The 57671-nt window shown below is 42.3% G+C and carries 48 protein-coding genes (2 of these 48 only partly in view); 25 read left to right on the top strand and 23 right to left on the bottom strand.

Annotated features, from left to right (window positions below; translation table 11 throughout):
- From dnaK to BM176_RS17725, 3 genes are all read left to right on the top strand, one after another.
- Window positions 1–703, top strand: partial view of a molecular chaperone DnaK gene (dnaK, locus tag BM176_RS17735; RefSeq protein ID WP_090105474.1) — the 3' portion only. Its footprint begins 1199 nt before the window's first position; 703 of the gene's 1902 nt are visible here — the last part of the coding sequence; its start codon lies off the left edge, out of view; it ends in the stop codon at window positions 701–703.
- 92 nt (window positions 704–795) lie between these two features.
- Window positions 796–1806 (top strand): dipeptide epimerase, encoded by a 1011-nt coding sequence (locus BM176_RS17730; protein WP_090105472.1) that lies wholly within the window; start codon window positions 796–798, stop codon window positions 1804–1806.
- Window positions 1807–1834: 28 nt separating this feature from the next.
- Window positions 1835–3052 (top strand): DUF6807 domain-containing protein, encoded by a 1218-nt coding sequence (locus BM176_RS17725; RefSeq protein ID WP_090105471.1) that lies wholly within the window; start codon window positions 1835–1837, stop codon window positions 3050–3052.
- A gap of 43 nt (window positions 3053–3095) precedes the next feature.
- Here BM176_RS17725 and BM176_RS17720 read toward each other — a convergent pair whose 3' ends face one another.
- Together BM176_RS17720 and BM176_RS17715 are read right to left on the bottom strand one after the other, a co-directional pair.
- Window positions 3096–3368, bottom strand: a complete 273-nt coding sequence (locus BM176_RS17720; RefSeq protein WP_090105469.1) for a hypothetical protein — start codon at window positions 3366–3368, stop codon at window positions 3096–3098.
- Window positions 3369–3442: 74 nt separating this feature from the next.
- Window positions 3443–4078 (bottom strand): redoxin domain-containing protein, encoded by a 636-nt coding sequence (locus tag BM176_RS17715; RefSeq protein WP_090105467.1) that lies wholly within the window; start codon window positions 4076–4078, stop codon window positions 3443–3445.
- Between the two features lie 357 nt (window positions 4079–4435).
- Between BM176_RS17715 and BM176_RS17710 the strand changes: the two genes are divergently transcribed.
- Window positions 4436–5299 (top strand): DUF1266 domain-containing protein, encoded by an 864-nt coding sequence (locus tag BM176_RS17710; protein WP_090105465.1) that lies wholly within the window; start codon window positions 4436–4438, stop codon window positions 5297–5299.
- Window positions 5300–5370: 71 nt separating this feature from the next.
- On the opposite strand, the gene BM176_RS17705 is transcribed toward BM176_RS17710, so the two are convergent.
- Genes BM176_RS17705 through tssD (BM176_RS17670) form a run of 8 tightly spaced genes read right to left on the bottom strand, consistent with a single transcriptional unit; the run spans window position 5371 to window position 15589 of the window.
- Window positions 5371–5937 (bottom strand): DUF416 family protein, encoded by a 567-nt coding sequence (locus BM176_RS17705; protein ID WP_090105463.1) that lies wholly within the window; start codon window positions 5935–5937, stop codon window positions 5371–5373.
- 10 nt (window positions 5938–5947) lie between these two features.
- A complete protein-coding gene (locus BM176_RS17700) occupies window positions 5948–6517 on the bottom strand; it encodes a hypothetical protein (protein WP_090105461.1) in 570 nt (189 codons plus the stop codon).
- Window positions 6518–6537: 20 nt separating this feature from the next.
- Window positions 6538–10680 (bottom strand): RHS repeat-associated core domain-containing protein, encoded by a 4143-nt coding sequence (locus tag BM176_RS17695; RefSeq protein ID WP_090105459.1) that lies wholly within the window; start codon window positions 10678–10680, stop codon window positions 6538–6540.
- Window positions 10681–10685: 5 nt separating this feature from the next.
- Complete coding sequence (locus BM176_RS17690; RefSeq protein WP_090105457.1) at window positions 10686–12038, bottom strand: hypothetical protein; 1353 nt, start codon at window positions 12036–12038, stop codon at window positions 10686–10688.
- A gap of 8 nt (window positions 12039–12046) precedes the next feature.
- On the bottom strand, window positions 12047–13894 hold the full coding sequence (locus BM176_RS17685) for a type VI secretion system Vgr family protein (RefSeq protein WP_090105455.1): 1848 nt from the start codon (window positions 13892–13894) through the stop codon (window positions 12047–12049).
- A 12-nt stretch (window positions 13895–13906) separates the two neighbouring features.
- Entirely contained in the window at window positions 13907–14668 is a 762-nt protein-coding gene (locus tag BM176_RS17680; protein WP_090105453.1) for a hypothetical protein, read from the bottom strand.
- Between the two features lie 6 nt (window positions 14669–14674).
- Window positions 14675–15172 carry a type VI secretion system amidase effector protein Tae4 gene (locus tag BM176_RS17675; RefSeq protein ID WP_218162230.1) on the bottom strand — a complete coding sequence of 166 codons (498 nt, stop codon included), beginning with the start codon at window positions 15170–15172 and terminating at the stop codon, window positions 14675–14677.
- A gap of 24 nt (window positions 15173–15196) precedes the next feature.
- Window positions 15197–15589: a type VI secretion system tube protein TssD gene (gene tssD / locus BM176_RS17670; protein ID WP_090105451.1), complete on the bottom strand. Its 393-nt coding sequence runs from the start codon at window positions 15587–15589 to the stop codon at window positions 15197–15199.
- 930 nt (window positions 15590–16519) lie between these two features.
- On the opposite strand from tssD (BM176_RS17670), the gene BM176_RS17665 reads away from it, so the two are divergent.
- The 5 genes from BM176_RS17665 (at window position 16520) to BM176_RS17645 (ending at window position 22867) form a co-directional block, all read left to right on the top strand.
- Window positions 16520–18940 carry an AAA family ATPase gene (locus BM176_RS17665; RefSeq protein WP_090105449.1) on the top strand — a complete coding sequence of 807 codons (2421 nt, stop codon included), beginning with the start codon at window positions 16520–16522 and terminating at the stop codon, window positions 18938–18940.
- Window positions 18941–18988: 48 nt separating this feature from the next.
- Window positions 18989–19435, top strand: a complete 447-nt coding sequence (locus tag BM176_RS17660) for a hypothetical protein (RefSeq protein WP_090105447.1) — start codon at window positions 18989–18991, stop codon at window positions 19433–19435.
- Window positions 19436–19454: 19 nt separating this feature from the next.
- Window positions 19455–20831 carry a DUF5458 family protein gene (locus BM176_RS17655; RefSeq protein WP_090105445.1) on the top strand — a complete coding sequence of 459 codons (1377 nt, stop codon included), beginning with the start codon at window positions 19455–19457 and terminating at the stop codon, window positions 20829–20831.
- 186 nt (window positions 20832–21017) lie between these two features.
- Window positions 21018–21854, top strand: a complete 837-nt coding sequence (locus tag BM176_RS17650; RefSeq protein WP_090105443.1) for a hypothetical protein — start codon at window positions 21018–21020, stop codon at window positions 21852–21854.
- On the top strand, window positions 21851–22867 hold the full coding sequence (locus BM176_RS17645) for a lytic transglycosylase domain-containing protein (protein WP_090105441.1): 1017 nt from the start codon (window positions 21851–21853) through the stop codon (window positions 22865–22867). Before BM176_RS17650 ends, BM176_RS17645 begins: the two co-directional genes overlap by 4 nt.
- 47 nt (window positions 22868–22914) lie before the next feature.
- On the opposite strand, the gene BM176_RS17640 is transcribed toward BM176_RS17645, so the two are convergent.
- From BM176_RS17640 to BM176_RS17630, 3 genes are read right to left on the bottom strand one after another with little or no spacing between them, the layout of a single operon-like run.
- Window positions 22915–24747 (bottom strand): type VI secretion system baseplate subunit TssF, encoded by a 1833-nt coding sequence (locus BM176_RS17640; RefSeq protein WP_090105439.1) that lies wholly within the window; start codon window positions 24745–24747, stop codon window positions 22915–22917.
- 10 nt (window positions 24748–24757) lie between these two features.
- Window positions 24758–25189: a GPW/gp25 family protein gene (locus BM176_RS17635; protein WP_090105437.1), complete on the bottom strand. Its 432-nt coding sequence runs from the start codon at window positions 25187–25189 to the stop codon at window positions 24758–24760.
- Between the two features lie 11 nt (window positions 25190–25200).
- A complete protein-coding gene (locus BM176_RS17630; protein ID WP_143097846.1) occupies window positions 25201–26268 on the bottom strand; it encodes a PKD domain-containing protein in 1068 nt (355 codons plus the stop codon).
- A 142-nt stretch (window positions 26269–26410) separates the two neighbouring features.
- Between BM176_RS17630 and BM176_RS17625 the strand changes: the two genes are divergently transcribed.
- From BM176_RS17625 to tssD (BM176_RS17605), 5 genes are all read left to right on the top strand, one after another.
- Entirely contained in the window at window positions 26411–27367 is a 957-nt protein-coding gene (locus BM176_RS17625) for a type VI secretion system baseplate subunit TssG (protein ID WP_090105433.1), read from the top strand.
- Window positions 27368–27433: 66 nt separating this feature from the next.
- The gene (locus BM176_RS17620; RefSeq protein ID WP_090105431.1) at window positions 27434–28288 is read left to right on the top strand and encodes a TssN family type VI secretion system protein; all 855 of its coding nucleotides are present in this window, start codon (window positions 27434–27436) and stop codon (window positions 28286–28288) included.
- A 25-nt stretch (window positions 28289–28313) separates the two neighbouring features.
- Window positions 28314–29489, top strand: coding sequence for a hypothetical protein (locus BM176_RS17615; protein ID WP_090105429.1), 1176 nt, complete (start codon window positions 28314–28316; stop codon window positions 29487–29489).
- A gap of 40 nt (window positions 29490–29529) precedes the next feature.
- Window positions 29530–30042, top strand: coding sequence for a type VI secretion system TssO (gene tssO / locus BM176_RS17610; RefSeq protein ID WP_090105427.1), 513 nt, complete (start codon window positions 29530–29532; stop codon window positions 30040–30042).
- A gap of 190 nt (window positions 30043–30232) precedes the next feature.
- Window positions 30233–30619, top strand: coding sequence for a type VI secretion system tube protein TssD (gene tssD / locus BM176_RS17605; RefSeq protein WP_090105425.1), 387 nt, complete (start codon window positions 30233–30235; stop codon window positions 30617–30619).
- 159 nt (window positions 30620–30778) lie between these two features.
- Here tssD (BM176_RS17605) and BM176_RS17600 read toward each other — a convergent pair whose 3' ends face one another.
- Window positions 30779–31312: a YceI family protein gene (locus BM176_RS17600; protein WP_090105423.1), complete on the bottom strand. Its 534-nt coding sequence runs from the start codon at window positions 31310–31312 to the stop codon at window positions 30779–30781.
- A 204-nt stretch (window positions 31313–31516) separates the two neighbouring features.
- On the opposite strand from BM176_RS17600, the gene BM176_RS17595 reads away from it, so the two are divergent.
- On the top strand, window positions 31517–31960 hold the full coding sequence (locus BM176_RS17595; protein WP_090105421.1) for a DoxX family protein: 444 nt from the start codon (window positions 31517–31519) through the stop codon (window positions 31958–31960).
- On the opposite strand, the gene BM176_RS17590 is transcribed toward BM176_RS17595, so the two are convergent.
- Genes BM176_RS17590 through BM176_RS17580 form a run of 3 tightly spaced genes read right to left on the bottom strand, consistent with a single transcriptional unit; the run spans window position 31952 to window position 34870 of the window.
- A complete protein-coding gene (locus BM176_RS17590) occupies window positions 31952–32527 on the bottom strand; it encodes a Crp/Fnr family transcriptional regulator (protein WP_090105419.1) in 576 nt (191 codons plus the stop codon). The two genes, BM176_RS17595 and BM176_RS17590, sit on opposite strands and share 9 nt — an antisense overlap.
- Window positions 32527–33474, bottom strand: coding sequence for a type I pantothenate kinase (gene coaA, locus BM176_RS17585; protein ID WP_090105417.1), 948 nt, complete (start codon window positions 33472–33474; stop codon window positions 32527–32529). Before coaA ends, BM176_RS17590 begins: the two co-directional genes overlap by 1 nt.
- A gap of 37 nt (window positions 33475–33511) precedes the next feature.
- Window positions 33512–34870, bottom strand: a complete 1359-nt coding sequence (locus BM176_RS17580; protein ID WP_090105415.1) for an NAD-dependent succinate-semialdehyde dehydrogenase — start codon at window positions 34868–34870, stop codon at window positions 33512–33514.
- 171 nt (window positions 34871–35041) lie between these two features.
- On the opposite strand from BM176_RS17580, the gene BM176_RS17575 reads away from it, so the two are divergent.
- Window positions 35042–37873: a TonB-dependent receptor gene (locus BM176_RS17575; protein WP_177230440.1), complete on the top strand. Its 2832-nt coding sequence runs from the start codon at window positions 35042–35044 to the stop codon at window positions 37871–37873.
- 143 nt (window positions 37874–38016) lie between these two features.
- Here BM176_RS17575 and pyk read toward each other — a convergent pair whose 3' ends face one another.
- Window positions 38017–39507, bottom strand: coding sequence for a pyruvate kinase (gene pyk / locus BM176_RS17570; RefSeq protein ID WP_177230439.1), 1491 nt, complete (start codon window positions 39505–39507; stop codon window positions 38017–38019).
- A gap of 11 nt (window positions 39508–39518) precedes the next feature.
- The gene (gene pfkA / locus BM176_RS17565; RefSeq protein ID WP_090105409.1) at window positions 39519–40499 is read right to left on the bottom strand and encodes a 6-phosphofructokinase; all 981 of its coding nucleotides are present in this window, start codon (window positions 40497–40499) and stop codon (window positions 39519–39521) included.
- A 376-nt stretch (window positions 40500–40875) separates the two neighbouring features.
- On the opposite strand from pfkA, the gene BM176_RS17560 reads away from it, so the two are divergent.
- Window positions 40876–42957, top strand: a complete 2082-nt coding sequence (locus BM176_RS17560) for a prolyl oligopeptidase family serine peptidase (RefSeq protein ID WP_255373538.1) — start codon at window positions 40876–40878, stop codon at window positions 42955–42957.
- Between the two features lie 253 nt (window positions 42958–43210).
- On the top strand, window positions 43211–44107 hold the full coding sequence (locus BM176_RS17555) for an SDR family oxidoreductase (RefSeq protein WP_090105407.1): 897 nt from the start codon (window positions 43211–43213) through the stop codon (window positions 44105–44107).
- Between the two features lie 86 nt (window positions 44108–44193).
- On the opposite strand, the gene BM176_RS17550 is transcribed toward BM176_RS17555, so the two are convergent.
- From BM176_RS17550 to BM176_RS17540, 3 genes are all read right to left on the bottom strand, one after another.
- Window positions 44194–45171: an HU domain-containing protein gene (locus BM176_RS17550; RefSeq protein ID WP_143097845.1), complete on the bottom strand. Its 978-nt coding sequence runs from the start codon at window positions 45169–45171 to the stop codon at window positions 44194–44196.
- Between the two features lie 105 nt (window positions 45172–45276).
- Window positions 45277–46923 carry an autotransporter outer membrane beta-barrel domain-containing protein gene (locus BM176_RS17545; protein ID WP_090105403.1) on the bottom strand — a complete coding sequence of 549 codons (1647 nt, stop codon included), beginning with the start codon at window positions 46921–46923 and terminating at the stop codon, window positions 45277–45279.
- 33 nt (window positions 46924–46956) lie between these two features.
- Window positions 46957–50028 (bottom strand): tetratricopeptide repeat protein, encoded by a 3072-nt coding sequence (locus BM176_RS17540; protein ID WP_090105401.1) that lies wholly within the window; start codon window positions 50026–50028, stop codon window positions 46957–46959.
- A gap of 291 nt (window positions 50029–50319) precedes the next feature.
- On the opposite strand from BM176_RS17540, the gene BM176_RS17535 reads away from it, so the two are divergent.
- From BM176_RS17535 to BM176_RS17525, 3 genes are all read left to right on the top strand, one after another.
- Window positions 50320–50730 carry a hypothetical protein gene (locus tag BM176_RS17535; RefSeq protein ID WP_143097844.1) on the top strand — a complete coding sequence of 137 codons (411 nt, stop codon included), beginning with the start codon at window positions 50320–50322 and terminating at the stop codon, window positions 50728–50730.
- A gap of 70 nt (window positions 50731–50800) precedes the next feature.
- Window positions 50801–51409 (top strand): RNA polymerase sigma factor, encoded by a 609-nt coding sequence (locus BM176_RS17530; protein ID WP_255373537.1) that lies wholly within the window; start codon window positions 50801–50803, stop codon window positions 51407–51409.
- 14 nt (window positions 51410–51423) lie between these two features.
- Complete coding sequence (locus BM176_RS17525) at window positions 51424–53202, top strand: hypothetical protein (RefSeq protein WP_143097843.1); 1779 nt, start codon at window positions 51424–51426, stop codon at window positions 53200–53202.
- Window positions 53203–53299: 97 nt separating this feature from the next.
- Here the strand turns inward: BM176_RS17525 and BM176_RS17520 are convergent, their stop codons facing one another.
- Entirely contained in the window at window positions 53300–54229 is a 930-nt protein-coding gene (locus tag BM176_RS17520; RefSeq protein WP_143097842.1) for a hypothetical protein, read from the bottom strand.
- Window positions 54230–54891: 662 nt separating this feature from the next.
- Here BM176_RS17520 and BM176_RS17515 point away from each other — a divergent pair.
- The 4 genes in view from BM176_RS17515 to BM176_RS17500 are tightly spaced (at most 59 nt apart) and all read left to right on the top strand, a layout consistent with a single transcriptional unit that may run on beyond the window.
- Entirely contained in the window at window positions 54892–55302 is a 411-nt protein-coding gene (locus BM176_RS17515) for a DoxX family protein (RefSeq protein ID WP_090105394.1), read from the top strand.
- 59 nt (window positions 55303–55361) lie between these two features.
- Window positions 55362–55790 (top strand): acyl-CoA thioesterase, encoded by a 429-nt coding sequence (locus tag BM176_RS17510; protein ID WP_090105392.1) that lies wholly within the window; start codon window positions 55362–55364, stop codon window positions 55788–55790.
- 2 nt (window positions 55791–55792) lie between these two features.
- Window positions 55793–57037 carry a CinA family nicotinamide mononucleotide deamidase-related protein gene (locus BM176_RS17505; protein ID WP_090105390.1) on the top strand — a complete coding sequence of 415 codons (1245 nt, stop codon included), beginning with the start codon at window positions 55793–55795 and terminating at the stop codon, window positions 57035–57037.
- 39 nt (window positions 57038–57076) lie between these two features.
- On the top strand, window positions 57077–57671 hold the 5' end (the start) of the coding sequence (locus BM176_RS17500; protein ID WP_090105388.1) for a dihydrolipoamide acetyltransferase family protein. Its footprint extends 770 nt past the window's final position; only the first 595 of its 1365 coding nucleotides appear in the window; its start codon is at window positions 57077–57079; its stop codon lies beyond the right edge, outside the window.

The raw sequence follows: 57671 nt of genomic DNA, 5'->3' as shown, positions 1-57671 counted from the left end.
TGTGTTCACTAAACTGATCGAGTCTAACACAACTATTCCAAGCAAGAAGTCTGAAACATTCTCTACTGCTGCTGATAACCAGCCTAGTGTTGAAATTCATGTACTGCAGGGTGAACGTCCTTTAGCTTCTCAGAACCGTACACTCGGTCGCTTTATCCTGGATGGTATTCCGCCTGCACCACGTGGTGTACCTCAGGTAGAAGTAATCTTTGATATCGATGCCAATGGTATCCTGCACGTAACTGCTAAGGATAAAGGCACCGGAAAAACACAGAATATCCGCATCGAAGCAGGTAGTGGTCTGAGCAAGGAAGAAATCGAAAAGATGAAAGCCGAAGCAAAAGCCAACGAATCTTCAGATAAAGAACAACGTGAAAAGATCGAAAAGCTGAACCAGGCAGACAGCCTTATTTTCCAGACTGAAAAACAGTTAAAGGAATATGGTGATAAGATCCCTGCTGATAAAAAGGCTCCAATCGAAGCTGCACTGGAAAGACTGAGAACTGCTCACAAGAGCGGAGATGCTTCACAGGTTGATGCTGCTGTAACTGAAATGAACACTGCATGGACTGCCGCTTCCGAAGAATTGTATAAAGCAACTCAGGAATCACAGGCAAACGGTGGTGCTCAACAGGAACAACCACAGGGCAATGCCGCTGGTAGCGAAGGTGTAACAGATGCAGAGTTTGAAGAAGTGAAATAAGCTGAACACATAAAGCATAAAGCAAATGCCGCGAATAATCTTCGCGGCATTTTTGCGTTTTACAATACCCGTTTTTCTCTTTATTTTGTAACATGCAATTGACATTACACCCTTTTGAGTTAAAATTCAGACATACTTTTACCATCTCCCGTAAGTCCAAAGATGTTCAACCCTTACTGGTAGTGGCATTGAAACAGGATGGTATTATAGGATTGGGTGAAACTGCAGACAATTCCTACTATAATATGACCGTGCCGCGTTTGATGGAAGATATCAACGCACACAGGGCATTCATTGAAAGTCATTCACTTACTACACCGGAAGCCTTCTGGGAGTTGTTATACCCGCTCTTTAAAGATAACATGTTTGCTTTATGTGCCCTGGACCTTGCAGCGCATGATTTACATGCTAAGTCGCTGGGTAAGAAGCTATATGAAGTATGGGGACTGGATATCTCTCATAATCCTCTTACAGACTATACCATCGGCATAGATACCATAGAGAATATGGTGAGCAAACTGAAAGAATTTCCGTGGCCCATCTATAAAATCAAGCTGGGTACAAAAGATGATATTGCTATTATCAAAGAATTGCGTCGTCATACAAAAGCAATTTTCCGTGTAGATGCGAATTGTGCCTGGGGGGTAGATGAGACATTGCATAATGCAGCTGCCTTCGCATCACTGGGAGTGGAGTTTATCGAACAACCTATGCCGGCGGCAGACATCGATGGTATGAAAAAAGTATATGCGGCATCTGCGCTACCTCTCATTGCAGATGAAAGCTGTATCATAGAATCGGATGTAGCAAAGTGTAAGGGGCTCTTCCATGGTGTCAACATAAAGCTGACCAAATGCGGAGGTATTACTCCTGCCCGTAGAATGATCACAGAAGCAAAGAACCTGGGAATGAAGGTAATGACAGGCAGTATGAACGAAAGTACAGTTGGTACTTCGGCTGTAGCACACCTGCTCCCTTACCTGGATTATGTAGATATGGATGGCCCATTGCTTTTGGCAGAAGATACTTCAGATGGTGTGAAAATAGTTGACGGCCGGATCATTTATGCAAACAGACCGGGAACAGGTGCTATCCTGAAATAATCATCTTAAAACACACATATAACCCGTTATGAAAACTACTACTCTGTTTTTAACCTGCTGCCTGTTCATGCAGTTATTGCATGCGCAGTCAACAACCCGTTTTGTCGTTGAAACTGGTGCTTCCCGGCGTGTCAACATCCCCGTAAACTACAAGCTGACTCTCCCTATAGAAGATCAGCTGCAACTGGTAGAAATAATTGGAACCCAACGTAAACCAGTGCCTTTCCAATTATCCGCTCATCAGATTTACTGGCTGCTGGATGGCATTAATGAAGCCGGTTCCCGCCGCATTTTTGAACTCAGTAGTACTGCTACAGCTTCTCCTGCCATTATGCAGGTGAGAGATAGTGCGGGTTCCCTGATTTTACAGGAACATGGCCGGCGTTTGATGCAATATAATTACGCAACAGTATATCCACCAGCCGGGATAGATTCTATATATCGCCGTAGTGGTTTCATTCACCCGTTATGGGCTCCGGATGGACAGATTCTAACGAACATTCATCCGGAAGGTCACTGGCACCATGTGGGCATCTGGAATCCCTGGACGCACACTGAATTTGAAGGAAAGGAAACAGACTTCTGGAATCTTCAGAAGAAAGAGGGGACAGTACGTTTTATCAGTTTCCTGAGTAAATCGGAAGGCGCTGTATGGTGTGGTTTCAAAGCGCTGCAGGATCATATTGCTATTAAAGGCGCTGCTGAAAAAGTTGCATTGCATGAAGTATGGGATGTGCGGGCATATAATAGCGGTACGGATAGCACCCGCCGTATCTGGGATTTCACTTCTACACTTTCATGTGCAGGCAGTAGTCCCTTGCAATTGCTGCAATACCGCTATGGTGGTGGTTTCGCTTTTCGTGCCACAGCAGCATGGAATGCAACAAATAGCAAAGTACTCACTTCCGAAGGCAAGACCCGGATCAATGCAGACAGCACCCGTGCCCGCTGGATCAAAATCACAGGTCGTACCGCCGACGGACAGGCAGGTATTCTGATCCTATGCGCTGAAGATAATTATGATTTTCCGCAGCCTTTAAGGGTATGGCCGGAGAATAACGAAAGAGGGGAGATCATGATGAATTATAGTCCAACAAAAATGAAGTCGTGGCAACTGTTGCCGGGTAATGAGTACATTCAGCGTTACCGGATTATGGTATATATAAATGACCTGACAGTGGAGGAAGCAGAGAATGCATGGCAGGCATTTGCACATCCGCCGGTAGTGAAGGTGCTTGTTAAATAATAAATTATAAGGGTTGATTGGGATGATGGTTTGTATAGCAAGATTACTTCCTGTTCCTGATGGCTCTGATATGATAAATAGTATAATAGAGGCCAACAATGCCCATTAATATAAATGCAGCCATAATGCCCCACTTGCCTGTAGCGCGGTAAATATACAGCTCTATGCGTGTAATACGGAGGGCATCTCCGGTGGCCAACATGCCGGAAAACTGCATATAGCGGTAAATGGCAAACCCAAAACCAATAAGGGCAACTATTGAAGTCCACAGGACTGTTGTCCACGATGATTCTTCTTCGTTATTCTGATCAACCATAATAACTAATATACAAAAAAAAAAGTCACCCCGGAGTTTTGTTCCGGGGTGACTAAATGATATAATCGTGATGGTTAAATTGCTATAGCATGATCTTCTTCCTGACTGGCAGTATAAACTGCAGAAAGCAGTTCCCTTGAAGACAATCCCTTTTCAAACCATGCATCTACGGAAGCATAGGTTATTTTAAGTGAAGGCGTAAGCACGTATATAGCCGGAATAGCTACATCTGCATTAATTCCGGATACCCTGTCCCAGATAGGATCTGTAGAAGAATAAATGCCTGCTTTCTTCGCAATGTGATTGTGCAGATCCGAGATGATAGCAAATGGCAACTGTAATTTTTCAGTAGCAAAGTCGAAAGTCGCTTTGTCTTCTGCAGTTGCTACCAGTAAATTTCCTCCCATTACCCGTATGTCTGCATAAATATCCTGCAGTTCCTGTAACCTGCGGTTGCCATAGTCATTCCAATGAATGGAATGGAAGGCCAATACAAGCGGACGATCCAGCAACTGTGTAATTGGGAGTGAGCCGTTTAAAGATTTTAAGATATCGGCGCGGGCAATAATATTTTTCTTATGTATATGAAAAGAAGGCAGTGTTTCTCCTGCATTCAATGGTTTGATCGGTGTTCTTTCCAGAGATGCTTTCCCGGCATAGTCTAATTCGAATTCGGGTTGAAGATCTGCGTATCTGTAGGTATTCAGCATAAAATCAGTTTAATAGTGTGAGATAGGTTGGTAAAACGATAAGGAAGTTGTAATAATCCTTAGGAAACGGCTAGCAGCTGCAACAACAACAGACTTGTGCAGACAGGGGTGACTGATTGCCATGAATGGCTAATATCTTATTCAGTGTTTGAGTTGTATCATTAGGCATATTAAATTAATTTTGTTAGTTGCCTCTTATTAACTCGACAAAGATAGGGATAATTATTTAATACCCTACAAGATTTGTAGGGTATTTATTAGTTTATTGATTATCATATGTATATAATCTAAGAAATTGATAAAATCTAAAAATTAATAGGAAGGGGACCAATTATTTCATCCAAAAATCAGATTTGAATGACAGGAACAAAGTTATTTACATTGATCTCTCTGACTGGCTTATTAGGCATCAGTATCACTGGTTGTAATTCTTCCGGTAAGGGAGATAAAAAGGAAAAAGACACTGTTGTAAGTAAAAGTGAGGCTGCTGTAATAAGGGACAATGAATTATATCCGTTTATGCTGGCCGGCGTATATTTCTTCCACGGTTATGGTGGTGCTGCAAATGTGTTTAACTCTATGATCAAACCTGTTGTGGAAGGACAACCGGGTACAACGGTATTTGCTAAAAGTTTGCAGAAAGCCTACAGCCAGTATTTTATGTTCCCTTTCAAGCCGCAGGACGATCCCGGAGGTGCTGATGCAAAGAGTACTTTATCAAAGTACTGGGAAGTAAATAGTAAGGCAGAACTGGAAACAGATTTAAATTGGTTGTTGGAGGAAGGACACCAGGTGCAGTATGCATTCCTGCGGAAAGTACTGGATGAAAACGGTGGGGCTGCTGCAGATCTCGAAAAGATTGATCTGAAAAAATATGATCTCACCAAAGAGTCTGTATTGGGATTGGGATTTATTAAAGCAAACTACAATGACTTTAGCAAAGCAGGCATCAAAGCATGGGATTATGCCCGTTATGTAAATAATATCTGTGTAGCCTACCAGGCAGGATATCTAAACAGAGATGAGGCTACGGCCTGGTTGAAAAAAGCCACACTGGCAGCACAACAATCTTATACAGACTGGAGATCTTACTACAATGATTTTTTACTCGGCCGTGAATTCTGGGGTGGGGGAGAAACCGATACTCCGCAGTTTGCGAAAGATGTGAATGATATGATGGAGGGAGAATACAGTATCTATAATTATATGCCAATGAATTAGTAATCTGTCATAGGCGATAATAACAAGAGGGTGCATCAAAAGTATGGTGCACCCTCTTGTTATTATTTATTTTATCTGAAAATATGTTTATCCGCACTAGTTAATCCATCATGCGTTTTTAAATATTCGATCAGTTTAAACTGTGCATCAAACTCTTCTTTTAATAGTGGATGTTCAATATGTTTATTCGGATCATTCGTATCCAGTCCCAGTTCATTGGTCATAATTACATCTATCACATCCAGTGGAAAGTAAGCAGAAGCAACAATAAATTCGTAATTTTTCTCTTCAATATAAACCAGCGCACTCTCAATACATTCCATCACTTTCATAATACCGGTATCATTTACTTCTACCAGATCAAAATTATCTATATCAATAGTGTGCAGATTGTCTATATGTTCATCCACAACAGATTCCTCAATCAAAGAAGGCTTGTCTACCGTAGCCCACAGATATGATATGGCATTAGTCAGTATCTCATATCCTTCATCGTCTCCCATTTCTTTAAGATACTGTGCGTATTTGGTGTATAGGTATTCACTGCACCATGTACCAAAAAAAAGTAGCTTTTCAAATGGAAGTTGCTTAAAATCTGCTGTTATTGTTTTATCAAAACTTGAAAAAGTCAGTTGCATTTTAATAGTATTAATCTCTGAAAATATGTTTATCTGCACTTGTTAATTTCTCATTCGACTGTAAATATTCAACTAACTTTTTCTGTGCATCCAACTCTTCCTTAAAGAACGGATCATCAATGCCTGACTTCATGGGGGTTGTATATGGATCAAGCTTACTGTTCATAACCGCATTCAATACATCTAATGGATAATAAGTACAGGCGAAAATATCTTCAATATCTTTTTTTTGAATATAAGTAAGTGTGTTCTCGATACCTTCCATAATCTTCAAAATTCCACAATCCTTTGGTTTGGCAAAATCAAGACCATCTATATCAATATTCCGTAAAACCTTCAATTGCTTCTTAATAACAGCATCTTCAATTATAGAGGGGTTGTCAATCACACTCCAAAGGAATAATACAGCATCTGTTAAGATCTTATGTTCTTTCTCATGCCCCAGCTCGTTCAGATAACTGCCATATTTATTATCCATGTATTCACAGCACCATACACCTAAAAAAAGGAGCTTTTCAAATGGGAGCTGCTTAAAATCATCCTTTATAGCCTTTTTATATACTAAATAAGGTAATGCCATTTTATTCCAATATTATTATTTTATGAAGCGCACTCCACATGAGGTTTACAATTATCACAAGCCGCATTTTTCTGATTCGGGCCCCATGAAATACCCCATTTCGTAAATTTAGTGCCTTCAGGCGCATTTCTGATAATCACCCTTTCTGCATGATTATTGAGATTGTAAGCTTTCCGAACAGATTTTACTTTACTCTTGGGCCTTGGCTGTTGCATTGTTGCAACACCACTATAAATATTCTTAGCCGGAACCCCATGATCTATTAATATCTGTCTTTGCTTCGGGGTTAGTTTAGCCCCACTGCCAGATGCAAACAATTCTTTCTCCCCGGTTGGCAGCGTTCCTTCTCCAATAGAAACTGTCGATTGATTAAACCCTATTTCTGCCTTATCAGGGTTGTTATGTTTGAGAACATTATGCGCTTTTCTTGCTATTTCAGCCAGACCCTCATCAAAAACAGGATGAAGCCCTAAGAGATCAAACAGCGCATTGGGATCATTCACATAACTATAAGCACGACTGCCACCATCCAGTCCAATCGGATCTTTGCTGATATAGGTACCTTCATCCGGACTGTAATACCTGAACCTGTTATAATATAATCCTGTTTCAATATCCTCATACTGTCCCTGGTATCTGAATGGTACAAATCCTTTCGATCCTGCTAACTTACGTACCTTTCCATAAATATCCAATTCGCAGGACCATATGTTTTCACCGGCTTCATCGTATGCCTGGCAGGGAGTACCCAGGTAATCGGAAATAATGGAATATTGTTTACCATTGATGATTTTAGCGACAGGTATAGAAGAATCACCTTCAAATACCCAGGTGATCAGTGTTTCTTCGGGTACCGGCTCATCTGGAATCATAATATTCCCGAGTTCATCTATTACAGTCAAGGGTCTTTCATTTTCTGAATACCCCCATTCATGCAAAGGATTATTACCATCCCATACCCAACGGGTAATTTTCTGCTGGAATATCTTAGCGGTTCTTCTACCCAGTGCATCATACTCAAACGTCACTGTTTTATTATCCGGCCGTGTTACTTTTTTCAGCATGCCTTTCGCATACCATTCATACGTCCACACTTTTAGATCAGCAGTGATCTTCTTTATAAGATAACCTTCTGCATCATATTCAAAACGTGCTTCAGGTGTTTCTTTCACTTGTCCACCGGCACTATATTTACGGTCTTTCTGTGTAGTGGTACGATAAATATTGCCGGTTTTATCAGGCTGACGATAATCATACTGTCCATCTTCATATTGTGCCCAGGCAAGATTTCCGAAATCATCATGCCCGAATTTGACAGTACTGTTATTCAGGGAATTGACTATCTGTCTTAACCGCGAATTAGCATCCCAACGATAATAACATTTGCGGGTAGTACGGGTAGTATTATTTACAGTATGAGATGCAGGCATACCTGCATGATCATAGGTCCAGCTGCTTTTGATACCTCCGGGTAAAATACGTTCTGTTTCCAGTCCAAGCAGGTTGTACTGAATCTGTAAAGCCCAGGCATTATGTAATCCGGCAGCAGCAGCTTTCATAGCCGTAACATCTCCCATATTGTTACGCTGCAGTTGTATCCTGGAGCCAAGGGAGCTTTGCAGGGAAGTGCGTTTGCCATTTATATCATAAACACTGGTTACAGTATGCCCGTTCTGCCATTCTTCAATCACACGTCCTAAGGCATCCCGTTTAAATTTTACAGTACTGTTTTCATTCACAGCTTCAATCATCTTCCCATTACGGTCGTAACTGAAGGTAGACCAGCTGCCGTCATGCTGCTCACTGCGAACCAGCATACCTGTATAATCATATTCATATAATGTACTTCTACCATCAGGTCGTTCCACCCTAATTACTTTACCGGTAGCATCGCGTACAAAATGATGTACTACTCCATCAAATCCTGTTTCCTGTATTATCTCTCCACGTGTATTACGTACAAATTTATAGGTCTCTCCATGCTCATTTACAATCGTGTGAAGCTGATCTTCTGTATTATAAACATAATTTACTTTAATCCCGTTCTCTTCCCGTGTTTTCAGGTTTCCCAATGGGGTATAAGAAAAACGTACGTCGTGATGTTTGTCAACGGCACGTAATACCTGGAAATAAGCATCATATTCCATTCGTATGTGATTGCCATCTGGTGTTTCTACTTCTGTTACACGTCCCAGAGTATCATAACGAAAGGTCTGTTTTTGATTCAACGGATTACTGCTGCCTGTACATTGTCCCCATACATCATAAGTCCATCTGGCAACACCGCCATCAGGAAGGATCATTGTTACCAGGTTAAGATCTTCGTCATATTCCATTAAAGTAGCATTGTCACCGGTATCTTCTATCCGCGACAAAAGATGATGTTCGTTATAACGGAATATCTGGATCCTGCCATCGGGATGAGTGGTGGTATGCAACAATCCGCTGGAAGGATAGTAAATGTAAGAACTGCTATGTCCTTCAGGGTCCATACCCAGGATCATGTTGTCGTCTTCGTTGTAGGAGAATGAATACGCTCCGCCATCAGGTTGTACCACAGATGCCAGGTTGCCCTTTTCATCGTACGTATAACCGGAAAGGGTGCCCTCTTCATCAATTTCCTGGTATACCTCAAATTCTGGTGTATAGTTGGTAAAGGTTGAATTACCTGCAGGATCTTTGATCTGGTGAACAACAAAGTCTGCAGTGTAATAATAAGTAGTGGTTTGTCCCAGTGAATTTGTTACCAGGTTATAGCCTTCCTTAGGAAAATATTCAATAAAACCTTCCAGTAATCTACCATCTCCCCAGGTATGCACACAACGTTTTTTAGCATCATACTCCCAGTAAAAACGCTGCCCTGTGCGATCCTGTTTAGCCACCATCAGGTGATTGTGGAATTCAATATGATTGGACTGCTCCAGTGCATCGGTAATAGTGATCAGATCGCCTGCTTCATTGTAAGCATAACGTACCATCAACCGTTCTTCTCCACGATGATGGGCAGTAACACTGGTAATGCGCCCTGCTTTATCATTCACTATATGCAGGTGACGGCCAACACTGTCTGTTACGCGTAGCAGATGCCCTTTACTGTTATAGTGCAGGGTGATGATAAAACCAATTTTATTGTGGATGGAAGAAAGCCTGTATTGTTGCTCTGAGGGATGTGTTTTGCGGAAAGTATAATATAGTTTTTCTTCATGATTATATAGCTGGTATTCGTCCAGATCTGTGCGGGTAAGTGTTAGTTTCTCATGCCGGTTATAATCACTGTCACCACTAAACGGTAAATATTCAAATACAGCGCTACGTCCATCGCCCAATAATACAACCGTTGCACTTTCCTCTATAAACTCCTGCACGCGCATATCATAGGAGAGATGTGTACCATGTCCCAGCAGTCCTTCATGCGAACTATCACTATTCCATGAGCGTTCCCATATAAACTGTATAGGTCCTGGTAATTCAAAGTCAATACCATCATAGATCACAATACCTTGTATCAGATCTACCGGCTCGAATCCTTTTTTACACAGGAATTTACTTAGCTTATTACTCCCTATTTTTCCTTTCAGTGCATGATTGAATTTTTTCGCCGCCTTTCTCCCAATTTTACCCAACCCTTTCATCAGTGCACCAAAACCGAATGACATGACCAGGTTCATTAATACACCGGCCCAATCCGGTACAAACGGACCGCCTACCATCACGGGTTTTCCAAAAGAAAGAGGAATGGAAAATGAAGTAGGAAGATACATACTTGGAATAGGCTTCAGCTTTTTCCCAGGCTTCATGGAAAGCGGCAATCCAATATCATTACACGTCATCAGCATATGTCCCGATGGACTCATCATCCTTCCTTCCACCATTACTTTTTTACTGCCGAAAAAGTTCACAGAGTCATGACCTATCATAGGAGCCAGTAACCACGGGCCTCCCATGGGAATGTGAAAAAGAATGACGATGATACCACTGGTATCACTCACCCCTCTTGGTACATGATTCACTTTGGTAGTAGCGCCTATAAATGGAATATAGTCCATAGGATCGAGTACAAACCCAATATAAGGATGCGGTAGGGGAATAGGAAAGCCGAATAGAATTACAATATGTATATCCAGTCCGATGACTGGAATAAAATGTTTATTGCTAACAAGCATACTCTTTATTTTGAAGGTTGAAGTATGTCCCCGTTTTCCACTTCCAGTGGCAGGTTCATTGGCATCCGGTTTTTTCTGATGTTGTCTACATCTGTTTTCCAGTCGGCTCCGAATAACCGGCCCATTTTTTCATCTATACCCTGGAGAACATCTGTCATTTTATTCGAATGTGCGTAATCATAGTAATCACGTAACAGGTAAATGTATATAGATGCGCTAACTTCTTCGTCAGATAACGGTAGTCCTGCCAGGTAACCCTTTTCCAGGATATCGTAATACCTGCCGGCATCTTTCCGGCGGCATAGCTCTGCTGCCTGATACCAGGCATTCAGGGCCTGTTGTGAAAAGTTGTGTTGCTGTGCAATCTCTGCCTGCTGAACGAACCAGTTGATAGCTTCTGTAAAGCGTCTGCGAATTTGTGCATATGCGCCCTGATAACCGTAGAATTGCACCAACAGCGGTAAACAGGCAGTGTCGCCCTGTTGCACGCCCTGTTTGGCTATCCGCTGACCACGTTCCAGTAGTTGCGGAATCTGCGGGTCGCGTTTGAAATGAAAAAGCATGCCTGCATACATGATATGTGCAGTAGCAAACAGTCCTTTGTTACCGCTTTTCTGTGTGCAGTCCAGTGCAGCCTGTCCCCAGCGGTGCAGGCGTTTTACATCCTTATCTTTGAGTGCTTCCCCCATTTCAAATACACACTTGCGCATCATGATCTCCGGGCTGTTGGGATCTCCGCTGCCACCCAGTTTACGAATGGCACCATGCAGGTCTATGGGCACGTAGAAAGAGCATAACATACCGGGAAACTGTTTGTCATGCATTGCAAACTGCTCATTATTCAAATGATCCAGTACAAGTAGTTTAACACCAGCAGGAATGCCTTTCCTGAGCAGGGTAGTGAGCCAGTCTTTCATATCCCGAGTGCTGCTCACTTGTCTTGGGATGAGTGCCAGCACCAGTTGTTGTTGTGGCAGTACCCGCTGGAAGGAGGCCAGCATGGATAACAATGTATCGTCCATACGGGTATCTTGTTGCAGTGCCTGCACAAAAGGTTGTGGGTCCCATTTAAAATCGGGTGGTAGTTCTGCTGTGTTGTTATAAGTATCCAGCCAGTCTTTTATCAATGCTGCACTGAAAGTATCTTCATCTTCAAAATTGGTAAGCTGGGTAACAAATACTTCCGGTAAGCTGCCATGTGCCGAAGATTCCAGTTTGCAGAAACCTTCATATACACGTGACTCTTCCGGTTTGATCACCATTCTTACAAATTTTAACTCCGGTTTATTCGCCGTTTTCTCCAGCCAGGTGCGCTGGATGTTGCTCACTAACAGTGCTATGGGATTATGTTCATTCATGGATGCGCTTAACAATTTATATTCACCATTCCTCCCACAATATCAGTGGTGGTATTGCCATTCATTTTAATACTCAGACTACTGATATCTACTTTTGTTGTTCCCACCACTTCATAATGTTCTGCATTCAGTTTCATGTTGGCAGTACTGATAATTTCATGCAGTGTATCTGAGGTGGATTTCATTTTATCTGCTGCATAGTCTATTTTATTCGCTTTATTATCCACCGTAATCTTTGCTGCGCCTTCTCCTATTACTACCAGCTCTGATCCTTTTATGTGGATTTCTTTGGAGATGAATTCTATTTTATTAGGTGCATCTACAATAATATGATCATCTGTTTTTACTGTAACCAGCGTCTGTGAATTGATAGTGATATTACCTGCTCCATCCATTGCCATGGAACTGCCGTTTTTATCAGTTACGGTCACACTACCGGCTGCATCATTCATAACGATCATATTGCCGCTGCGTGTTTTTAATGCTTTCACATCATTGCCTGCATTTCCATAACTGCTTTTAGCTTTACCATTGTAGGTACTACCTATTACAAAAGGTTGTTCGGCATTTCCTCCCTCAAATTCTGCGATGATTTCTTCTCCTACTTCAGGCATGATGAACAGCCCTTTATCTCCACCTCCGGAAGAAGATACTACCCTGATCCAAGGTGTTTGCCCCTGCTGCATCCAGCGAAACTTTACCTTTATACGCCCCAGTCCTTTCGGATCATTATTATCAATCACGGTGGCCGACTGTGGCTCACAATAGGGGATGTTTGCCAGGTCTACATGCGGAGTAGCAACATCTGCCGGGATGCCTTCAAACATATTATGATAGCTGCCATTGGCGCCACAGTAATGGCGTATGCTGGTAACCATAAATTCTCCATGATGCTGTTCCTGTGCAAAAGCCGATTCTTTGATGCTAACAGTATCGCCAATACGAAAAGAAGGATTGGTACTGCTGCCTTTTAAATTCACCATCTTAGCCAACCTGCCTTTTTTCTGCAACATGGTCATTTTGTCCAGTTGAGATTTGGCGCTGCTGTTAAATGCATAATTCATTTTATACAAACCTTCCCGGCTGTATAACTTCGTACTCACTTCATGTGCATGTTGTGAATATGCATTCATCTTACCTACCTCTTTCGACTGTGTATTATCTTCCACTACAGTATCCTGCCGGTAGTCGTAGCCATTAAGACGTGCGTTGTTTGGTTGTACGGACAATTCTATATTAAAATCAAGCAGATCTACCTGGTGGGTCAGTTCAGTTTTTTGAGGTGTATATTTCCCGAAAACCTGTTGCTGTCCATCATAAAAGAACCACTCACCATATCTTTCAGATAATCGTTTAATAAATGAATAAGACGTTTCTTTATACTGCACAATGTATTTCTGTGCTTCCTTTGTCTCAGGACTAATTGTTGTTCTGAGTACATTGGGAGGATAACTTTTAACTGTAGCAGATATAATATCCGATAATGATTTATTTTCAAAAGCTGCAATATGCGGATCGTCTTCCAGCAGGATGCTTGGGCTTTGTCCTTTGATAATGCAATGTCCATGTGTACCATCACCGTGTTTGCCGGTAGTGATGTTCATTACAATGCCTTTGAAGATCAGGTTTTTTATGCCTGACAGTTGTTCTGCGGGAGCTACATTGATCTCCACTTCTTCTCCAAGAAATTTTGTAGCGGCACCGGAAATACCTCCACCCAGTTTTTCAAACCAGTCATAGCTGACATAGATTTCAAAGTCGTGATGACCGTTAATATATTGTCGCAGTTCGATTGTATGAAATGTTTCGAACTGTTGTCCGGCAATGGAAAAAGAAGTTTTTGTATTAAGCGCCATGATGTTAATATTTTATTTCTTTTCTTTCAGAATAAGAGGCTTGTTCATAGGTCCATCCGTTTGCCGGGGTTGCAATGATACCTCTGTACCGTTAAATGATACATTAAAACCTGCAAATGTAGTTTGCTCCGATGTTAGCTGAAAAGTGCTTCCTGTAATGATGTTCCATGCTTTGTATCCCGGTACCCCGCTGAGTGTGCCATCAGCAGCTGTTTGCATATTATTATACAGCAGCTGACCATTGTTATCATACACATCAAACTGTTTGCCTTTAAAGTAATAGGAGAGGTAGTTATTAGCATGTATCCATAGAGGAGTACCGGCTTTTTCTGGTATCAGCTTTTCAAATTGTATGGAATCTTTTCTGCCATCTTTATAAGATAATCCCAGCCATAAATCTTCTTTATTATTATGACTGATCAGACTGAAGTTCACACCTTCATATAAAGCAGATTGTCCTCCGCTAAATACCGGTTTATCCAGTATCCATTCTTTCTTTCCTGGAAGCACCTGTTTGCTTTTTATATTCACAGGAAAATTATCTGCACCATAAGTATGGATGCTTATATTTTTAGAAAGAGTACGAAGGGAAGATACGGGGCTGAGGTATTTAGAGAAGTCGACTGTTTTCCAGAAGCTGTCTTCCGGCGGATGTTGTTTTCGTGCATCCAGGTAGTTTTTAGGCATCCATGTAGCATTGTCTACAGTTACCTGTGCGCAGGCAGATGTCGCTGTAGACAATAAAAGGAGTATATAAAAAATGGATCTTTTCATATAGATTTAATTTACTTCCCAGAACCATATTTGTTTCACACGACTATCGTTAGTGTAATCTCCGGTTGCCGTCTGGATTTGTGAGTTTACGTGATACAACAGATCTATATGATCTCCTGAATTATTGGTACCATAGAAATCTTTAAAAAAGATGATACCATTCTTTGACCAGTATTGATTACTGATGAACGCCGCTTTCTGTGTTGCATTACTGCAATCTATGATTGCAGGTTTTCCATAATTACGCCATAACCAGGTGGCCAGTCCTTCAGCTCCTCTTGCAAATCCGTGTTTGCATTTAGGATCAGTATAATTGGACAGGGTAACACCTGCCTTAATGAGACAGTAAGACATTCTGATGGCGCACTGGTTCTCATACTGATAAAATCCGTTACGATCTTTTTCATCACATGGCATTGCGTGATTGCTACCTGCAGGAGCATACGTATCATGCGGATAACTACTCCACAATGTGCTGAAAGCCGGCAATTTTTTGAGTCCCATAAACAATGTTATTAAGTATGGAAATTATGCCTGTGGCCAGGGGTTCTGAAATGTGGAACTGCCCAGTTGTATTTCTCTTGCAGATAATACAAGTCTTATCTGCATTGGTGATTCACCACTTGCCTGGAAATGTTCGGCATATTCCACACAATAGGCATCCGTGAATTTCAGTTCTTTCATTTTGGACATTGCATCACGACGGTAAAAGACAATACTCCCGCTTTTAGTTTGTGTGTTGGAAATCATCCAGTCGAACAATGAAGTATTACTATCTGATTCGAGTAGTACGATCATGGAACCTCCGATGGGCCGGGCAGCAGGTTTTCCGTTATGATCTGTATGTTGCGTAAAAGAAAACTGGCAATCCAGTACATTAATTTCTTCTCCGTCTAATCGCATTACTGCTTTGAATGACATACGTTATGAGGTTTTACTGAATAAACAAATATGGAACGACAACATATTGAATTAAAAAGATTGGAAAACAGGAACAGGCTAACTCTTTAAGTACAGTTCCGCCAGAATTAACTATTACAATTAGTGGCAGGTTTTTCCAAAGTTATAAAATTCAATTGTCGGATTAACGATTTATAACTACCGAAAAGATACATGGTCAGTACGAAAATAATTATTCTATTAGATATTCAGCATATTTTTTATAAAAAAAACCGGTTATAAGGATAATTAACTTTTCCATAATCTCATATTGTTTTACCTTTCTCTCTATAGTGTCTTCGGGGAGAGTTAGGAGTGAGTCTATAGTTGCTTCGTAGGTTGAACACCCTTTGGACGTAGGTTGGACGCCCTTTGAACGCAAATAGCTGTTCAAAGAATGTCCAACGTATGTCCTACATATGAAGCAACTATAGTGTCTTCTATTCCCGGTTAAATCTTCCTTGCTACTTGAACAAGTAATTAACGATGATGCATTGCTGTAATCTTCTTAAAAAAGGACTTTAAAAATCATTTTTTATACAGAATAAATAAAGATTTTGCTTCGGATTAAAATTAAATCACCACTATGTCATGTGTGAAAATTATTTAAAATGATAATTAATTCAAATTTGTGTTTTCTATTTATTGATGATAAAGGTGATTGATTGAGAATTGCTTAACTGTTATTCTCACTGCAGTCTTTTACGTTAGTATTAGCAACATCTCACAATATTTGTTTTCCACACAGCCGCTGTAGCCAATTTTGACGGTGTAATAAATAAATTATATACATTTTAGCAGTATCTTTATTTCGTGTTGTAATTACCCGAATGTTACATTGTTTTATTTGTGCTGTGTAACTAAATAACCCTTAATAATAGTAGGCGAAAAACCTTTAATCCATATTATTAAATGACCCTGGCAACGTATACAATATATGACCCGGAAGTGCAATCTATCATTCGCATTGCGCAAGCCATCGCAAAAGAACATTATCATGTGCATTATACTCCTGCACATCTGTTACTCGCATGTTTACATAGAGAAATTAATTTAACTGCTTCATTACAGGCAATGGATGTTGACACCTATTACCTGGAAGAATGGGCAGAAGTAAGACTCGACAGCTTACAAAAAGCAACAAGGCCATCGGATGAGCCGGAACCCGATGAACAAGCTGCTAATGTATTACAGGAAGCAGATGCTGTAAAACTTGAATACGATCTTGATGCTGCTGATGCCTGGTGTGTATTAGTAGCATTAAGTACACCCGGTGTAGGATATTCATATGAGCAGTTAAAAACTTTTCCGTTACAACGCACACAATTACTTACTCATTTCAGTAAGAAAGAAACTCCTTCTGTTAAAAATAATACTGCCAGCAAATTAAAATATGTATACCGCCTCACAGATCCGCAGCGCTTACAGTCGCAACATGCACTGGCAGGCAGAGATGCAGAGGTGCGTACTATGATGGAAATACTTACCCGCAAGGGGCGTTCCAGCATCCTGGTAATAGGAGAGGGCGGAGTAGGAAAAACATCACTGGCAGATGCGCTGGCCCGGGCTATCGTAAATAAACAAGCTTCTGTACAACTACATTATACCGACTTATATGCACTGGACTACGGTGCATTCATTGCCGGTGCTGCATATAAAAACGAACTGGAAGACCGTCTTCAGCAGATCATTCAGCAACTGCAACTGGCGGGCCGCCATGTGTTATTCATAGATAACCTCCATACTTTACTCGATAAACAACCCAACGCTGCCGGCGGAATCGCCAATGTATTAAAGGCTGCTATCGGCAAAGGTGATATCACCATCATCGGTACCTGCACGCCGGAAGGCTTTCGTAAAGGGATAGAGCCAGATGGCTTACTTCGCCACTGCTTTGAAACTATCACATTATCAGAACCCGATGAGGTATTAGCTGCGCGTATGCTCCAGGCTGTTATTCCTGATTATGAAAGTTATTATGGGTTAACTGCGGGACGGGAAGTAACATCCGAAGCTATACGCCTGGCCCGCCGTTATCTCAAAGAACGTAGCCTGCCGGATAGTGCTATTAACCTATTAGACCGTACGATGGCTGCCATTCGTACTACACAGGACACCGGGGAACAGATCCTGGCCGACCTGAAAACCAAACTGGAAGAAGCCGGTGAGGATCGTGGGGAATTGTTATGGTGGTATCAGCAGTTAAGGCAGCGTTTAAGCGCCTTATTAACCACAAGGCTACAGATAGACCAGGAGATCTCTAAAATCGAAAATACGGGTACTTTAAAGGCTGTTTTGCAGGACTTACTACAACAGCTGGAGCCATTGGTGCAAAATAAAGCTGCTGCTGTTTCCACAACAGACCTCGCTACCATGATTGCAGAAAGTACCGGTATCCCCCTGGGCAAGATCCAGTCCGGGGAAAGGGAAAAACTGGTGAACATGGACCAGGAGTTACAGAAACGGGTAGTGGGGCAGGATCATGCCCTTAAAACAGTGGCAGAGGCCATCCTGGAATCCCGCTCAGGACTCAGTCGCCCGGGACAGCCAATTGGCTCGTTCTTCTTCCTGGGGCCTACCGGTACAGGAAAAACGGAACTGGCAAAATCTTTGGCAGATTTCTTGTTCCAGGATGAACGGTCAATGATCCGGTTTGATATGTCTGAATTTAAGGAGGAGCATTCCGCCGCCCTTCTTTATGGTGCGCCCCCGGGTTATGTAGGTTATGAAGAAGGTGGCTTACTGGTAAACAAAATACGCCAGCAACCCTATGCTGTAGTATTGTTTGATGAGATTGAAAAAGCGCATCCTTCTGTATTTGATATTTTCCTGCAGATAATGGACGAAGGTAAATTACACGACCGCTTAGGTAAAACAGGTGATTTTTCCAATGCCCTTATTCTGTTCACTTCCAATATAGGCAGCGATACAATAGCACAGTCGTTCCGGGAGGGTATTATTCCTCCTTCACAACAACTGATGGAAATTATGGCGCGTAATTTTCGCCCCGAATTCCTGGGCCGCTTAACAGAGATTGTTCCATTCGGTCCTATCCAGCAGGAAAATGTAGTGAAGATATTTGACATCCATCTGCAACATCTGTTGCAATTGCTGAAGCAGCAGCACATCTCCCTGGAGGTAACGCTGGCCGCGCGGCAGCAACTGGCTTCAGAAGGTTACTCTCCACAATATGGAGCACGGCCATTAAAAGACGTGATCCGCACCAGGCTGCGTAAACCATTGTCACGCATGATCATTGAAGGAAGCCTGCTACCACATACTGTTATACAGTTGGACGTAGATAGTAACGGAGAATTAAAGTGGACCCGATAAATTTTTTATAAACCATAGTGCATTTTATTGTAGTAAAACCAATTTTATATGAATGATAATTACGGTATTGGCGGTAATGAGGTAAAACTTGACGCTAATGAGGCCATTGTTGAAATCTCTCATAACCGGACATTGTTTGCTGAAAAGCTAACCCAGCAAACACCTGTAAAACCGGAGATAGTACAGGGATTAACAACTGTAGAGGATGTGTTTGAAAACTACAAACCTTCCGTAAACATCCTGTTCCATGATGCTGAAGGCCGCACAGTGCCGGAAAACCTGGAGTTTCATAACCTGGGCGATTTCGGTGTTAAAGGCATCACCGCACAGAGTCCCTTCCTGAATAATCTGGCGGCAGAAAAAGAACAGTATCTGAAAATCATGAAACACCTGAAAACAAATAAGGTGTTGAAAAGTGCATTGGCAGACCCTGCGGCAAGACAGGCATTGTTAACATCTGTAAAGTCATTGCTGGCTGATCTGAATAATAAATAACCCATAACTCATTAATCTTATGGCAGAACTACAAAAACAACAGGAAACACAGGATCAACAGCAAACAGGCGCCGGTCAGCAGCCTGCATCACTTGATCAAAGCATAAACGCACTGGCAAAATACGGTGGATTCGATCTTCTGGAAGGCACCATCGAAGGTGTTCAGAATATGAATCCCGAACGTAAAGCACGCCGCAATATATTTTTGACAGAGAACACCAAAAAGGGAGAACGTGAGAAACTGAAAAAAACACTGGAACTGTGGGAAAAAGTACTCACAGATGCACAAGACCTTCCGGATATGGTGAATTACTGCACTGAACATTCAGAACAGGCAGACAAGGTACTGACCAACAACCTGGCTGAAGCGGTGGAATCTACCCGTGAACTGGAACAGTCTTACCGCAACGTTGCTCTCTTCTTTAAGAACACCGAATCTGATAAAGTAAAAAATGTTGCTTTCATCAACGTTGAACTGGATCAGCTGAAAGATCTTGATAATACCCGTTTTATAGATGCAGTACAACAGGAACTGGTAGCAAATTATGACCGTCTGGACCTACGCGGTAACTATAGCTTACTGGTATTACCAGGTTACCTGGGCTCTAATAAAGTGCTGGAAAAATGGGCAAAGATTGCTTACGAAAATAAAGCAATGCTGATCACAGACTTCTCTCACCTGGATGCCCCGGATGATGTGATGGAAATGTTTGAACTGGCTAACCTTACTGGAGGTGAAGTACACCGCTCTAATGTGATCATGTTATGTAACTGGCTGGTAGGTCGTGGTAAATTCGATGAGATCAATGAAGAAGATAACCTCTATGTGCCACCTTCAGGAGCACTGGCAGGTAAGATCTACAAAACATTGATGTCGCAGGTAACTGCCGGTAAAAAGTTTGGTGGCATCAATGAAGTGGATGGTGTGAGGTTCGAACTGAAGAAAAGTGAAATTGCCAGCCTGGAAAAAATGGGACTGGTACCTATGGTGAAGGAATATGGCAAAGTAATGGCCTTTAGTGCAAAGACATTGTTCAATGGTGATAACCTCGGATTACAAACCTACTCTGTAGTGCGTGTATTTGACTACGTTACCAAAGTATTGATGGACTTCCTGAACCGCCGTGCTTTTGAAAACTTCAATGCCAATACCCGCAAAGACCTGATGAAACAGATCATCCGCTTCCTGGACAGCATCACCGGACCGGATAAACTGATTGAGGATTTTACCATCCGTCGCTTTGAACAGGATCCGATCCAGAAAGATCTGATCCACCTGAATATTCATCTGAAACCATATTTTCCTGCTAAGAACTTCCTCATAAAAATGGAAGGACATAAAGGAGAAGATAATAACAATGAATGGGATACTGAATATGAACAGGACAAAGCCTGATGCTGGTGTTTTGTTCATAGGGACAATACGTGAATTTTTCAGATATTAATAATATAAGTTTTCAAACGAAAAGAATTATTGGGCTGACTAAGAAGGGTGATGAAAGCAAAAGCGCTTTTAGTCAGTTCAATAATCTCCCCCTCCAGGGGTTCAACTAATTAAACAGAAAGGAAATTGAATTATCAGATGAAGTATGCTTTAACAGGTGCCTTCTGCTGTTTATTATCATGGTGTTATGCATCCGGGCAATCACAGATAGATAGCATTATTACAACTAAAGGCGCTGTAACCCTTATTACCTGTGGATCTGCTATTAGCACATTTCAGATTGGAGATGGTAAAAACTCAGACTACGATTATCGCATAGTGGATGGTAATGTGGTTTTTATCAGACCAATTGTTGCTAATCCCAGAACAACAAATCTGGTAGTACGTGAAGGGGATAACATTCATTATATGATCCTTGCCTTCAGGGAAAAAGTGGATCTGTCCCGTTTAAAGTATGTACTCTCGGCCAGTAACAGTATCAAAAAAACAACAGCTTCTCCCGAACAGAAGCCAGTAGAAGAAGAACCGGAAGTAGTGAGTTCTGATTTAGATACGGTAACAGTAGGAAGGATAGCAGACGATTTCATGCGGCAAAAGAAACTCAATCACCAGTATGAAGCTACAGCAAATGATATTACCCTCAGCTTTGGACAGGCCATGAGCCTGAACAACATGGTGTATTTCTGCTTCCGCATTAAAAATAAAACAGGAGATCCGTACCATATAGGTAGAGTAACGCTGATGCATAAAACACTTAAAGATTCTACAGTGCTGGAACCGATGCCGGTATTATATAAAAAGATCCCCGCTGTTATTAATGGAAGGGGAGAACAGAATGTGGTGTACGTTACCGCGATACAAACATTTAAAAAGAACGACGAAGTGATTACCGTGCTTTATGATCATTTGAATAAAAACCAGGTGGTATTATATACACCTGCGAGTGCATTACCAAAATATATGATCAGTAAATGAATTATTTCCGTCACATATTGTTTGTTATCTGTTGCTGTTTAACAGCAACAATAGCGGCTGCCCAGGTAGACTTTTGTGGCGAAATGGTACCAATGGAACGTGACTTCGTTTCTTATCGTTTAATGGATGTGATCAAAGGTAATCTGCGCCACCGTAATTTCCTGCCTGTGCTGAAAGCAAAAACAGATGTGTATTTTCCGCTGATTATCCCGATACTGCAGCAATACAATATACCTGAAGATTTTAAATACCTCCCTGTAGTAGAAAGCGGATTTACGAATGCAACTTCTGCAGTAGGTGCCCAGGGAGTATGGCAGTTTATGCCAGCTACCGCCGCGGCATTAGGACTGGAAGTAAGTTATGATAATGATGAAAGAAATCACCTTCTGAAGTCTACACACGCTGCATGCAGATATTTACAACAACTCCATTCACAACTCCATTCCTGGACGCTGGCCGCCGCTGCTTATAATTGCGGTGCAGGTAATATATCCCGTAATATTAAGCGACAGGGAAGTAAGGACTATTATCAGTTGATGCTGAATAATGAAACAGCACAGTACATTTATAAAATCATTGCAATAAAACAATTATTCGAGAGTCCGGAATTATACATTCCGGGCTTTGGATATAATGTTTTTAATAAGAGCACAGCAAATGGGTCTGTATTTACAGCTTCATCATCAACAGGAAAGGATTTTAAAAGCATCCGTATTGAGGTAGGTAAGCAGATGAAAGTAATAAGTACTGCATACGCTGCCCGTTTACAAAGTAGTACTGTATTTAAGGATGGGCAGCTTGTAACACTTTTATTGCTGGACGATCTGCAATCGAATGGTGTATATATCAGTAAGAATACAAAAATATCGGGCAGAGGCTGGTTAGTCAGCAACCGTATTTATGTAGATCTTGGTTTCGGTAATACAATCATTCTTTGTGATGCCGGTGGTCGTAAGGGAGTGCCGCCAGAGACGTTGAAATCAGGTGGTGATGTACGACTAAAACAGATCTGATGCTGGGAATCAGATCTGTTTTACATTTAAAGCGACAGCGTAATCTTTTACATTAATACCTCATTCATGTAAATTCTATATGGATAATTGTTCGCAGAATTCTCCTGCAACTGTGTTAGTAATTCATCTTTCAGATATGCAAGGCTGCCCGCTGTATAATGCTCTGCCGGTTTGGACAGCTTGATTTTTATATCCAGTGTACGACTATACCCTTCAGTGATCCCCGGTTGTACAGAAACACCCTTTGAAATAGATACATCCCGAAGTTCTTTCCCAAGTACATAACGGCACAATGCTTTAATATCTTCTGGTGTAACAATGCGGTTACGGCTTAACAGGTGGTAACGGTACAGATTGATTTTCTCATCTATATTCAGCCTGTCTTTTCCTCCCTGTGTGTTAGACAGTAAGGTGATACTACCAGGTTGAGACTGTATACTGCCATACTCCTGTAAGCGGCTACCCATGCGGATATTGTTGGCAACACTGCCATTGGTGGTGTAAAATTCCGTAAAGAGGTAATCTGCATTCTCATGTGGTTTTATCATGAGGTAGGGAATATTTCCCCGGTTGGTGCCCGGTTGTAATTGTTCTTCCAGTGAAGCTATCAGTTGATGGAGTTCCCGCATTCTGCTGGCAACATAATCATTCCTTACTTCTTCAAACATGGAACTTTCATCACGTATTACTTCTATCAGGTAGGCAATGATCTCCTTTGCTTCCCTGGAATCAAATCTGCCAATACCGCTGCTGCGGATCACAAGTTCTCCTTCCTGCATTTCGCCCGCTGTAGCAAAGTTGCGAACGTGATAATCAAAACCTGAAGCATCATATACCCGTTTCACATCGAAATAGATATCAGCTGTATTGAGAGGCATGATATTCAGGTAACGGTTCAGTCTTTGCGACTGCTCATTTACTTTTTTATTGATTACCGGGAAGCTGTTGATACTACAGAACAGATCTTCCAGTAATGAATGGCGGATAGTTTCCGGAAATTCTACGCGGATCCAGCAAACATCATTGTTAAACCGGCTGAAACTGTTTCCAAATATCTTTTGCAAACCAGCAGGTGCAGCTGAAGTAACCGGCAGAGGCAGAGTACTGGTAACCGTCAGGAAATGACGGCGGTAGCGCTGTAGAATCTGCTGACTGTAACGGGTGTTGGTATCAAATGCAGGTTGCATAATTGCCTCAAGATCTTCTTCTGCAGTTGCCCGGCTATGACTATAGCCACTTTTTACGGTCAGTTCTGTATCACCTATAAAAACGCGCGACAAGGGGAGGTAGTAGTAAAACATTTCCTGTTGATGCACATTACGGAGATCGAAGAAAAACGATAGCCCTTCCAGGGAAGCCGGTGAACCTTCCAGGTTTAGTCCCAGCCACAGATGATTGGGCGGCGTATCCGACTGGAGGGTGCCTTGCAATACCTGTTCCTTGAACCAGTTTTCCCTGCTTTCAAATAATTTATTGCCAATGGCAATATAGCGTACTTGCCCACGGAACAGGCGATGTTGTGCCAGCGGCATAAAGAAAAGGTCCTGACTGTTAAAGCCGTTCCTTAGAGTATAAAAAAACTGGTGTTCCGGTGTAAGTATGGTGGTGGTTTCATTGCTTCCCGCATGTAGAATGCCAAAGGAAGGCTGACTGCTGGTAATCGGTTCCGGCATCATGATCTGTGCAAGCCTTTCCACCAGCCGGGCATGTGAAACATCTACTTCTCCCGAGATCTTTTCAAGTTCGCTGGAACAGGCTTCCAATAACAATTTTACAACAGGGTCAAAGGAGGTTTCTACTTCCGCATCCGGATATCCCCAAAGCCTTGCAGCAGTTTTCAGCATCCGGTCTTTTATTCTCTCTTTTTGTTCTTTAGGCATAACATTTAGTTTAATCGTAGGACAATGGGCTTACGTAGAAAAAGCTGTTGTAAAGAAAGGGGGTTTTATTTCGTGCCAGCACACCGGTAACAGTCACTTTAATTTTCTTTTTCACTTTTCGGGCGGTGGCAGAGGGGAATTCTTCCTGGCTCACAATGGCCATTACCCTGATCTGTGACAGTCTTTTTTCGTAACGTGTAATTGATGCTTTGATAGATAGTTCTACCTGTTCTTTCACTTCATTGTTAGACGCACGAATGTCAAAATCAGAATCCCATAGCTGGCAGCCATATTGCGGATCATCTTTGTTCTCTCCCAATACCGTAGTAATGAGCAGTTGTATATGCTGTGCCACAGAATCTTCAAGATTACAATCAGGAAGATCCTTTTTTTGCAGCATGCGGGAAAAATCCAATGGCAGTTTATAATACTGGTTCTTCATGTATTGAAGGGTTAAAATATTCCCAGGAATTTCTTATCGTATCTGATACGGATTTCTTTCACACAGCCATTCTGATCTTTGATCAGGTTCACCAGTTCTATTTTGAATCGTTTCTTACCACGGATGCGGGAACAGAAATGTGAGAAGGAATCAGTATCCTTATCATTCAGTAATACCCGCGCATTCAGGTTCTCACAGAGGAAGGGGGAGAAGTCGCCCGCATTCTTTTGTTTATCGATCACCTGGGTAAGCATATATTTAAATTCGTCATCTGAAATAGTGGGTGTTTTAGGCTTTTCCGGCACCGGTTGTGCCCCGGCGGCAGGATCAGCTGGTTTTTCCGGTTCAGGGAAAGGCATGGGCTCAAAATGGTCATTACGACGGGCTGCCTGTGCGGGGAATACCTGGATATGTTTCGTAACCATTTTGCTGGTATCTCCGTCAACGATCAGTGTCAGGATTCTTTCCCCTGGTGTAGCGAATGTATAGGAGACGGTTTTACCTGAATGGGTTTCTGCACCCCTCTGTAACAGTCGCCATTGCCATTTTGAAGCACTGGAATTGTTGCTGTAAGTAACTGCGCGCCCGGCAAGTACTTCCGAAGGGCCTTCTATCACAGGGAAGAGATCTGATGTTGCGGGTGGTGTATTATCCGGTACCGCATTTAATATAATCACTTCCTGATGCCAGCTGCACTTGCCCTTTAGTAATGTTATCGTATAATTACCTGCTTTATTAAAAGCGTGGTATACCTGCAAACCCTGTGCCTGTTCGGTAGAATCACCGAAATCCCAGGAAATATCACTACGGATTTTACCTGCATTCTCTGCCTTAAAAGTGATCACTTCTCCCGTAGTAAAGGAAGTGCGTTTCCCGGCGTGTTGCTGACTGGACAAATGAATGCTTGCCAGACTGCAGTCTTCCCTGCCGGAAATCTGGAAGGCCAGTATTACAATACTAATGGCCAGTAGCGAAAGGAACGTATACAATACCATCGGGTCTATATGGCTTGTTATTTTGCTAAATGGTCTGTACGTATTTACTTTTCGCTCGTTTGTTGACGACTTGCGTGGGGTCATGGGTTATTAGGTTTTTCGTATTTATGCAATTTTAAATATTTTTTTAGATAAATTGCCAAACAACATACATTCGCTTTTGAAATTTTAACATTTGGATTGCGAAATGTAACCCTGGACAGGAGAAACCTAAATTAACCCGCTGATGGTAAACAATGCCCAAAAAGCCGCAGTACTCGAAGAAGTAATAGACCATATCAGGCGTTTGCATTACGATGTACGTGCCGAAGTTGTTGTAGGAGAATTGCTGGATAATAATGTTGCCGAAGATGAAGTAGCTGTGCAGATGCAGAATGTTTTCACGCGTGCTTTTAATAAAGATATTTTAGATGCACAACTGGATGATTCACAGCCCTATCATCCATTTATTACACTCACATTGTCCCGCGATGGTCTGTACGACCGCCTTCCGGAAGGATTATTTCATGAATTCACACCTCAGAAACAACAACGTGGAGTGAGTGAAATGGTAGCCAGTTATAAAAAGCAGCAACAGGAACAACAGCAGGCACGAAAATTTTTCCGTCCCATAGAACATGAATTCTTTTTGCAACGTGTATTCCTGGAGCAGCGTGAAAAACATCTGCTATTTGATGCTTTCGGAAAAGATGCTGATGAGTTATTCCTTTCCTTTTGGGGAATCCCGGAAGGATTACCACATGTGGCCGTGAACAGACTGATAAAACTGATACCATATATTCATCGTATTGCAGGAAATTTGCCACTGGTAAAACTCTACCTGGAGGCTATCCTGGACGAACCCGTGGATGTTGTTGCCGGGAACGGATTAGCTGCCGTACCTGCAGATAAGCAGGTAGATTTAGGAGAGTGCCGGCTTGGAATAGATACGATGACCGGAAACATGTTTTATACGGATATGCCCCGTGTAAAAGTAACGATAGGTCCGCTGCAACATCTGCGTACATACGATTTTTTACCCTGGCAGTCCTACGGCAGATTACTGGAAGTTTGTCTGGGCTTTTTGCTACCGGCAGATGTGGAAGTGGAAACGGTGCTGGAACCACATCCGGAAGAAAAAAAGGTAGTTGTCGCTGATAACCAGTCTAAAGAAGGAATTATGGGATATAATTTTTATCTCTGAGGATTAAATGGAACTATTTTTGCATCTAAATAACACTTTACCCGGTTTAACCCTATTGGAATAACTATGATGATCAAGGCAAAAATCTACTTTGTGCTGGCAGGAATAATAGCTATCGGAGCATTGATAGTAATGTTTCTTAGCCGTTATATTAAGAACTTTTCGTTATATAAAAGAAAGGCATTGTGGTACCTGGCAGGAATGACGTTGGCGTATGGCGTAATCAGTTCAATTCCTTTTCTGTTTACTCATCAGAACCTGATGAACCAGTACCTTTTTTACCAGGTTTGGTTTCTGGGGCTGGGAGTGGTACACTGTAATATCATGTATACACGTTTCTGGGCAAACGAAGATTCTCTGGGCTCTGAGCTGGCTTTTATTGTGGCCATCTGGTTGTTTGGCGGGGTTGCGTTTCTCCTGGTACAATATCTCTTCACCAAAGGAGATTTCCTGTACTACCCCATGCTTACCTGTTTGTTTGCTTTTGTATTGCCCACTTTTGTATACAAGACTTTTGAGAGGATGATGGCCATTCCGGCCAGGTTGCATAAATGGTGGCAGTATCCTGCATATCAGAATTTGCCGGAAGTGAATGAAGAAGAAATGAGAGACATCATTGTGATAGGCTTTGAGCTTGAAAAGAATATCCATGATGGGGACCGTACATATTTCAGAGCACGTACACCCATCAAGATGGACCTGGGAGACCTGTTCTATCACTTTATCAATGACTATAACGACCGGTATCCGAATACACCCATTGATGTCCTGGATGCCAACGGACAGCCTTATGGCTGGGTGTTCCATCTCAAATCAAGATGGCTGGGTACAGCCAGTACACTGGATCCTGAAAAACCTGTATTTATGAATGGTATGAGAGAGAATAGTGTAGTCATATGCAGCAGAATGGTAATCAACTAAGTCGATAAATTTTAAATCCCCATCCATGGCAGAGCCACTTAAACATTTTCCCGTTAACTGGGTTGATGGCATGAAAATAAAGAAACAGCATTTCATTGATACAGAAAATGCGATGCTGGATCAGATAAGAGATGCTATTTCCAGTAGATTGCATGCACAGAATTATGGCCTGCTGCCCGCTAAAGCAGAAAGCAAGGAATCCCTTCGTTGCTGGTTTGTAACAGATAATCAGCAGCAATGGCGTATTAAATTAACAGAATGCCGGGCGGTAACACCCGGTGGTGCACGTATTGAGATCCCTGAACATACAGTGCATTCATTGAAATATTCAACTACTTTTCCTGAAGCCGTATACAATTGGGACCCTCAGCATACAGAGGGTGTTTACTATATACTTATTCAAGTAAATCCGTTTGACCGTCAGCCAAGCGGAGAACCTTTATTACAGGAAGATCCTCCGCGTTTGCCTTACGCCACACCTGAATACCAGTTATATGTAACACCTGCATCGCAGCTGCCACAAGGCCAGCTGGGCAGTTACCAGATGATACTGGGACGTATTACGACAACAGATGCACGGCCTCAGCTGGATGATGATTATATTCCACCGTGTTCAATGGTGGCATCACATCCTGCACTGACAGATCTTCACCAGGAACTGGATCAGTTCCTTGGTCAGCTGGAATTGTACGGCGTGAATATTATACAGAAAATATATGCACGCAATCAGAATAACGATCTGGCACAAGTGGTTTTATATATCACGGAAAAGGTAACGCAGTACCTGAGTACGCGGATCTCTCAATTCCGCTGGCTGGGCCTCTATCAATCGCCCGCAGCTATGCTGGAAGTTGTAGCAGGATTATCACGTACAATGAAAAATGCAATCGATCAGCGTGCCAGTGCGGGTAAAGAAGAGTTGCTGAATTATTTTTCAGAATGGTGTGAACTGCGGCAGGGTGAACTGGAAGCGTTGATGGTAAACTGTGCCAATATCCGTTACAAACATATTGATGTGAGAGAATGCCTGCAACCTATGATTCCTTTTGTACGTGCAATCAACAAGCTATTTGAAAGCCTTAGCAGGCTGGATTATATTGGTCGTAAAATGGACAGTGGCATATTTGTAAAAGAAGAGTCTGCAGAAGATGCTGAATATATCCGTAAGCATAAAACCAAACGATGGTTCTTTACAGATTAAAAATCAATGATCCCGATATATTAATCTAACAATACATTACATGCGCGTACTTAATAAACGTGAAAGGACCACAGCATTCTTATGGTTCCTGTTATTTTTTGTAGTAACTACCGGCCTCTTTGTACTGGCCATCTTTTTTAATTTCCAGGTACCTTCCAGGGAAAATACGGACCTGCGTAAACAGTTAAGCACATTCCGCCAGGAACAGGCTTTCCAGGCCGATTTTCTGCAAAAGATGGACAAGGTGAGGAATAATCTTGACTCTATAAATCTGCCTAATCAGAATGCGAATTATATAGATCAGGTAATTGCACAGGATCTGGTAAATATGCGTAATTCTATACCTAAAGATGCTGTAAGTCACTATGGATTATACATTAATATCATCCAGAATTATTTGTTATTGCAACAAAGCAAACAACAATTAAGAGGGTTGCAAAATGCGCAACAAAGTATTGCAGAATTAAAGGAAAAGATTACTGATTTAAGTAAGGAGTTAGAGAATGCGCGTAGTGAGCTCGATTACAACCGGCAGATATTACGATCACGCTAGGTGCGAAGCTCAGGGCTATTCTTCATATTATAAAAGAAATAAATTACTTAAAATTTAATGTGTTAAAGTCCTCTTTCGTATAGCCTCTAACCTTGTCTATACAGGATAAATATTTTATTTTTGATTCATAATTATATAAATAGTTTTTTAATTGGTTTTTTCTTTATTGGTAACCTTAAACATTTAACCCATGTCCTTCAAATCAGTGTTTGAAGTAGCTGGAAAAAAGTTAGTGGTAAAACACTGCAGCTACGACCTCACCCAAGAAGTAGATGCTACCGGCCGCCCATCCGCAATAACCCGCGGAGGCCGCATCCGTTTAGTTGTTGAATCTACTGGTGAAACTGACCTCTTTGAATGGATGGTGAACAACTTTGAAAGAAAAGATGGCACCATTACCTTCTACAAAAGAGACACAGATTCGAAATTGAAAGAACTTTCCTTTAAGGAGGGTTATCTGGTGAAGTTTGAAGAGTCTTTCGACTCAGATAACCCAAACCCGATGACAGTTGCTTTCACAATCTCTGCCCGCGAATTAAACATGGGCAACGCGAAACATGTCAATGAGTGGGTATGATTTGTTAATCAAAATTATGCCTCAAAGCCCCGGACAATGTTCCGGGGTTTTTTGTTTGAAACATAGCTTAAACAAGGCATTGTTACAATCATTCATTAATAAAAAAGAGAGCATCAAAATATGATACTCTCTTTTTTATTAATGAATGATATGTATTTGTTACGGATGTACTGGTACAGTTACTTCCAGTTTGATTATATCATCTACTTTTCCTCCGGGACTACCAATACCAAAATCAGTACGGTTCACATCAAACTTACCTGAAAACGTTCCACCGTTCCCGTTCCTGGCAAATGTAAAAGGGATTGTTATTTCTTTCTTCACACCATGCATCTCCAATGTTCCTTTTGCACTATAGCCATTACCCGCTTTGGTGATTTCTTTCGATGTGAATGTAATCACAGGATATTTCTTTGCTTCAAACCAATTACCACCTTTTGCATGCGTATTTTTTAAACCGTTTCCTGTATTGATAGAAGCTACATCTATCGTTACATTGAATTTTGAAGCAGCCAGGTTCTTTTCATCAAAAGAAATATCTCCCTTTAATGTTTTGAAGATGCCGGAAGCTCCGGAAGCGGAGAATTTAACAGAATAACCATCGCCGATTTTCCAGTCTTGCGCAGCTGCAAAAGTAAATGCCGATGCCAGAATAATTAATAAGGCGGCTACGGGATAAAGTGCTCTTTTCATTGTTGCTCGTTTTATATTTGGACAAAAGTATCAGATTAATGGAGTTACTGCAAAAAGGATACCTATAAATAATTGTTAATACCTGGAAACTAACAAATGTTAGTCCGCCGGGTAAGTTAAAACCTGACCTTTGTTAAGAATCAATGCGATATACTCACTTGCATTGAATATGTTAAAACTGAATTTTTGCTAAAAATCAATACAATGGCTTTCTTATCAGGCTTATTGTTAATTGGATTATTACTCCTTTTAACAGGCACTATTACAGATCTTTCTTACCTGCAGCAATGGGATAATGATGCCCGCCTGGCTGCCGCGATAATGTTTATATTGATAGGAGGCATGCACCTTGCCAAACCACGCAAACTCACCTACATGATTGAAGGGTGGTTACCCTATACTGTTGAACTGGTTATTATTACCGGCATTTTCGAAATTATCGGAGGAGCTGGGTTGCTGTTTCCTGTCACACAATTATACGCTGTGTGGGGATTATCCATTTTACTGATCTGTATGTTTCCTGCTAATATCCGTGTGGCGGTAAAAAACCTTCCTCCTCCGGGCGGATTACCGGCAAAACCCTGGTATACCTGGAGCAGACTGGTGTTTCAACCGGTATATATTCTATGGTTGTGGTTATTACTTTAGATTTTTTCTGATCCTGCTTAAGCTCTCCGGTTCAATGCCCAGGTAAGAAGCAATATATTTTACAGGAATCTGTTGTACTATTTGCGGATGTTCATTCAGTAGTTGCAGGTATCTTTCCTGTGCGGAATATTGAAGAAATGATAATTCACGGTGATACTTGCGCAAGTACTGGTACTCTGCCAATAGCCTGCCTGTCCGTTCCACCTGATGATCTTTACGATACAACGCCTGCAAGTCATCGTAATAAAATGCAAAGCCTGTTACCGGTGTTATAGCCTGTAAACTTACAGCCGAAGGAGTTTGTGTAATGAATGAAGCATAAGCTGTAGAGAACTGTCCTGCAAAGGCAAAGTCCAGGCTTACTTCTTTATCGGCATTTGTAGCAAATACCCGTACAATGCCTGACGTAATAAAATAAATAGCTGTAGATATTCTGCCGGAATGAGCAAGATAATCACCGGTATCGAAATGTACTTCCTGCAGTAAAGGTTCGAACAGATGCCAGCTTCCGGCAGCAAGACGATCCAGTTGCAGCAGTGCGTTTTTCACAACAGTGGTATCCGGCATTATGTTTTTCTCAGTTTGAGCGACTGTACAAAATGATGACTTCCTTTTTCCAATATCAGGCTGGCCCGGAAGCGTGTGGGCATAATGTTTAATTCCAGATTTGGTTTATTGATTTCATTCCATATTCCAGCAGCAAAATCTTCAGACTCTTTATCTGAAAGATGTGCATACCTGTGAAAATAAGATTCCGGATTCTGGAAAGCTGTTTTACGCAATGACTTAAAACGTGCAATGTACCATTCCTGCAAATCCCTTTCTTCAGCATCCACATAAATGGAAAAGTCGAAGAAGTCAGATACGAAGATGGCAGGCTCTTTTTGTAACTGCGGTTGCCGTGGTCTCACCTGTAATACGTTTACGCCCTCTACAATCACAATATCAGGCGATTCTACCCACTGTAATTCGTTTGGAAGTATATCATATTCAAGATGGCTGTATACAGGCGCAGATACCTTTTCTTTGCCCGATTTCACGTTCGCAAGGAACTGGATCAGTTTGCGGATATCATAACTTTCAGGAAAACCTTTACGGTTCATAATGCCTTTTTGTTCCAGCACCCGGTTCGGATACAGGAAGCCATCTGTGGTAACAAGATCTATCCGCGGATGATTCGGCCAGGCGGCCAGCAGCCGTTGCAGTACACGGGCCGTGGTACTTTTCCCTACAGCCACACTGCCGGCAATACCTATGATGTATGGTACTTTCAGGATCTGGCTACCCAGAAATCTGCTGGTAGTAGCATGTAATTCCTGTGCAGCAGTCACATACAGGTTTAACAACCGCGATAGCGGAACATATATCTGCGTGATTTCTTCTGTTGTTAACGGCTCATTCAACCCATGAAGCGTGTCTATGTCTTTTAACAAATATAACATAGGATCATCGCTTCTCTTTGCCCATTCTTCACGTGTGATAGTGATATAGGGAGCATAATTATTCCTGGTCATACAGATTTTGTTGCCTGTTTGCGATAATTTGAGGCTGCTAAGCTATATAAACCGTTTTAACATTCAAAAATTCATGTGTGCCTTCTATGGATAACTCCCTGCCATAACCGGATTGTTTCACACCTCCAAAAGGCAGCCGGGCGTCGGAACGCACCATGGCATTAATAAATACATTGCCACTTTCGATCTGCGAAGCCAGTTTTTTCGCTTTTTCCAGGTCTGTGGTCCACAGGGCTGAGCCAAGGCCAAAAGGTGTCTGGTTGGCCAGCTGGATGGCATGCTGTTCATCGTTGGCCGTAATAATCACAGCCAGCGGACCGAAAGTTTCTTCATCAAAGGCCGTCATACCGGCAGTTACTCCCGTGAGTAGGGTGGGAGCGAAGTTGGCATTATCCTGTTTGCCTCCCAGAGCCAGGGAAGCCCCCTGGGCAACTGTTTTGCGCATTTGTAATGCCAGTTCGGCAGCAAGATCCGGTCTTGCCATAGGTCCCATATTTGTATCAGGATGGAAAGGATCTCCCTGTTTTACTTGTCCCAGCAGCTGACTAACCCTGTCTGTGAAATTATCAAGTATTGATTTTTCTACTATCCAGCGTTTGGCAGCAATACAGGATTGTCCTGCATTTTGCATGCGTGCTTTCACCGCAATCTTTGCGGCCTCTTCTATGTTAGCATCCTTTAACACAATGAAAGGATCACTTCCACCAAGTTCCAGTACTGTCTTTTTAATGTATTTACCTGCCAGTTGTGCCACACTCATACCGGCAATTGTGCTGCCTGTAAGTGTTACTCCCTGTATGCGGGTATCAGCTATCAGCGGTTCTATATTTTTGGAATTGACCAGCACCGCCTGGAAAGTACCTTCCGGAAAACCAGCTTCCAGGAAAAGCTTTTCTATAGCCAGTGCACAACCGCTTACATTGCTGGCATGTTTGAGCAGGCCGGTATTACCCGCCAGGATATTTGGAATGGCAAAACGAAACACCTGCCAGTAAGGGAAATTCCAGGGCATAATTGCCAGCACAATACCCTTGGGTTCGTAGGCTACATAACTTTGCTGCGCATCGGAAAGCACTGCTTTAAATTGTAGCATCTCTGTAATATGTTGTGCATAATATTCCGCAGAATCGGCACATTTCAGTACTTCTGCCTTTGCCTCTCTCAATGTCTTTCCCATCTCCCGGGTAATGATAGCTGCATGTTCATCCGCCTGCACTTTTAATAAAGCTGCAAGTTTTATCATTCGGTTGCAACGTTCCTGTAAGGGGGCATTTCTTGACTGGCGGAAGGCCTGATATCCCCATGCAAGACGTTGTTCTATTTCAGCTTCAGTATGTGCTGCATATTCTGCAATGGTTTCCTGCGTGTATGGGTTAATACTTTTGAAAGTACTCATATAACGGGTTTAATATTTACCGGCAATAGCTATGCCGTACCATAAAATGTAAATGTAAGGCATCTGCCTATAATCCATTTTTAGAAAACAATTCAAGCTCTGTTGTTGTTGTTGTCTATGTACAATATCTGGAAAATGTTTATATTTAGACATAACCCAAACAAACTTTATATGTCAACGAAAAGTCTAAATCTATTAGCAGTACTGCTGTTGTTCTGCTTTTCCGTTTCGTATGCACAGAAACAAAAAATCACAGGTAAGATTACTGATGCAACAACGGGTGTTCCTCTGGAAGGTATTACTGTCCGGGTTAAATTAACCAATACTGGCACACTTTCAGGTAAGGAAGGTGCCTATTCTATTGATGCTAAAAGTGATGATGTACTCGAAATAAGTGCTATCGGTTTTATTGCACAATCGCAGCCTGTAAATGGCCGTACGGTTATAGATATTCAACTTGTATCTACAGTATCTGAACTAAACCAGGTAGTACTGGTTGGTACACGTGGAGGTGGTAGAGCTAAAACGGAAACGCCTGTACCAGTAGATATTATCAGTCTTGCTCAGTCATCATTACCCACAGCAAAAATGGATCTTACCGCTGTGCTGAATATGGCCGCTCCATCTTTCAACTACAATAAACAAAGCGGAAGTGATGGTGCCGATCAGATAGACCTGGCCACACTAAGAGGCCTTGGTCCAGATCAGACGCTGGTACTCGTAAATGGTAAAAGACGCCATCAGACCGCTTTTGTGGCAGTGTATGGTACCCGTGGCCGTGGTAATTCCGGTACCGACCTGAATGCCATTCCCGAAGCATCTATCGATCGTGTGGAAATACTGCGTGATGGTGCTTCTGCACAATATGGTTCCGATGCTATTGCGGGTGTAATCAATATCATCCTGAAAAAAGATATTAATCACCTCTATATGAATGTTGGTTATGCCGGTTATTATGATCATAAGTACAATACTTATTTTGGCCGGGATCAGAACCAGTATAAAAGCAGTAATCCTATAGATGGTAATGCCGGTACATTCGGGATCAGCTATGGCTTACCGCTGGGCAAACAAGGTGGGTTCATTAATTTCTCCGGTAATTTCATGGTGCAGGGTAAAACCTACAGGCAGGCGCTGGATACTAATCTTACCCATAAAGATGGTCTCCCTGTCAATGTAGTGAGAAGGTCTAACGGCGATGCATCTAAAACTACCGGTGGTGGAATGATTAACCTGGAAGTTCCTTTTGCAAATGGCAAAACCACTTTTTATGCTTTCGGCGGGTACAATTATAAGTCGTCCGATGCCTATGCTTACACCAGAACCTTACATGGATATAATCCGCTTTCCAGTGGCCACGCTGACCGCTTTCCTACAGATGCGAACGGTAATGTGATTTTCCATCCGGATATTATGTATTCAGTAACAACACCTGGTGGTGGATTAGCTGATACCGTATATGATCCGCATATTCAAACGCATATCAGTGATGTATCTGCTGCTGTAGGCATAAAAGGAGAATTGGGGAATAACTGGAACTGGGATCTGAGTAATACACTCGGCAGGAACAACTTCCACTTCTATGGCGATAAAACATTCAATGCTTCACTGGGGGCCAGTACTCCTACTCATTTTGATGATGGTGGTTTCTCCTTTTTGCAGAATACTGCTAACCTGACCTTTTCCAAAGAGATCCCTACAGTTGCTGCAGGATTGAACCTGGCATTCGGTGCGGAATACCGTTACGAAAATTATAAGATTTACGCCGGAGATGAGGCTTCATACACCAATTACGATCCCGCTTTCATTAAAGCTACTGGCGCCCAGGGTTTCCCCGGATACAGGCCCAGTGATGTTGTGAGTGCAAACCGTTCTAATATTGGTGGTTTTGTAGATGCAGAACTGGATGTGACTAAAAAATGGTTAATTGGGGCAGCTATAAGGGCAGAAAACTATAGTGACTTTGGCTTCACAAGCAATTACAAACTGGCTTCCCGTTATAAGCTGGCACCGGGCTTTAACATCAGGGGATCTATCAGTACAGGCTTCCGTGCTCCATCACTGCAACAGATCAATTATAGTTCACAGTATACGAATGTACAGGGTGGTACCATATCAGAAGTGAAAATAGCTCCTAATTATAGTCCTATTACAAAAGCTGCGGGAATCCCGGATCTGAAACAGGAAAAATCTGTCAATGCAAGCCTTGGCTTCTCGTGGAAACCACTGAGTGAATTAACGATTACCATTGACGGTTATCTGGTGAAGGTGAAAGACAGAATCGTATTATCCGGACAATTCAACGCAGGTGATACTACACTGGCGCCGGCATTCTATAACGCTCTGAATGATCTGCACATTGATAATGCACAGTTCTTTGCCAATGCTGTTAATACAACCAACACTGGATTGGATCTTGTGATAGATTACAATAAGCGTTGGGATAACAAACATTTCAGGGGATTATTTACCAGCAATATTCAGCACATGAGTATTGATGAAATAAATGTACCTGATGCCCTGAATGATAGTTACCTGCACAGGAAAGAGTTTTTCAGTGACCGTGAAGAGAAATTTGTACTTGCATCCGCACCTCCGGTAAAGCTGGGTGTTAACCTGGAATACGGGGTAAATAAACTAAGCGTAGGTACTCATCTCACTTATTTCGGTAAGATAGAACTGTTGGGTTATGGTTACTCCGGAGATCTTGCCGGTACTGGTATCAATCCGCAGGTAGGACTGGATGCTGATGGTACGCTGGTACCAGAGTTGTTTAAGTACAAAGGAAAGATGGTTACTGATGTTTATGCCAGTTATAAATTCTGCAAACATCTTACCTGGTTTGTGGGAGCCGATAATATTTTCAATGTACATCCTGATCTTGGTTATGTGCCCGGAGCCAAACTCTCTGCATTTGACGGAGAAGCAGGTGGTGCCTGGGATCCCGTTCAGATGGGCTTCAATGGTATCAGGCTCTTTACAAGAGTAGTGATGAACTTCTGATAAACAAATACATTCTGCAAATAAAAATGCTCCTGACGAGACTTTCATTAAGCAACTCTGTCAGGAGCATTTTCTTTATAACAATTCATAAGAAAACCCGGCTTTTTTGAGCCGGGTTTTACAAAATAAAATATTATAAAGACTTACTCAATCACTTTAGTAATCTTAATAGTATTAGTAGGCAGGTGTTCTTTAACAGGAGTACTACCTGTATTAACCACTACATCATCTACTTTCAAGAATCCTCTTTCTTTCAGGATATTGATCTGATCTGAGATAATATCATCAAGACTTTCTTCTTCACCGTAATAGAAAGCGCGTACACCCCAGCTAAGGCTCAGCTGATTAACCAGTGACCTTTCTTTAGTGAATACATACAGCGGAGAGCGTGGACGGTAGCTGCTCAGCATAAAGCCGGTATAACCGCTTTGCGTCATACCTATCAGTGCATCAGCATCCAGGTCTTCCGCCATTTTACAGGCATTATAACACAGTGCATCGCTCAGGAAGGTAGGAGAGTGACGGTGAGGAATCAGGTTACGGTTATAAACGATATCCTCTTTTTCAACTTCGTCAATGATTTTCTTCATAGTCTGGATTACCAGCTCAGGGAATTGTCCGGTAGCGGTTTCTCCACTCAGCATTACTGCATCAGCACCTTCCAGAACAGCGTTCGCTACGTCAGTGATTTCGCTACGGTTAGGACGGGTACGATCAATCATGCTTTCCATCATCTGGGTAGCAACGATTACCGGTTTCGCGCGGTGAATACATTTGCGGATGATATCTTTCTGGATCATTGGAATCTGCTCAACCGGCAGTTCAACACCCAGGTCACCACGTGCAATCATAACGCCATCACTTTCCCAGATAATTTCTTTCAGGTTTTTGATAGCTTCTGGTTTTTCGATCTTCGAGATGATCTTCATCTTCGAATTACGCTCTTTCAAACGTTTGCGAAGCAGCATCAGGTCGTCTACGTGTCTAACAAAGGAGAGGGCAACCCAGTCACATTCGTTATCGATGATGAATTCCAGGTCAACAACATCTTTTTCTGTCAGTGCAGGCAGTGATACGTTGGTATCTGGCAGGTTGAATCCTTTCTTGGAAGAGAGTACACCCGGGAAAGAAACTTCAGCTTTGATTTCGCCGGCTGCAGTTACTTCTTTTACGATGGTTTCGATCTTACCGTCATCCAGCAGGATTTTCTGACCAGGTTTGATATCCTTGTGAAGGTCTGGATAAGAAACGTATATTTTAGTTGCATTACCTACCACTTTCTCGTTCACAAAAGTCAGGATCTGACCAGGAACCAGTGGTAAAGCATTGTTTTCAATTTCACCAACACGCAGTTTAGGTCCCTGTAAGTCGGCCAGGATGGCTACGTTATAAGGTTCTGTGGCGTTGATCTGGCGGATCAGCTTAATGATACGCAGCTTATCCTCGTGAGAGCCATGTGAAAAATTCAGACGGAATACATTAACGCCGGCCTTTACAAGTGCCAGTAATCCTTCATAGGTATCGCATGCAGGTCCAACTGTTGCTACGATCTTGGTTTTGTGCTGGGAATGTGCTTTGGAAGCCGTATGGTCCATCTGTTTGTTTACGTATTTCGATAAATCGTTTGTACTCATAGCTCTATTTTTTAACTCGCAAGTATTTTAACAATCTTTAACCATTCAGGATCAATGTGTTCTTTTGCTTTAATAGCCTGTTCCAGCGGAGTGTACTGTATTTTGTTATTTACAATACCCACCATTACATTGGAAGTGCCTTCCAGCAATGCTTCTACGGCAGCATAACCCATGCGGCTGGCCAGGATTCTATCCTGGCAGGTAGGAGAACCTCCACGCTGAATATGCCCCAGGATAGTTACACGGGTATCCAGCTGAAGGCATTGTTCCTTAATCTGACGGGCCACTTCTTCAGCACCACCAGTAGTTGAACCTTCTGCTACTACAATGATATTCACCATTTTACGGCGGCGTTCATTTGCCTGCAGATCTTCAATGATATCCTGTACGTCAATCAGGTGCTCCGGTGTCATGATATGTTCCGCACCGGTAGAAATACCGCTGTGCAGGGCGATGTAACCAGCATCACGCCCCATCACTTCTATTATAAATAAACGGTCATGTGCATCAGCTGTATCGCGGATCTTATCGATTGCATCTACAGCAGTGTTCACGGCAGTATCAAAACCAATAGTAAAATCGGTACCGGCAATGTCTTTGTCGATGGTACCGGGTAAGCCTATACAGGGAATATCGAATTCCTGGCTCAGCTTGTAGGCTCCGTTAAAGGAACCATCCCCGCCAATTACTACCAGGCCGTCAATGTTGTGTTTCTTAAGATTTTCGTAAGCTTTTTTTCGTCCCTCGTACTCGTAGAACTCTTTGCAACGGGCGGTTTTGAGAATGGTGCCTCCTCGCTGGATAATGTTGGCTACAGATTTGGACTCCAAGGGAAAAATCTCGTTCTTCAGCATTCCCCTGTAACCATACATAACACCATACACATTTAGCTGATGGTAAATTCCCGTCCTTACAACGGCACGAACAGCAGCATTCATGCCCGGCGCATCCCCGCCTGAAGTTAGGACTGCAATGTTATTAACTTTTTTCATAGTTATGTTTATTTCCCTCTCTACGTTTTTATCTATGGATTCAGGGAATCCCCTTACGTTGATTTGTTCACTTTTATACCCTGATATCCCCCGAACGTGTCATAAACGCATTCTCCAACTCACGGCTTCCTTTTTTACACATCAACAGGTTTTTTCCTGAGAATCACGCTGCTTATGCATAAATTGCTAAAAAATACCAAACGGGCGCACAAAAATAACATTTTGCCTTTTGTTTCTAATAGTATTCTGATGAATTAAGTAAAAATTTCAATTTTAGTTAACCAACACACAACTTTTTTTAAAAAATACACATATGTATAATTTAAATACAGCAAGAAAAACAAAAATCATATCCTTCTTTACTATTTTGACTTTTATGACAACCGGAACAGTAATGGCTCAACGATCAGGCATCAGCTACCCACAAACCCGTAAAACGGATGTTACGGACAATTATCATGGTACTTCCATAGCAGACCCTTATCGCTGGCTGGAAGATGATAACAGTGCTGACACTAAAGCCTGGGTAAAAGAAGAGAACACAGTTACACAGTCGTACCTTGCAAAGATACCCTTTCGTGAGGCTATTAAAAAACGCCTGGAGGTACTGTGGAATTATCCCAAGGTAGGTGCGCCCTTCAAAAAGGGAAACTGGTATTATTTCTATAAGAATGATGGCCTCCAGAACCAGGCCGTATTATACCGCCAGCAAACACTGGATGCCCCTCCAGAGGTATTCATTGATCCCAATAAGCTGTCGGCGAACGGTACCGTAGCCCTTGGCTCCGTTGCCTTTTCAAAAAATGGAAAATATGTAGCCTACCTGCTGGCAAAGGCCGGTTCCGATTGGCAACAGGCATTCATCATGGACGTGGAAACAAAAGGAATGCTCTCCGATTCCCTGAACTGGATCAAGTTCAGCGGCCTCTCCTGGCGTGGTGATGGGTTCTATTATAGCCGCTACGACCAGCCCGACGAATCCAGCAAGCTCTCTAAAAAGAACGAATACCATAAAGTATATTACCATAAGATTGGTACCCAGCAGGAACAGGATGAACTGATCCACCAGGATAAAGAACACCCGCTGCGTAACGCCGGCCTGGGAGTTACCGAAGACGAACGCTTCCTGATCCTACACCTGTCAGAAGGTACTTCCGGTTCGGAATTGTGGTACCGGGATATGAAAGATCCGGCACAAACGGATTTTCGTCTGCTGGTAAAAGGCTTTGATTACGAACCTTCTGTGATCGATAACGACGGAGATAAATTGCTGGTTCTCACCAACCAGGATGCACCTGATTATAAAGTGGTACTGGTAGATCCCAAACATCCTGAAAAGGAAAACTGGAAAGTGATTATCCCGGAAAAGAAAGAAGTACTCCAGAGTGTAGGCACTGCCGGAGGCTGGTTATTCCCCAATTATCTGAAAGATGCCTCTACCAGGATCTATCAATACAGCTATAACGGAAAACAGGAACGGGAAATAGTTCTGCCTGGTATAGGCACCGCTGCCGGCTTTGGCGCAGAGAAAAAAGACAAAGAGCTGTTTTACAGCTTTACATCTTATGTATCTCCCGGAATGGTATATAAATATGATCTTGCTACAGGCAAGTCTAGCCTGTACAGCAAACCAGAAGTGAAATTTAACCCGGAAGATTACGAGACTAAACAGGTATTCTTTAATAGTAAAGATGGAACACGTGTTCCCATATTCCTGTCTTATAAAAAAGGAATGGTGAAAAATGGAGATAACCCTGTATTGTTATATGGTTACGGTGGATTCAATATTCCGCAAACACCCGGGTTCAACGTATCTAACCTGTTCTTTATGGAACAGGGAGGGATCTTTGCAGTAGTATGTCTGCGTGGTGGAAGTGAATATGGAGAAGCATGGCATAAAGCTGGGATGATGGAACATAAACAGAATGTATTTGACGACTTTACCAGTGCTGCAGAATTTCTGATAAAAGAGAAATATACTGAGCCAAGCAGAATTGCTATCCGTGGAGGTTCCAACGGCGGACTGCTGGTAGGTGCCTGCATGACCCAGCGTCCGGATTTGTTCAAAGTAGCACTGCCGGCAGTGGGAGTAATGGATATGTTACGCTTCCAGTTATTTACTATCGGTTGGGCCTGGGTAACTGAATACGGCAGTAGCGAGAAACCCGAGCAGTTTAAATACCTGCTGAAGTATTCTCCGCTGCATAATCTTAAACATGGTACGCGTTATCCTGCCACCCTTGTCACTACTGCCGATCATGATGATCGCGTGGTACCTGCACACTCCTTTAAGTTTGCGGCTACCTTACAGGAAGCGAATGCCGGTCCCAACCCAACGCTTATACGTATAGATACGCAGGCAGGGCATGGTGCAGGGAAGCCTACTTCCAAGCTGATAGAAGAGGCTACGGATATCTGGGCATTTACCATGTTTAATCTGGGGATGACTGTAAAATAATCGGGCTCCGAAAGATCCGGAGGCTTTAAAGTAAGAAGGGTGCATCAATAATTTGGTGCACCCTTTTTCTATTTGGAGACATGTAGTCGTTTAAGTAATTCCCATATTGAGTTCTCATTACTTTGCAATAACATATAATTTTAGTGTGCATCTGTTTAAACGTACAGACTACAAAACTCCCAACTACTCTATTATTACTCCCGTGGACTACCAACTTTTTTATTGTGATTGATAAAATCAGTAATTTACTGTTATGAAGGTATTAATAACAGGAAGTAATGGATTACTGGGCCAACATCTGATTCCGGTCTTTTTGCAAGACAGCCGGTATACAGTCGTCGCAACAGGAAGAGGCCCTAACCGCCTGCCCGCTCAGGAAGGATACACATATGAAGCAACGAACCTGCGTGATGCGACCAGTGTAAATCATTTGCTTGAAAAGCATCAGCCGGACGTATTGATCCATGCGGCTGCAATGACGCAGGTAGATGATTGTGAACGTAACAAAGATGCATGCTGGGACATCAATGTAAGTGCTACACGTTACCTCTTGCAGGCAGCGGAAAAGTATCCCAAAACATTCTTTGTATTCCTGTCTACCGACTTTGTATTTGATGGTCTGGGAGGTCCTTATTCGGAAGAGGATGCTGTGAATCCTATCAGTTATTATGGTGCCAGCAAAGTTGCAGCAGAGCGCCTGGTAAGGAATAGCAAACTATCCTGGGCAATTGTACGTACCGTACTGGTATATGGTATAGCAGCAGATCCTAAACGCAGTAATATTATCACCTGGGTAAAGAATAACCTGGAACAGGGTAAGAAACTAAAAGTAGTAATAGATCAGTGGCGTACTCCCACCCTTGTACAGGACCTTGCAGAAGGTTGTAAGCTGGTAGCTGATAAGAAAGCCACAGGTATTTATCATATTTCCGGAAGCGAAACCCTCACGCCTTACGAAATGGCCGTACAGACTGCCGGATATTTCAAACTTAACCCACAAATGCTGGAACAGGTAGACGCAAAAACATTCGCGCAGCCAGCCAAACGCCCCGCAAAAACAGGTTTTGTGATAGACAAGGCTGTAAAAGATTTAGGCTATAAACCCCATAGCTTCGAAGAAGGACTGGATATCGTTGCGAAAGAGATCTGATTGGCAGATATGATCAAAAAGCAGCAGCCTGTTTGATCATATTACAGATAAAACAGGCTGCCGGAAAATTTAAAGTTGTAAGGACCCTAATATTGTAAAACTACTTTTCCTTTATACTCCTTTGCCACAGAGTCTTTTAATCTTGTTGTATCTGCCCGGATACTGCGAAGAGGTGCTGCAATTTTAAAAACTGTAGAATCTCCTGTAGTATAGAGCAGTTGTACGTTCTGTTTCCATAAGTCCTTGCGTTTGGCATACTTGTCATCTGCCTTTTTGCGGTCATGGAATGTTTCAATCACTGCATAGTAGTCTATTGTATCTTCTCCTGCCGGTACTACGGATGCCCGGGGAAGGGTATCCGCTTGCTGAACATCTTTCTGAATAGCCATTGTATCTACAGCAGCAGCCTCCGCTGCAGTCTGACTGGCATTTTTATCCTGTTGCTCGGCCAGCCACCAGATAAGTGCTGCAAACAGGATGGCACCTAGAGGAGCTCCTATCCACCACCAGCGAAAACTGGAGGGAGTTTCAGGGAAGGCCGGATAATCCTGAATATCCTGCACATCCTGCATAGGAGAGGTATGATCTGGCGAAGCGGTTAAATGATTTGTTACCTGCTGCCCAACTACCTCTTTATCGCCCACAGTGATCTTATGACTGGCATCTGGCCGGATCACAGGTTTCACATGCAGCGTATCCCATGTCAGGGGCTGCGCTTCGGGTGTAAAGGAAATAATCCCGATAGTATTGGCCTGTAATTGCCCCACTCCAGGTATCAGCATTGGCCTGCCGGTTTGCAGGGTTGCTTTGAATTCCTCAATGTATTTGTCCATTTTCAGCCGCGCAATAGATAGCATAAGATGTTCCTTATGCGCTATCCATTCAGCGCATCTCCCATCATCTGCCCAGGTCTCCTCAAAAATGATCTTTTCTCCGGGAGCCTCAATGGTATTGTTGGTTACATCATAACGCGCGGGCGTATGCTGAACTGTAAACGTCCCTATTTTGGGGAGACTGCACGTATGCTGTCTATATAAAACTTCCTGTATGTATTGCTGTAGCACCAAGTATTGTAAATATTCCTATTATGAAATGACTCAAACATATAAATGGCTAATTGGGTAATCTAATATAACCCAATTAGCCATTTTCAGCGCAATTTTACAACTTTAAAATTTAATCATCACACCTCCTACAACATTTAGGCCATAAGTCTGATACCCATTCCAGCGTTGATAATGCGAATTAAAGAGATTATTTGCATTTATCCACAGGTTGAAATTCTTGCCTATATCATAGTTTGCACCGGCATTCATATCCCATGCACTTTTGTTTTTGGCAAAATCTTTATTCACCATCTGGTAATAGCTGCTACCCAGGAAAAACAGGTTAGCATTCAGATGCAGCTTTTGGGCAATAGTGTATTGCGCAAAGGCATCTGTCCGGAAAGGCACCAGTCCCCAGGGTTTTACTTCCGTTTTCTGTTTGTTGTAATTGAACCAGTCAAGGCTAAAGCGCAGCTGGAACTTCTCTTCCTGTATGTAACCTACTTCTGCATGCAGGTTAAATGCTCTCAGCTCTTCTTCGTTTTTTGTATAAAAAGTTTTACCATCCAGGCTGTCATTCACGAACAGCGGCAGATTGTAATATGTAACAGCGGCAAATTTGGTGTTGTAGGTGAAGTGACTGCCCAGTGTTCCTTTGATACCAGTATATTTTTCTTCTATGCGGGTATTGAGGATGCCAGGGCCATAGCTACCCAGGAACGGGTTCTGATTAGCCAGATTCCGGAAACTATTTTTCTGAATATATGAAGTCCAGCCACTGCTCAGAATCAGTTTTTTATAGATGATATGTGACTCGTTCACGATATCCGGCAGCAGGTAGAATTTACTGTTGGTCCAGGTAGGGTTTACGCCTGCATGTAATACAAACCGTGGTTTGATGATTTCGAATGCAGGATGGATGGCCACTACATTGTTATTCACCTGTGGCAGGTCGTCCTGTTTGAAAGAGGACAAATCAAATACACCCTCTGCACGAATGTAAATGTCTTCGAACAATTGTTTGCTCACAGGCACTTTCAGCAGTACGGTAGGTTCTTTACGTTTGTAGGAGTCGCTGAAATAAATGAATTTGGCAGATGGTTCAAACTTGAATGCCCAGTCATTCAGCGGCCTGTTTTTAACGCCTACCTGCGCAGTAAACTGGCTAAAAGCCTGTTTCACGTCGGATTTACTGTAGTCGTACAGGATGTGGTCATAACCATAATAATGGATCTGGTTACGATCGAATCCGATAGCGCCATTCACTTCCAGGATGGGAGTGAAGTAAGTACCGGATGCCAGGATATTCAATGCACTATAATCCTGATTTTTGATATCTCCTTTGGAAGATGTATAACTGCCGTACAGTCCGAAGTTATATTTATCATTCCTGCCGCTGCCAAAGCCTGCCTGGATCAGTGGGGTACTATAGTTGCCAAAGCCTGCCTTTATAAAGTTGTTCTGTAGTTTATTCAGAGAATCTTTACCAAGGGCAAGTGGTTTCAGGGGCACTGGCTGGTACATAAAGTATAGATTCAGCGCAGGTACCTGGTACTGTAATTTGGGACGGGTAGTATCAAAACCTGGCAGGGAAGCCGTCAGGTTCAGTTTCGCCGCATCCCGCAGCTTAGGTCTGTAGTTGGAGATGATATCGATGGTTTCCTGTTTCAGTCCCTCCTGGGCATATGCCTGCTGTTGCAGTAAAATACCCGCCACACTGCATCCTGTCACTGTCAGAAACCGGTTTATATGTTTGATATACGCGTTCATGCTTATCGTAATTCGTAATTTGACAATTCGTAATTATTTGTTGGATTTCATTTTAGACGCTGCTTTCTCGTCCAGTTCAGCCTTTACCAGCTTATCTTTTGCTTCCTGTTTCAGTTCAGCGATGCTGCAATTTTCAGCAATACTCTGGTAAGTGGCCTTAGCATTGAAATAGTCCTTCTGACTAGCATAGATATCTCCTAAAAGAATATAGGATTTAGCTACCCACCGCTCATATCCCGGTGTATTTTTTATCACATCAAAACCGGCTTTCTCGGCATTGGTAAGATCATTTTTCTGGAACAGGCACCACGCAATATTGTAACGCGCTTCAGCACCGATCTCGGATTTGGTCATACCAGCAGCTATCTTATATTCCTTGATAGCTTCATCATACTGGTTTTGTTCCTGTTCTGCACGGCCCAGGTAAAAATGACCGGTTATCTGGTCGTCTGTACTGATGTTGGTGCTTGACAGGAGGATCTCTGCATAATTATTCACCTCATCCCAATGTTTCAGCTGATAGTTGCTGCGCAGCAGGCCACGGGTAGCAGTGAAAGTATTTTCTTTTGTAGTGGAAAGGTCCTGCAGTTGCAGATAATAAGTACGCGCCTTTTCATAATTCTTCTGCTGGAAGAAGTTGATGTTGGCCGCCTGAAGGGCCGCACGCTCTGCATAGAGGCTGTTATTTTTTGATAACACAAACTCATAACCCGGCAGAGCATTCGTATAATCTTTATTGTTATACGCACATTCTGATTTGAAGAAGTTGGCCGGTAATACGAACTGCCCGTTAGGGTATTTCTGCAGGTAACTGTTAAATGCGATGGTAGCCCCGGCACAGTCGCCGCTGCTGAATTTACTCTCAGCAGTAGCATAGGTGAGGGAATCCTCTACGGAAGTACTTACAGTTCTGCCGGTAGATTTCAACAAAGCCACATATGCATCCGTTTTACCTTGTCCCACATAAATATCCTTGATACTATTCAGCGCTTCGTTAGCTTCCGGCGAGTTTGGGTATTTCTCCACTACCTGACGGTAATAGGAGATGGCCTTGGTTTCGTTATCCTTATTAAAATAGCTTAATCCCAGTTTTAACAATGCCCTTGGCGCATTAGCACCGTTAGGTTGTTTCTGCAGCACATTTTCCAGGTAGGGAATAGCCTCTGTGTATTTTTCTTCCGCAAGGTAGGTATTAGCTATTTCCAGGTCGGCATCATTACTGAAGTTAGAAGTTGGGAATTTATCTCCCAGTTGTTTCAGCATATTCAGTTTTTCTGTCTGTTTGCCCTGGATGCCCAGCATAATACTTTTCTGATAAGTAGCATAATCAGACCCCGGGAGGTTGCCTGCAATGATCTTATCGTACAATGCTGTAGCCTTTGGATAGTCTTTCAGCATGTAATAACAGTCCGCACTACGGATAATTGCATCATTGGTGATACGGGCTGCATTGGGGCCGGTAGTTCTTTGTGCGGCCTCAAAATGTTGCAGCGCCCTTGCATAGTCTTCTTTTTTCAGCAGGCTATAACCCATGTTATAACTGGCTGTTTGTGCATTTGCCTCTCCAGAAGCCGGAACAGTACCGGTAAGATAGGTGTTCAGGTGTGTGATGGCAGCATCGGTATTATTCTGGCGCATTGCTATTTCTGCTTTCCAGAAGTGGGCAAGTTGAGTAATATTATTATCGTAAGGATTTTTAAGGGTAATATCCAGCAGTCTGTCTGCCTCTGCCAGCTGCTGATCATTGATCAGTTCTGTAGCACGGCCGTAAGATACTTTCTGGTAGGCCTTCAGCACAGTAGTATTCTTTTCGGGAATCTGCTCGATCATGGACAGCGCCTCTTTATAGTTATTGGTGTTCACCAGGAGGTTCACCAATATCTCGCGGGCTTCCTTATTGTAGGTTGAGTTTGGGTAAGCAGTTGTGAAGCTGGTGAGTTCTGTGATAGCAGCATCCTGGTAGCCCAGTTCATATGATAGTTTACCATAGTTGAAACGGGAAATCTCCTGTTGCTGGGCATTAGCACTGTTACGGGCACAAAAGGCAAAGGCATTGCGTGCATTGGCTTTCTGACCGGTACGCAGGTAGCAGTCGCCCAGCAGGTACATAGAGTTTTGCCCCAGGGAATCTTTTTCACTGCTCAGTTGTTTGAATCCGCCAATTGCTTTTGCATAATTACCGGTTTGATAGTAGCTATAAGACAGCTGGTAGATATCTTCTTTACGTACTTCTTCTGCATTATCCTGGAATTCCTGAAGGTAGGGAAGTGCCTTCTGGTACTCCTTTCTTTCGAAATATGCCTGTCCAAGCAGCTGTTTCATTTCTGCTTCGTAATACATACCGCCTTTTTTAATAAGAGGTTCTGTATAGCTTATCAGCTGATCACGTTTGCCCTGGAAGTAATAGATTTCAGCAATGTAGTAAGGAACGATATTGCTGTATTTAGGTTCATTCACCACCCGCTGGAAGCTGGTAAGTGCATCATTATACTGGTGATTATAATAGGAGATGAAGCCGTAGTAGTAATTGGCCGGTATATAATATTTGCCGGGAATCTCTTTAATAGAGCCAAAGAGAGGTTGGGCTTTCTGGAAGTCTTTCACATTGAAGTAGCAATAGGCCAGTTCGAACTTGGCTTCAGCTATTTCGCTATTGGAAAGGTTTTCTATATTAGCCTTTTCATACAGAGGAATGGCTTCTTTCAGCTTATTCTGGTGAAAATAGTATTTAGCCAGCTGGTAGCTTACGAGTTGTTCCCGGGCATTATTATTATAAAGGGCCAGGAATTCCAGCGCCAGTTTTTCACCATTTGGCTGTCCCAGTTTCAGTGCACAAACAGTATAATAGTATTGTGCATCTGTTTTAACCAGGCTACGGCTGGTTTCCTGGAAGTAGCTGATATTATCGATGGTTTGCCTGAATAGTTGCATGGCCACGGCATACTTTTCCTGCTGGAAAAGCTGTTGGGCATCCTTAAATACTTTATCCGGATCTGTATAGATCCGTGTCTGCTGGGCTTTTGCCACAGGTGCCGTCAGAATACCCAGGGTGATCATGAATAAAAACAATTGTCCTGGAACAAGAAACTTTCTTATTAATTGCATGCCTTTAACCTGTTATGAACTTAAATATGCGTTTTAAAACGAATTCCGGATAGATTTTATTTTCTATTCAGAATCAATACGTAATGCTTTCAGGGTAACTTAAACAGGAGCAAATATAGCTATTTCAGGAAACGTTTAACTTCTCAAGAATCAAACCAACTTATTTGTACGGACCTGTGAATGAACCCTGAATTTAATCATATCCCCACTGGTAGGGCGTATAATATTTTTTTTCAAGGTACCCAACCTTTGGCTGCTTTCAACCAGTTTATCTTAGCAAAACAAATCTCTATGAAGAAATCCCTCTGTTTTGTATCATTAATTGTAGCAGGAATGGTGTATACCACATCGTGTAAAAAGGAAAGCTCCAATGACCGGAATCTGAAGACTTTAGGTCTCCTTAAAGACTCATTACCAACGGATTCGCTACCTGGAGATACGATCCCGCACGATACAATTCCGCACGATACTACTCATTTTCCGCATGATACTTTCCCTGGTCATGATACTACTCATTTCCCGCCTCATGATACGTCAACTTATCCTCCTCATCATCCGCCACATGATACAGTAACTTTTCCTCCGTATCCGCCTTACGACACTATTCCAGGTACTCCGGTAGATACTTTTGGGGAGAGGGTTTCCATTGCTGATGGCCTATATGATGTAACTATTAGAAATATGTATCGTTCTAGTATCTGATTTGAATTGAGTAATAACGCATATTAGCTAGTAAGCATGGTTAATATTTAAAAACCGGTCGCAATTCGTTTTGCGACCGGTAAGCCTGCTACAAGCCCGATATGTTTTACCTGCTTTTGTACTGTACCGCTTATATGTAAACCATCCGTTGGAAGACATACAGGAATTGATTAGCAAGTGTTTGAATAATGATCGTGTTGGTCAGGAAAAACTATACCGGAGGTTTTACCCTGCGCTGTTCTTGCTATGCCGGAAATTCTTTACTGATGAAAATGACGCGCTGGAAGCATTGAACGATGGGATGTTAAGAGTTTTTAAATATATCAAACAATATGATGAAAGCAAGGGGCAATTCTTTAACTGGGTATATACCATAGTGCGTAATGCCGCTTTGGATAAGTTGAAAAATAATAATACATATGCGAGCGTAGAGGTGACAGATCTTGTAATTGCTGGTAACGATAATCCGTTAGAGGCATTGGAATGGAAGGACATTTACACTTTGTTACATGTTTTACCCCCCGGCACAAGGGCTGTATGTGTATTATACTATATAGAAGGACTTGCGATCAATGAGATCTGCAGGCAATTACAATTAAGTGCAGGCACCGTAAAATGGCACCTGAGCGAAACAAGGAGTAAGCTGAAGCCCGTATTGCTGAGGTATCATTCCAAATAAATAATTCCAGTATAGTGGATGAACAATATTTAAATGAGGAGATGTTCAAAGGGGGAAAGCCGCCTGTCCCGATCCCTAAAGTGGATCGGGCATGGCATGGCATGGAGGAGCTGCTGAATAAGCAGTTGCCAGTAATGCATACCCCTGCTCCATCCAGCTGGTGGTTAAATATTAAGGTGGCGGTTCTTGGTATAGTCGCAACTGGAATGTCAATCTTTCTGCAGGGAGGGAATGAAAGTCTGCAGGGTAAAAGAGTTCCTCCCGCTGAGATAACGAAGCAAACAAATAATGATACAATACTCTCCGCAACTGATTCATTAAAGGAAATATTTTCTGTTTCTGATAGTTCACATATAGATTCATCAAACGGGTTATCGGGGCTTTTCAGCAACCAGAACATTATTTATTTGCAATCTGCAAATGGGCGTGTAGTAACATCGCAATCATTATCGGTAAATAATTATTCCCAACGGGTATTTACAAGTGACCGTGAGAAAGGGAGTATAGTAACATCGCAATTATCATCTGCAAATAGTCATTCACAACAAACATCTGGTAATACTCGTGAGAAAAGGAGTGTAGTAACTTCACAATTATCATCTGCAAATAGTCATTCACAACAAACATCCGCAAGTACCCATGAGAAAGGGCGTGTAGCAACTTCACAATTATCATCCGCAAGTAATCATTTACAACAAGTATCTGCAAATGATCGCATGAAAGTGCGTGCAACAACTTCACAATTATCATCTGCAAATAGTCATTCACAACATGTATCTACAAGCTACCGGGAGAAAAGGCGTGTAGCTGCTTCGAAATTATCATCTGTAAGTAATCATTCGCAACAAGTATTTGCAACTAACAATTCTGAAGCTAGTACAGCAATCAATAAGAATAAACAACAATCAGCAACTAACAATTCGAAAAATAGAGGTATAACTTATAAGAATAAACGATATTCAAAATCACCATCTGTAACAAATCAATCGTTATCCGGTGAGGGAATAACATCTCATGAGAATGAGTTACATATACAACCATTATCTGAAACAGAACAGAGCACTGCAATCGTTCCTCAAAGAATAAGTTTAACAACACTTCCTTTAAGATCTGGAAAATCACAGGGACTGACTCATACCAATATGCGGGTATTTCTTCCTGAGGTAAATTCAAAAGGAGGGCCTTCAGGATTAAGTACATGGTGTTTATGGCTGCAATTGAATGTGCCGGTACCATTGTCCGACAGTAAATATTATTCTGCGGGGCCGAAAGGAAATAATGCTTTTTACCGGAACCTGATTCCTTCATTACGTGTAGAAAAGAAGATCGGCAAATCATCGCTTTCAATGGATCTTCGTCCATTCAGCAGTGCATTGTTACCATTAGATAGTGGGCAACATTCTTATGACACACTTAATCTTAACCGCACTAAAAAGCGTATGCTAAAGCAATTTGGTCCGGAAGTAACATTGCAATACCACTATCCTGTTTACAGGCATTGGTATATCAGTGCCGGAATTGGAGCATCCTGGTGGCAGAAGGCAATTTTTGAGCAAACAAATTCAAGAGATACCTTAGCACCAACAACAGGTATTATTACTGCCTCAAAAGATGATTGGAAAAACTATTCCCGCTTCAGGCTGACGAGTACAATTGAATTGTACTATGAAACGCCCAAGTGGCAGATAGGGGTACGTACAGGTATTCCCTTAAATAAATACAGCAATGATTCAGCTTATATAAGAAAACCCTTGCAGGTGGAATTTATGTTAAGGAGAAGGATAAAATGGTAACACCAAAAGCATATACATCCTTACGGATATATATGCTTTTAGGTCCGGTTAGCCAACGGTAGATTTTCTTAAATAAAAAGTGTGACTTTAAAATATACTAATTTAAATAATAAAGGTGGATTCCACTGCCACGGCCTTTTGATCCAACACCACTCAAAGAAACGCTAAACTCTACAGGAGGTCTGCTGGCTGAAATACTGAAACTGGCGGTAGGTGTAGCCCATCCGTATCCCCAGGAAATCTGAGAATAAGAATTGGTACGTTTATAACGGGCCCATTTAGCAGCTGCACTTCCTACACTCATCCAGGCATCAGTAGAACCTGAATGGGCAACTATTTTTCCATTCTCTACGAGGATGGTATGTTTAATTACTACTTTTCCACGCGTGCCGCCCCATACCCATTTAATTTTAAAGTTTTTAACTGTTGCTGTATAAGCAGTTCTGGCATCATCCTCAGATGTTTCAGAATCGTCTTTCACCAGGAACATGTTTGCAAGTACGTTATCATAAACAAGTCCTTGTGCATTATACACAGCTGTTGTAGTGAATTGTTTTCCTTCACTGGTCCATGTTAGTTCTGCAAGACCTTGTCCCAGCTGAACTAAAGTATCAAGAGCAGCACCTAATCTTACACGGAGATCTTGTGCATTCTCATCTCCGGCCTGACGGGCAATTGACAGTTCCTGGCTCCTTTCATTGATAGTACGCAGGCTGAAAGACGATTTATCTATACCATCGAAATAAGGTATCAGATTGTTGCCATCCAGCAATTGTTCTTTTGTACTTCTTAATTGTTCGGGGGTGATGGTTCCGTCAATAAAACGATAACCAGTGAGTTTGATATCTACTACCGCATGTCCATTCCAGAACGTGATGGTAGAATCTAATTGTTCTCGAACGCGGGCTTGGTTGACATTCAATTGAGGCTGTTGTTCCTTGCTATCCTGCAGGTCTTTTTTGCAACTCCAGAGGAATAATGGAACACAAGCTACTAAGAGGGAAATTTTCAGATGTTGGGTTTTCATAAGAATTAATTGAAAGGTTAATTGGCTAACCAGGAGAATCATGGGTTTTTCAAGATTATAGGTTATATGGTTATAAGCAGCAATACAATTACCTATGCAGATGGGTATCCAGCCAGCAATATCACTAATTAAAGCAGCATAGGTTTCTAAACAGAGCATGGGTTTCCACTCAGCAATATCACTAATTAAGCAGCAGCATAGTTATCTAAGCACAGTATGGTAATCCAGGCAATAGAATTGTTAATTTTAAATAGTAGTATAGTTATCCAAACAGCGATATCATAATTTAAGCAGCAATATGGTTATCTAAGCACAGTATGGTTATCCAAGCAGCAGAATCATTATCTAAGCAGATAATATTAGGTTAATGCAATACTAAGCCAATTTGGATTAAATATCCAGTTTTTTATATTTAAATATTTAATTATATTCTTCCAGATATAATTGTCAAGTGAGGGAATTTGGTGATTCCACTATCATTCAATTGGCTATAATAAAGCCTATATATGGAGAGGATTTCTCACAACTATTTTTTCACTTCATAATTAGTTCTATTTTTGGCCCGCAACATGCAACAAAACAGACATACTACATATTAGCGATGTTTGTACAGCGTGTTTTGAGGGATAACTATTTTCGTGAATCAAATCAAATCTGTCTCTATGAGAAAACTATTTTCCACTGGCTTTACAAACGGATCTGTAAATTTCTCTCTTTTCGTGCTCCGCGTAGTATTTGGCGGATTGCTGGTAACCCAGCATGGCTGGGATAAGCTGATGAAATTTTCCTCGTTGAGGTATAGTTTCCCGGATCCTTTACACATAGGATCTACAGCATCTCTTTCTTTGACTGTATTTGCTGAGGTGTTATGTTCCATATTCCTTGTTTTAGGATTGCTTACCCGTCTGGCAGCTATTCCGCTGGTTATTACCTTTGGTGTAGTCGTTTTCATGATAAAAGGGAATGCTCCTGTCAGTGAAAAGGAATTACCAATCATGTATCTGGCTGCATTTATCGTAGTTCTTGCTGCAGGACCCGGAAAAGCAAGTGTGGACAGACTGATGGGTAAATAGAATATCTTAAATTGGCAGATTGAATTCCGTCAGGAGTTCTTCAAAGTTATATACGAAATATGTTTATATCAACAACGGAAATCCGTGTACGTTACGGAGAGACTGATCAGATGGGATATCTGTATTATGGTAATTATGCACTGTATTATGAAGTAGGAAGGGCAGAAGCTATCCGTACACTTGGATTTACTTATGCAGAACTCGAAAAGCAAGGAATTATCATGCCGGTAGCTGAGCTGAATGTGAAATACCTGCGGCCTGCTTATTACGATGATCTTATAACAGTGAGGACTATACTCAAAGAATTACCTGTTAGTCATAAGATACAGTTCCATTCAGAACTGTATAATCAAAAGGGAGAATTGCTGAATGTAGGGGTGACTACCCTGGTGTTTCTGCATGCAGATACCAGGCAGAAATATGGAATGCCTCCACTTATGATGGAGCGTCTGAGCCCCTTTTTTGAGAAAAAGCCTGCAATAGATTGATTATGGAAAGGGTATTAGTAAGCATTATTACTATTGGCGATGAATTGCTGATAGGACAAACAATAGATACCAACTCTGCCTGGATGGCTCAGCAACTGAATGCGATGGGGATCTGGGTACAGCGCCGGGTAGCTATCGGAGATGTGAAAGAGGCAATTCTGAAAGCATTGGAAGAAGAAGGTGCGATATCTGATATTGTTTTAATAACAGGGGGATTAGGGCCTACGGCTGATGATATTACGAAGCCGGTGCTGACCGGATACTTCGGAGGAAAGCTGGTTAGGGACGAGATTACTTACCAGCGGGTAATGCAGTTCTTTGAAAGCAGAGGGCTCCCTACGCTGCAAAGGAATGTTGACCAGTCCCTGGTACCAGATGTTTGTACAGTATTACATAATACCCGGGGAACAGCTCCGGGAATGTGGTTTGAAAAGAATGGGAAGATTTATGTGTCGCTGCCAGGTGTACCTCATGAAATGAAGGGCCTGATGGAAGATCACGTATTACCACGCCTGCGGGAGCACTTTAATACGCCCGCAGTAATGCATCAAACGTTGCTCACCTCCGGTATGGGAGAGTCTTTCATTGCTGAAAGATTGCTCAGCTTTGAAGCCGGACTACCACCGGAAATCAAGCTGGCGTACCTGCCAGCCTATGGAGTGCTGAAGCTGCGGCTCACAGCTTTTGGAGAAGACAAACTGTCTACCGCTGCAGCATTATCAATCTATTTTCACCAAATGAAAGACCTGTTGCCTGATATTGCCGTAGCAGACCAGGACATTCCCTTGGCAGAAGTGCTGGGGAAAATATTGGTGGAAAAGGGTAAAACCGTGGGCACTGCAGAAAGCTGTACAGGAGGATTCATTTCTCACAGTATGACCCTCATTCCTGGTAGTTCTGCCTGGTATGATGGGAGCGTGGTGACTTACTCCAATGAAATGAAGATGCAGCTGCTGGGTGTGAAGGCGGAAACGCTGGATAAATACGGTGCTGTAAGTGAAGAGGTAGTAATGGAGATGGCCGCCGGTGCCTTACGACAATTAAAAACAGACTATATCATAGCGGTATCAGGTATTATGGGCCCCGATGGAGGCACCCCTGAAAAGCCGGTAGGAACGGTATGGATCGCTGCTGGTAGCGCCGGTGAGCTGATCGCAGTAAAGCGTCAGCTGATCTATGACCGCTACAATAATATCCAGATGACAGCAGCCTATGCAATGAATGAATTGAGGAAGTTGATAGTTTAACTTACTTTTGTTTTCATACCAAAAGCAAAACACAATCTTATGGCCATTGTAGAACTGGTAATGCCCAAAATGGGGGAAAGTATAATGGAAGCCACCATATTACGTTGGCATAAAAAACCTGGGGACCTGGTTAAATCTGAAGAAACGGTGCTTGAAATTGCTACGGATAAGGTGGACAGCGAAGTACCTTCTATCGCCGATGGGGAAATTACCGAACTACTTTACGCGGAAAATGATGTGGTACCTGTTGGTGCCGTCATAGCACGTATCAACACCAGTGCAGAAGAACCGGCTGTTACCATCCCGGAAGCGCCGGCAGCACCTGAGTACACCGAAACTGTAACAGAAGAAGTTCCTTTGCAGGAAACTGTACGTGAACATCCGGAAGCGCAGTTTGTTACCAGTGGTGCCCGTTTTTACTCTCCGCTTGTGCTTACCATCGCACAACAGGAGGGGATCAGCTTTGCAGAACTGGAAAAAATCACTGGTACCGGCAATGAAGGCCGTGTTACCAAGAAAGACATTCTGCACTATGTTGAATCCAAAAGTAAAGGCATTGTAGCCACTCCGCAGGCTGCTCCTCCTCAGCCTAAACCGGCTGAAACAACTGTTGTTCCGGTATCAGTTTCTTCTC

The organism is Chitinophaga sp. CF118 (genome assembly GCF_900112615.1).
Classification (GTDB): domain Bacteria; phylum Bacteroidota; class Bacteroidia; order Chitinophagales; family Chitinophagaceae; genus Chitinophaga.
The sequence above is the reverse complement of the archived record's forward strand: the minus strand, read 5'-3'. Positions and strand labels throughout refer to the sequence as shown.

Bases quoted from the DNA above. Each gene is read 5' to 3' on its own strand.
- BM176_RS17730 (WP_090105472.1), top strand. From the start codon at position 796: ATGCAATTGACATTACACCCTTTTGAGTTAAAATTCAGACATACTTTT.
- BM176_RS17725 (WP_090105471.1), top strand. From the start codon at position 1,835: ATGAAAACTACTACTCTGTTTTTAACCTGCTGCCTGTTCATGCAGTTA.
- BM176_RS17720 (WP_090105469.1), bottom strand. From the start codon at position 3,368: ATGGTTGATCAGAATAACGAAGAAGAATCATCGTGGACAACAGTCCTG.
- BM176_RS17715 (WP_090105467.1), bottom strand. From the start codon at position 4,078: ATGCTGAATACCTACAGATACGCAGATCTTCAACCCGAATTCGAATTA.
- BM176_RS17710 (WP_090105465.1), top strand. From the start codon at position 4,436: ATGACAGGAACAAAGTTATTTACATTGATCTCTCTGACTGGCTTATTA.
- BM176_RS17705 (WP_090105463.1), bottom strand. From the start codon at position 5,937: ATGCAACTGACTTTTTCAAGTTTTGATAAAACAATAACAGCAGATTTT.
- BM176_RS17700 (WP_090105461.1), bottom strand. From the start codon at position 6,517: ATGGCATTACCTTATTTAGTATATAAAAAGGCTATAAAGGATGATTTT.
- BM176_RS17695 (WP_090105459.1), bottom strand. From the start codon at position 10,680: ATGCTTGTTAGCAATAAACATTTTATTCCAGTCATCGGACTGGATATA.
- BM176_RS17690 (WP_090105457.1), bottom strand. From the start codon at position 12,038: ATGAATGAACATAATCCCATAGCACTGTTAGTGAGCAACATCCAGCGC.
- BM176_RS17685 (WP_090105455.1), bottom strand. From the start codon at position 13,894: ATGGCGCTTAATACAAAAACTTCTTTTTCCATTGCCGGACAACAGTTC.
- BM176_RS17680 (WP_090105453.1), bottom strand. From the start codon at position 14,668: ATGAAAAGATCCATTTTTTATATACTCCTTTTATTGTCTACAGCGACA.
- BM176_RS17675 (WP_218162230.1), bottom strand. From the start codon at position 15,172: ATGGGACTCAAAAAATTGCCGGCTTTCAGCACATTGTGGAGTAGTTAT.
- tssD (WP_090105451.1), bottom strand. From the start codon at position 15,589: ATGTCATTCAAAGCAGTAATGCGATTAGACGGAGAAGAAATTAATGTA.
- BM176_RS17665 (WP_090105449.1), top strand. From the start codon at position 16,520: ATGACCCTGGCAACGTATACAATATATGACCCGGAAGTGCAATCTATC.
- BM176_RS17660 (WP_090105447.1), top strand. From the start codon at position 18,989: ATGAATGATAATTACGGTATTGGCGGTAATGAGGTAAAACTTGACGCT.
- BM176_RS17655 (WP_090105445.1), top strand. From the start codon at position 19,455: ATGGCAGAACTACAAAAACAACAGGAAACACAGGATCAACAGCAAACA.
- BM176_RS17650 (WP_090105443.1), top strand. From the start codon at position 21,018: ATGAAGTATGCTTTAACAGGTGCCTTCTGCTGTTTATTATCATGGTGT.
- BM176_RS17645 (WP_090105441.1), top strand. From the start codon at position 21,851: ATGAATTATTTCCGTCACATATTGTTTGTTATCTGTTGCTGTTTAACA.
- BM176_RS17640 (WP_090105439.1), bottom strand. From the start codon at position 24,747: ATGCCTAAAGAACAAAAAGAGAGAATAAAAGACCGGATGCTGAAAACT.
- BM176_RS17635 (WP_090105437.1), bottom strand. From the start codon at position 25,189: ATGAAGAACCAGTATTATAAACTGCCATTGGATTTTTCCCGCATGCTG.
- BM176_RS17630 (WP_143097846.1), bottom strand. From the start codon at position 26,268: ATGACCCCACGCAAGTCGTCAACAAACGAGCGAAAAGTAAATACGTAC.
- BM176_RS17625 (WP_090105433.1), top strand. From the start codon at position 26,411: ATGGTAAACAATGCCCAAAAAGCCGCAGTACTCGAAGAAGTAATAGAC.
- BM176_RS17620 (WP_090105431.1), top strand. From the start codon at position 27,434: ATGATGATCAAGGCAAAAATCTACTTTGTGCTGGCAGGAATAATAGCT.
- BM176_RS17615 (WP_090105429.1), top strand. From the start codon at position 28,314: ATGGCAGAGCCACTTAAACATTTTCCCGTTAACTGGGTTGATGGCATG.
- tssO (WP_090105427.1), top strand. From the start codon at position 29,530: ATGCGCGTACTTAATAAACGTGAAAGGACCACAGCATTCTTATGGTTC.
- tssD (WP_090105425.1), top strand. From the start codon at position 30,233: ATGTCCTTCAAATCAGTGTTTGAAGTAGCTGGAAAAAAGTTAGTGGTA.
- BM176_RS17600 (WP_090105423.1), bottom strand. From the start codon at position 31,312: ATGAAAAGAGCACTTTATCCCGTAGCCGCCTTATTAATTATTCTGGCA.
- BM176_RS17595 (WP_090105421.1), top strand. From the start codon at position 31,517: ATGGCTTTCTTATCAGGCTTATTGTTAATTGGATTATTACTCCTTTTA.
- BM176_RS17590 (WP_090105419.1), bottom strand. From the start codon at position 32,527: ATGCCGGATACCACTGTTGTGAAAAACGCACTGCTGCAACTGGATCGT.
- coaA (WP_090105417.1), bottom strand. From the start codon at position 33,474: ATGACCAGGAATAATTATGCTCCCTATATCACTATCACACGTGAAGAA.
- BM176_RS17580 (WP_090105415.1), bottom strand. From the start codon at position 34,870: ATGAGTACTTTCAAAAGTATTAACCCATACACGCAGGAAACCATTGCA.
- BM176_RS17575 (WP_177230440.1), top strand. From the start codon at position 35,042: ATGTCAACGAAAAGTCTAAATCTATTAGCAGTACTGCTGTTGTTCTGC.
- pyk (WP_177230439.1), bottom strand. From the start codon at position 39,507: ATGAGTACAAACGATTTATCGAAATACGTAAACAAACAGATGGACCAT.
- pfkA (WP_090105409.1), bottom strand. From the start codon at position 40,499: ATGAAAAAAGTTAATAACATTGCAGTCCTAACTTCAGGCGGGGATGCG.
- BM176_RS17560 (WP_255373538.1), top strand. From the start codon at position 40,876: ATGACAACCGGAACAGTAATGGCTCAACGATCAGGCATCAGCTACCCA.
- BM176_RS17555 (WP_090105407.1), top strand. From the start codon at position 43,211: ATGAAGGTATTAATAACAGGAAGTAATGGATTACTGGGCCAACATCTG.
- BM176_RS17545 (WP_090105403.1), bottom strand. From the start codon at position 46,923: ATGAACGCGTATATCAAACATATAAACCGGTTTCTGACAGTGACAGGA.
- BM176_RS17540 (WP_090105401.1), bottom strand. From the start codon at position 50,028: ATGCAATTAATAAGAAAGTTTCTTGTTCCAGGACAATTGTTTTTATTC.
- BM176_RS17535 (WP_143097844.1), top strand. From the start codon at position 50,320: ATGAAGAAATCCCTCTGTTTTGTATCATTAATTGTAGCAGGAATGGTG.
- BM176_RS17520 (WP_143097842.1), bottom strand. From the start codon at position 54,229: ATGAAAACCCAACATCTGAAAATTTCCCTCTTAGTAGCTTGTGTTCCA.
- BM176_RS17515 (WP_090105394.1), top strand. From the start codon at position 54,892: ATGAGAAAACTATTTTCCACTGGCTTTACAAACGGATCTGTAAATTTC.
- BM176_RS17510 (WP_090105392.1), top strand. From the start codon at position 55,362: ATGTTTATATCAACAACGGAAATCCGTGTACGTTACGGAGAGACTGAT.
- BM176_RS17505 (WP_090105390.1), top strand. From the start codon at position 55,793: ATGGAAAGGGTATTAGTAAGCATTATTACTATTGGCGATGAATTGCTG.